At 71.8% G+C, this 56,606-nt stretch carries 54 protein-coding genes (2 of these 54 running past the window's edge); 15 read left to right on the plus strand and 39 right to left on the minus strand.

The annotated features are described in order from the left end of the window. Positions 1 to 541, minus strand: the 5' portion of a protein-coding gene (locus tag ACWV17_RS00835; RefSeq protein ID WP_455358138.1) for a hypothetical protein. It extends 377 nt beyond the left edge of the window; the window shows 541 of its 918 coding nt (coding positions 1–541); the start codon lies at positions 539 to 541; its stop codon lies off the left edge, out of view. 903 nt (positions 542 to 1,444) lie between these two features. On the opposite strand from ACWV17_RS00835, the gene ACWV17_RS00840 reads away from it, so the two are divergent. Next, a complete protein-coding gene (locus ACWV17_RS00840; RefSeq protein WP_455358041.1) occupies positions 1,445 to 2,647 on the plus strand; it encodes an amino acid deaminase/aldolase in 1,203 nt (400 codons plus the stop codon). Between the two features lie 38 nt (positions 2,648 to 2,685). On the opposite strand, the gene ACWV17_RS00845 is transcribed toward ACWV17_RS00840, so the two are convergent. From ACWV17_RS00845 to ACWV17_RS00860, 4 genes are all read right to left on the minus strand, one after another. After that, a complete protein-coding gene (locus tag ACWV17_RS00845; RefSeq protein WP_455358042.1) occupies positions 2,686 to 3,597 on the minus strand; it encodes a DUF2510 domain-containing protein in 912 nt (303 codons plus the stop codon). 127 nt (positions 3,598 to 3,724) lie between these two features. Further along, complete coding sequence (locus ACWV17_RS00850; protein ID WP_455358043.1) at positions 3,725 to 4,510, minus strand: 3-oxoacyl-ACP reductase; 786 nt, start codon at positions 4,508 to 4,510, stop codon at positions 3,725 to 3,727. A 4-nt stretch (positions 4,511 to 4,514) separates the two neighbouring features. Then, on the minus strand, positions 4,515 to 5,900 hold the full coding sequence (locus ACWV17_RS00855; RefSeq protein ID WP_455358044.1) for an aldehyde dehydrogenase family protein: 1,386 nt from the start codon (positions 5,898 to 5,900) through the stop codon (positions 4,515 to 4,517). Positions 5,901 to 5,908: 8 nt separating this feature from the next. Next, positions 5,909 to 7,279 carry a glutamine synthetase family protein gene (locus ACWV17_RS00860; RefSeq protein ID WP_455355098.1) on the minus strand — a complete coding sequence of 457 codons (1,371 nt, stop codon included), beginning with the start codon at positions 7,277 to 7,279 and terminating at the stop codon, positions 5,909 to 5,911. A gap of 78 nt (positions 7,280 to 7,357) precedes the next feature. Between ACWV17_RS00860 and ACWV17_RS00865 the strand changes: the two genes are divergently transcribed. The 3 genes from ACWV17_RS00865 (at position 7,358) to ACWV17_RS00875 (ending at position 10,424) form a co-directional block, all read left to right on the plus strand. Further along, positions 7,358 to 8,095, plus strand: a complete 738-nt coding sequence (locus ACWV17_RS00865) for a FadR/GntR family transcriptional regulator (RefSeq protein WP_455358045.1) — start codon at positions 7,358 to 7,360, stop codon at positions 8,093 to 8,095. A gap of 110 nt (positions 8,096 to 8,205) precedes the next feature. Next, complete coding sequence (gene eat, locus ACWV17_RS00870; RefSeq protein WP_455358046.1) at positions 8,206 to 9,678, plus strand: ethanolamine permease; 1,473 nt, start codon at positions 8,206 to 8,208, stop codon at positions 9,676 to 9,678. Between the two features lie 50 nt (positions 9,679 to 9,728). Further along, positions 9,729 to 10,424, plus strand: a complete 696-nt coding sequence (locus ACWV17_RS00875) for a gamma-glutamyl-gamma-aminobutyrate hydrolase family protein (RefSeq protein WP_455358047.1) — start codon at positions 9,729 to 9,731, stop codon at positions 10,422 to 10,424. Positions 10,425 to 10,451: 27 nt separating this feature from the next. Here ACWV17_RS00875 and ACWV17_RS00880 read toward each other — a convergent pair whose 3' ends face one another. Further along, entirely contained in the window at positions 10,452 to 11,381 is a 930-nt protein-coding gene (locus ACWV17_RS00880; protein ID WP_455358048.1) for a LysR family transcriptional regulator, read from the minus strand. A 71-nt stretch (positions 11,382 to 11,452) separates the two neighbouring features. Between ACWV17_RS00880 and ACWV17_RS00885 the strand changes: the two genes are divergently transcribed. Continuing rightward, positions 11,453 to 12,598, plus strand: coding sequence for a TDT family transporter (locus tag ACWV17_RS00885; protein WP_455358049.1), 1,146 nt, complete (start codon positions 11,453 to 11,455; stop codon positions 12,596 to 12,598). Here the strand turns inward: ACWV17_RS00885 and ACWV17_RS00890 are convergent. From ACWV17_RS00890 to ACWV17_RS00905, 4 genes are all read right to left on the minus strand, one after another. Beyond that, a complete protein-coding gene (locus tag ACWV17_RS00890) occupies positions 12,567 to 13,283 on the minus strand; it encodes a helical backbone metal receptor (RefSeq protein ID WP_455358050.1) in 717 nt (238 codons plus the stop codon). The two genes, ACWV17_RS00885 and ACWV17_RS00890, sit on opposite strands and share 32 nt — an antisense overlap. A gap of 21 nt (positions 13,284 to 13,304) precedes the next feature. Then, positions 13,305 to 13,886 (minus strand): helix-turn-helix domain-containing protein, encoded by a 582-nt coding sequence (locus ACWV17_RS00895; protein ID WP_455358051.1) that lies wholly within the window; start codon positions 13,884 to 13,886, stop codon positions 13,305 to 13,307. A 93-nt stretch (positions 13,887 to 13,979) separates the two neighbouring features. Beyond that, a complete protein-coding gene (locus ACWV17_RS00900) occupies positions 13,980 to 14,630 on the minus strand; it encodes a GNAT family N-acetyltransferase (protein ID WP_455358052.1) in 651 nt (216 codons plus the stop codon). Beyond that, positions 14,620 to 16,680: a penicillin acylase family protein gene (locus ACWV17_RS00905; protein WP_455358139.1), complete on the minus strand. Its 2,061-nt coding sequence runs from the start codon at positions 16,678 to 16,680 to the stop codon at positions 14,620 to 14,622. Before ACWV17_RS00905 ends, ACWV17_RS00900 begins: the two co-directional genes overlap by 11 nt. 111 nt (positions 16,681 to 16,791) lie before the next feature. Here ACWV17_RS00905 and ACWV17_RS00910 point away from each other — a divergent pair, with 111 nt between their 5' ends. After that, a complete protein-coding gene (locus ACWV17_RS00910; protein WP_455358053.1) occupies positions 16,792 to 17,523 on the plus strand; it encodes a siderophore-interacting protein in 732 nt (243 codons plus the stop codon). Positions 17,524 to 17,558: 35 nt separating this feature from the next. Here ACWV17_RS00910 and ACWV17_RS00915 read toward each other — a convergent pair whose 3' ends face one another. The 3 genes from ACWV17_RS00915 to ACWV17_RS00925 all read right to left on the minus strand — a co-directional run bounded on the left by ACWV17_RS00915 (position 17,559) and on the right by ACWV17_RS00925 (position 21,080). Next, positions 17,559 to 17,990 carry a VOC family protein gene (locus ACWV17_RS00915; protein WP_455355088.1) on the minus strand — a complete coding sequence of 144 codons (432 nt, stop codon included), beginning with the start codon at positions 17,988 to 17,990 and terminating at the stop codon, positions 17,559 to 17,561. Positions 17,991 to 18,157: 167 nt separating this feature from the next. Further along, complete coding sequence (locus tag ACWV17_RS00920) at positions 18,158 to 19,960, minus strand: ABC transporter permease/substrate binding protein (RefSeq protein ID WP_455358054.1); 1,803 nt, start codon at positions 19,958 to 19,960, stop codon at positions 18,158 to 18,160. Then, positions 19,953 to 21,080: a quaternary amine ABC transporter ATP-binding protein gene (locus ACWV17_RS00925; protein ID WP_455358055.1), complete on the minus strand. Its 1,128-nt coding sequence runs from the start codon at positions 21,078 to 21,080 to the stop codon at positions 19,953 to 19,955. Before ACWV17_RS00925 ends, ACWV17_RS00920 begins: the two co-directional genes overlap by 8 nt. A 227-nt stretch (positions 21,081 to 21,307) precedes the next feature. On the opposite strand from ACWV17_RS00925, the gene ACWV17_RS00930 reads away from it, so the two are divergent. From ACWV17_RS00930 to ACWV17_RS00945, 4 genes are all read left to right on the plus strand, one after another. Further along, complete coding sequence (locus ACWV17_RS00930; protein ID WP_455358140.1) at positions 21,308 to 22,213, plus strand: 5'-3' exonuclease; 906 nt, start codon at positions 21,308 to 21,310, stop codon at positions 22,211 to 22,213. Between the two features lie 60 nt (positions 22,214 to 22,273). After that, the gene (locus ACWV17_RS00935; protein ID WP_455358056.1) at positions 22,274 to 23,119 is read left to right on the plus strand and encodes a siderophore-interacting protein; all 846 of its coding nucleotides are present in this window, start codon (positions 22,274 to 22,276) and stop codon (positions 23,117 to 23,119) included. A gap of 105 nt (positions 23,120 to 23,224) precedes the next feature. Continuing rightward, entirely contained in the window at positions 23,225 to 23,860 is a 636-nt protein-coding gene (locus ACWV17_RS00940; protein ID WP_455355084.1) for a sigma-70 family RNA polymerase sigma factor, read from the plus strand. After that, a complete protein-coding gene (locus tag ACWV17_RS00945; RefSeq protein ID WP_455355083.1) occupies positions 23,857 to 24,609 on the plus strand; it encodes an anti-sigma factor in 753 nt (250 codons plus the stop codon). The genes ACWV17_RS00940 and ACWV17_RS00945 overlap by 4 nt, the downstream gene beginning before the upstream one ends. 98 nt (positions 24,610 to 24,707) lie before the next feature. On the opposite strand, the gene ACWV17_RS00950 is transcribed toward ACWV17_RS00945, so the two are convergent. From ACWV17_RS00950 to ACWV17_RS00970, 5 genes are read right to left on the minus strand one after another with little or no spacing between them, the layout of a single operon-like run. Continuing rightward, positions 24,708 to 25,511 (minus strand): DUF1295 domain-containing protein, encoded by an 804-nt coding sequence (locus ACWV17_RS00950; protein WP_455358057.1) that lies wholly within the window; start codon positions 25,509 to 25,511, stop codon positions 24,708 to 24,710. Next, positions 25,508 to 26,827: a class I SAM-dependent methyltransferase gene (locus tag ACWV17_RS00955; protein WP_455358058.1), complete on the minus strand. Its 1,320-nt coding sequence runs from the start codon at positions 26,825 to 26,827 to the stop codon at positions 25,508 to 25,510. The genes ACWV17_RS00950 and ACWV17_RS00955 overlap by 4 nt, the downstream gene beginning before the upstream one ends. Beyond that, entirely contained in the window at positions 26,821 to 28,086 is a 1,266-nt protein-coding gene (locus ACWV17_RS00960; protein WP_455355179.1) for a class I SAM-dependent methyltransferase, read from the minus strand. Before ACWV17_RS00960 ends, ACWV17_RS00955 begins: the two co-directional genes overlap by 7 nt. 26 nt (positions 28,087 to 28,112) lie before the next feature. After that, entirely contained in the window at positions 28,113 to 28,853 is a 741-nt protein-coding gene (locus tag ACWV17_RS00965) for a DUF1365 domain-containing protein (protein WP_455358059.1), read from the minus strand. Further along, on the minus strand, positions 28,850 to 30,118 hold the full coding sequence (locus ACWV17_RS00970) for an NAD(P)/FAD-dependent oxidoreductase (protein ID WP_455358060.1): 1,269 nt from the start codon (positions 30,116 to 30,118) through the stop codon (positions 28,850 to 28,852). Before ACWV17_RS00970 ends, ACWV17_RS00965 begins: the two co-directional genes overlap by 4 nt. Positions 30,119 to 30,579: 461 nt before the next feature. On the opposite strand from ACWV17_RS00970, the gene ACWV17_RS00975 reads away from it, so the two are divergent. Continuing rightward, positions 30,580 to 31,521: an RluA family pseudouridine synthase gene (locus ACWV17_RS00975; RefSeq protein WP_455358061.1), complete on the plus strand. Its 942-nt coding sequence runs from the start codon at positions 30,580 to 30,582 to the stop codon at positions 31,519 to 31,521. Positions 31,522 to 31,565: 44 nt separating this feature from the next. On the opposite strand, the gene ACWV17_RS00980 is transcribed toward ACWV17_RS00975, so the two are convergent. The 12 genes from ACWV17_RS00980 to ACWV17_RS01035 all read right to left on the minus strand — a co-directional run bounded on the left by ACWV17_RS00980 (position 31,566) and on the right by ACWV17_RS01035 (position 43,717). Then, complete coding sequence (locus ACWV17_RS00980; protein ID WP_455358141.1) at positions 31,566 to 34,400, minus strand: DEAD/DEAH box helicase; 2,835 nt, start codon at positions 34,398 to 34,400, stop codon at positions 31,566 to 31,568. 93 nt (positions 34,401 to 34,493) lie between these two features. After that, on the minus strand, positions 34,494 to 35,390 hold the full coding sequence (locus tag ACWV17_RS00985) for a diacylglycerol kinase (RefSeq protein WP_455358062.1): 897 nt from the start codon (positions 35,388 to 35,390) through the stop codon (positions 34,494 to 34,496). Positions 35,391 to 35,408: 18 nt separating this feature from the next. Continuing rightward, positions 35,409 to 36,392, minus strand: a complete 984-nt coding sequence (gene tatC / locus ACWV17_RS00990; RefSeq protein WP_455358063.1) for a twin-arginine translocase subunit TatC — start codon at positions 36,390 to 36,392, stop codon at positions 35,409 to 35,411. Positions 36,393 to 36,458: 66 nt separating this feature from the next. Then, positions 36,459 to 36,752 carry a Sec-independent protein translocase subunit TatA gene (gene tatA / locus ACWV17_RS00995; RefSeq protein WP_254370013.1) on the minus strand — a complete coding sequence of 98 codons (294 nt, stop codon included), beginning with the start codon at positions 36,750 to 36,752 and terminating at the stop codon, positions 36,459 to 36,461. Positions 36,753 to 36,957: 205 nt separating this feature from the next. Continuing rightward, complete coding sequence (locus ACWV17_RS01000; RefSeq protein WP_455355075.1) at positions 36,958 to 37,155, minus strand: hypothetical protein; 198 nt, start codon at positions 37,153 to 37,155, stop codon at positions 36,958 to 36,960. A gap of 32 nt (positions 37,156 to 37,187) precedes the next feature. Further along, positions 37,188 to 37,445 (minus strand): hypothetical protein, encoded by a 258-nt coding sequence (locus tag ACWV17_RS01005; protein ID WP_455355074.1) that lies wholly within the window; start codon positions 37,443 to 37,445, stop codon positions 37,188 to 37,190. Between the two features lie 12 nt (positions 37,446 to 37,457). Continuing rightward, positions 37,458 to 38,414: a helix-turn-helix transcriptional regulator gene (locus tag ACWV17_RS01010; protein ID WP_455358064.1), complete on the minus strand. Its 957-nt coding sequence runs from the start codon at positions 38,412 to 38,414 to the stop codon at positions 37,458 to 37,460. Positions 38,415 to 38,430: 16 nt separating this feature from the next. Further along, complete coding sequence (locus ACWV17_RS01015) at positions 38,431 to 39,387, minus strand: helix-turn-helix transcriptional regulator (protein ID WP_455355072.1); 957 nt, start codon at positions 39,385 to 39,387, stop codon at positions 38,431 to 38,433. 181 nt (positions 39,388 to 39,568) lie between these two features. Further along, complete coding sequence (locus ACWV17_RS01020; RefSeq protein ID WP_455355071.1) at positions 39,569 to 39,940, minus strand: FKBP-type peptidyl-prolyl cis-trans isomerase; 372 nt, start codon at positions 39,938 to 39,940, stop codon at positions 39,569 to 39,571. A 45-nt stretch (positions 39,941 to 39,985) separates the two neighbouring features. After that, complete coding sequence (locus ACWV17_RS01025; protein ID WP_455355070.1) at positions 39,986 to 40,966, minus strand: FKBP-type peptidyl-prolyl cis-trans isomerase; 981 nt, start codon at positions 40,964 to 40,966, stop codon at positions 39,986 to 39,988. Positions 40,967 to 41,086: 120 nt separating this feature from the next. After that, entirely contained in the window at positions 41,087 to 42,448 is a 1,362-nt protein-coding gene (pafA, locus tag ACWV17_RS01030) for a Pup--protein ligase (protein ID WP_389193609.1), read from the minus strand. A 9-nt stretch (positions 42,449 to 42,457) separates the two neighbouring features. Continuing rightward, on the minus strand, positions 42,458 to 43,717 hold the full coding sequence (locus ACWV17_RS01035) for an MFS transporter (RefSeq protein ID WP_455358065.1): 1,260 nt from the start codon (positions 43,715 to 43,717) through the stop codon (positions 42,458 to 42,460). Positions 43,718 to 43,819: 102 nt separating this feature from the next. Here ACWV17_RS01035 and ACWV17_RS01040 point away from each other — a divergent pair, with 102 nt between their 5' ends. After that, on the plus strand, positions 43,820 to 44,824 hold the full coding sequence (locus ACWV17_RS01040) for a LacI family DNA-binding transcriptional regulator (protein WP_455358066.1): 1,005 nt from the start codon (positions 43,820 to 43,822) through the stop codon (positions 44,822 to 44,824). A 90-nt stretch (positions 44,825 to 44,914) separates the two neighbouring features. Here ACWV17_RS01040 and prcA read toward each other — a convergent pair whose 3' ends face one another. The 5 genes from prcA to arc all read right to left on the minus strand — a co-directional run bounded on the left by prcA (position 44,915) and on the right by arc (position 50,618). Then, a complete protein-coding gene (gene prcA, locus ACWV17_RS01045) occupies positions 44,915 to 45,661 on the minus strand; it encodes a proteasome subunit alpha (RefSeq protein WP_455355067.1) in 747 nt (248 codons plus the stop codon). A 56-nt stretch (positions 45,662 to 45,717) separates the two neighbouring features. Beyond that, complete coding sequence (gene prcB / locus ACWV17_RS01050) at positions 45,718 to 46,563, minus strand: proteasome subunit beta (protein WP_455355066.1); 846 nt, start codon at positions 46,561 to 46,563, stop codon at positions 45,718 to 45,720. Positions 46,564 to 46,735: 172 nt separating this feature from the next. Then, the gene (locus ACWV17_RS01055) at positions 46,736 to 46,954 is read right to left on the minus strand and encodes a ubiquitin-like protein Pup (protein ID WP_254370025.1); all 219 of its coding nucleotides are present in this window, start codon (positions 46,952 to 46,954) and stop codon (positions 46,736 to 46,738) included. Between the two features lie 150 nt (positions 46,955 to 47,104). Next, positions 47,105 to 48,616, minus strand: a complete 1,512-nt coding sequence (gene dop, locus ACWV17_RS01060; RefSeq protein WP_455355065.1) for a depupylase/deamidase Dop — start codon at positions 48,614 to 48,616, stop codon at positions 47,105 to 47,107. Positions 48,617 to 48,851: 235 nt separating this feature from the next. Further along, complete coding sequence (gene arc, locus ACWV17_RS01065) at positions 48,852 to 50,618, minus strand: proteasome ATPase (protein ID WP_455355064.1); 1,767 nt, start codon at positions 50,616 to 50,618, stop codon at positions 48,852 to 48,854. Positions 50,619 to 50,883: 265 nt separating this feature from the next. Here arc and ACWV17_RS01070 point away from each other — a divergent pair, with 265 nt between their 5' ends. Continuing rightward, positions 50,884 to 51,204, plus strand: coding sequence for a ferredoxin (locus tag ACWV17_RS01070; RefSeq protein WP_455355063.1), 321 nt, complete (start codon positions 50,884 to 50,886; stop codon positions 51,202 to 51,204). Between the two features lie 4 nt (positions 51,205 to 51,208). Here ACWV17_RS01070 and ACWV17_RS01075 read toward each other — a convergent pair whose 3' ends face one another. The 3 genes from ACWV17_RS01075 to ACWV17_RS01085 form a co-directional block, all read right to left on the minus strand. Next, positions 51,209 to 51,796, minus strand: coding sequence for a hypothetical protein (locus ACWV17_RS01075; RefSeq protein ID WP_455358067.1), 588 nt, complete (start codon positions 51,794 to 51,796; stop codon positions 51,209 to 51,211). A gap of 191 nt (positions 51,797 to 51,987) precedes the next feature. Next, on the minus strand, positions 51,988 to 52,896 hold the full coding sequence (locus ACWV17_RS01080) for a tRNA (adenine-N1)-methyltransferase (protein ID WP_455355061.1): 909 nt from the start codon (positions 52,894 to 52,896) through the stop codon (positions 51,988 to 51,990). Positions 52,897 to 52,982: 86 nt separating this feature from the next. After that, positions 52,983 to 54,233 carry a site-2 protease family protein gene (locus tag ACWV17_RS01085; protein ID WP_455355177.1) on the minus strand — a complete coding sequence of 417 codons (1,251 nt, stop codon included), beginning with the start codon at positions 54,231 to 54,233 and terminating at the stop codon, positions 52,983 to 52,985. A gap of 126 nt (positions 54,234 to 54,359) precedes the next feature. Here ACWV17_RS01085 and ACWV17_RS01090 point away from each other — a divergent pair, with 126 nt between their 5' ends. After that, the gene (locus ACWV17_RS01090) at positions 54,360 to 55,214 is read left to right on the plus strand and encodes a RecB family exonuclease (RefSeq protein ID WP_455358068.1); all 855 of its coding nucleotides are present in this window, start codon (positions 54,360 to 54,362) and stop codon (positions 55,212 to 55,214) included. Positions 55,215 to 55,373: 159 nt separating this feature from the next. Further along, complete coding sequence (locus ACWV17_RS01095; RefSeq protein ID WP_455354739.1) at positions 55,374 to 56,045, plus strand: response regulator; 672 nt, start codon at positions 55,374 to 55,376, stop codon at positions 56,043 to 56,045. Between the two features lie 23 nt (positions 56,046 to 56,068). On the opposite strand, the gene ACWV17_RS01100 is transcribed toward ACWV17_RS01095, so the two are convergent. Then, a protein-coding gene (locus ACWV17_RS01100) for an ABC transporter substrate-binding protein (RefSeq protein WP_455358069.1) crosses the window boundary here: on the minus strand, positions 56,069 to 56,606 show its final stretch. It continues 1,055 nt past the right edge of the window; the window shows 538 of its 1,593 coding nt (coding positions 1,056–1,593); the start codon falls outside the window, past its right edge; it ends in the stop codon at positions 56,069 to 56,071.

A 56,606-nucleotide genomic window follows, 5' to 3' on the forward strand; every position in this document is an offset into this window, starting at 1 on the left:
CCATGCCCACGGTGGTGACGCTGCTGCTGGACGCGTCGGTGTACGTGGCGCGCAGCAGGCGGGCGCAGCCGACGGACTCGAGGGCGGTGAGGAGGAGCGGGTCGAGCGCGGCGGCGCAGCCGCTGTCCGGGGCCACGGCCACCCGCGTCCAGGCCCGGTCCGCGCGGCCGGGACCGGCGCCGGCGCCGGCGAGGGTGGGCGGGAACAGGGTGTCGACGGGGGCGCTGTGCCAGAGGGAGGCGGCGCGCTGGTAACCGGCGCCGGCGGCGGGCTCAGCCGCGGAGTCGCCGGTGAGCCAGCTGCCGGTGACGGCACCGCCGATGAGCCCGAGCCCGAGCACGACGCACACGGCGGCGGTAGCGGCCCTGGCGGGATGCCGGGTCCGGACGGGCCGCAGCCGGGTGGTGGTCTCGACGGGTGTCTCGGGGGGTGGCTGCGGGGCGCGGACGTGGGGCGGCCCGCCGCTCCCCGGCCGGGGCGTGAGGTCGACGGCCCCAACGGCCCGCCGCCGAGCGGATGGCACCCCCGCAACGGGCCGCAGCCGGGCGGTGGTCTCGACGGGGCGCTCGTCGTCACCGGGCGGGCCGGTGAAGCGCGGAGCGCGCACCGGCGGCTGCGCGCCGCGAGCCGCCGCGCGCCCGGCCGCGGGGGCCGTCGGAACCGGCGGACTGCCCGCATCCGCGGTGCGGCGGGGAGCCGGCGGCCGGTTGCCGGACGCGCCTGAGTCGCGGGGCGTGCCAGGGTGCGCAACGGCGGGCACGGGTGACCCGCGGCCGGCTGGCGGGGACGCCGGCACCGGCGAAGGGCCCGCAGCCGTGCCGGCGGCGAAGCCGCGGGGGGCCGACGGGCTCTCGGTCACCGCGGGGCCGCGGCGAGCCGACGGTCGGTTGCCGGACGCGGCGGAGTCGGCCAGGGGCCGGAACGCCGGCATCGGCGGACTGCCCGCAGCCGTGCCCGCCGCGGAGCCAACCGGCGCCGCCGGGCGGTTGCCGGACGCGGCCGGGGGCCGGGACGCCGGCAGCGGCGGGCTGTCCGCGACCGCGGGGCCGCGGGGGGCCGGCGGGTGGTTGCCGGACGCGGCGGAGTCGGCCAGGGGCCGGAACGCCGGCATCGGCGGACTGCCCGCGACCGCGGAGTCGGCCGGGGGCCGGGGGTGGTTGGCCGGCGGTGGGGCGGCTTGGGGCGGCTGGGCGGGGACCGAGGGGCGGGCGGCGTGCGTTGTGGTCCATTCCGGGGGGAGTTTGGGGCTTGGGCGTCGCGCTTCGGTGCTCATCCCGCCCCCGTTCCGTTGCTCGCCGTACCGCCCGATCCCCTTGCGGGGCGGGTTCGTTCGCGCGTCACTCTACGGGTTTGGGCAGGCCGGGCGGGAACTCCCCGGCACCGTCGGGGGATCTGCCCGGATCGTCCCCTTACTCTTCGGTAATCGCTCTGGCAGGCTGCGCCCATGACTCCCCGAGCTGCCGACCGTGACCGGTACGACCGCGCCACCGCCCACCTCGACGCACCCCTCGCCGTCGTCGATCTGGAGGCCTTCGACGCCAACGCGGACGACCTCGTGCGGCGGGCGGGCGGGAAGCCGGTCCGGGTGGCGAGCAAGTCCGTACGCTGCCGTGCGCTGCTCGAACGGGTGCTGGCGCGGGACGGGTTCGCCGGGATCATGTCGTTCACGCTGGCCGAGTCGCTGTGGCTGGCCCGGTCCGGCTTCGAGGACGTACTGCTGGCCTATCCGTCCGCCGACCGGGCCGGATTTGCCGAACTGGCCGGCGACCCCAAGCTCGCCGCCGCGGTGACCGTGACCGTCGACGATCAGGCGCAGCTGGACCTGATCGACCGGGCCCGCGACGGCGGCAAGGAGGAGGTGCGGGTCTGTCTGGAGCTGGACACGTCCCTGCGGCTGCTCGGCGGGCGCGTACGAATAGGCGCACGCCGCTCGCCGCTGCGCACCCCCGTCCAGCTCGCGGAGCTGGCCCGCTCGGTCGCGCGGCGTCCCGGCTTCCGGCTGGTCGGGATCATGGCGTACGAGGGGCATGTGGCCGGTGTGGGCGACGCCGTCGCGGGCCGGCCGCTGCGTTCCCGCGCCGTCCGGCTGATGCAGGCCGCCGCCCGCAGGGAGCTGGCGGTGCGCAGGGCGGAGGCCGTGCGGGCGGTCCGGGCGGTCGCGCCGGACCTGGCGTTCGTCAACGGCGGCGGTACCGGCAGCGTTCAGCACACGGCGGCCGAGGACGCGGTGACGGAGATCGCGGCCGGCTCCGGGCTGTACGTGCCACGCCTGTTCGACAACTACACGTCGTTCACCGGCCGTCCGGCGGCCCTGTTCGCCCAGCCCGTCGTACGCCGGCCGGGCGTGGGGACGGTGACGGTGCTCGGCGGCGGCTACCCGGCGTCCGGCGCGGCCGGCTGCGACCGGCTGCCGGTGCCCTGGCTGCCCGAGGGCCTGTGCTACGACCCGCAGGAGGGGGCCGGCGAGGTGCAGACCCCGCTGCTGGGGTCCGCCGCCGACGACCTGCTCATCGGCGACCGGGTCTGGTTCCGGCACGCCAAGGCCGGGGAGCTGTGCGAACGGTTCGAGCAGCTGCACCTGATCGAGGGCGACCGGGTGGCGGCGACCGTACCGACGTACCGCGGCGAGGGGTGCACCTTCCTCTGACCGGGTGACCAGGTGACCGGGCTCGCTCGGAAGACTCCTCAGACCTTGCTGCCGACGCCTCCGCCGCCGCTGTCCCCCGCCTGCCGGATGCCCTGGGTGATCCGGTCCATGAGGGAGAGTTCCGGCCCGTCCGGTCCGGCGTCGAACGCGAAGCGGACGAGGATCATCGCCTCGGTCCCCGCGGCCGACGGGAAGGCCAGGGACTGGACGTAACCGCCCGGTCCCGCCCCGGTGTCGACCCGCCAGCGCACCAGATGGCCGGTGCGCCCGGCGACGACGACCGGCGCCGAGCTGAGCTGCCGGTGGGAGGTGATGCCGCCGTGTACCTGCCGGTCGAGTGCGTCGGGGCCGTACGCCGCGTCCGCGTGGTCGGAGATGTCCTTCTCGGCGATGGCCTTCGCCGTGGTCTCGTCGCCGGTCGGCGCGGTACGGGAGGTCACCCTGCCGTGCCAGCAGAACGCCGAGGAGTGCCCGGGGCATTCGTACTGACCGATCGCCATGGCGGTGGAGTCCTCGCCGATGCCGTCCGGCTTCTCCCAGCCCTCGGGGACGGGCAGGGTGATCTTGTTGAGCTGGTCGACGAGCACGTCGGGGTCTTCGGAGGGGCCGGGGGCCGGTGCGTCCGGGGTGCTCGGACCGGTCGGGTTCTTCCCGTCGGACGGGGTCGCGGAACCGCTCGGCCCGGCCGCCGTCTTCCTGCCGCCGTCACCGTCGTCGCCGCCCTCGCCGAGTATCACCACGCCCAGCACGACCGCGGTGACCAGCACGACGCCCGCCGCGGTGAGCGCCACGAGCTTCCCGCCGCCCCCGCCGCGGCCAGGCGGCGACGGATCCGGCGCCGGCCCGGCCGGTACCCGGCTGTGCGCGGTCCAGGCGGCGCCGTCCCACCAGCGTTCGGTGCCCGGCACGCCGGGGTCGGGGTACCAGCCGGGTGGCGTCGTCATGCTCATCCGGACACCCTAGGGTGTCGGATTCCGCTCAGCACACCGAGTCCTGCTGGTCCGGGACCACTTGCCGTCGGACCTGCGCACCGGACCGGGCGCCGTACGACACGACGCCCGGCTGTGCGTGGGGATGTTAGAGCGGGGTGACGTACGCCCCCGAGATTCCGCCGTCGACCAGGAAGTCGGTGGCGTTGATGAAGGACGAGTCGTCGCTGGCCAGGAAGGCGACGGCGGCCGCGATCTCCTCCGCCTCGGCGAACCGGCCCACCGGGATGTGGACCAGCCGGCGCGCGGCCCGCTCGGGGTCCTTGGCGAACAGTTCCCGCAGGAGCAGGGTGTTGACCGGCCCCGGGCACAGGGCGTTGACCCGGATGCCCTCGCGGGCGAACTGCACGCCCAGTTCACGGGACATCGCGAGGACGCCGCCCTTGGACGCGGTGTACGAGATCTGGCTGGTGGCCGCGCCCATGACGGCCACGAACGAAGCGGTGTTGATGATCGAGCCGCGGCCCTGGCGCTGCATATAGGGGAGGGCGGCCTTGCAGCACAGGTAGACGGAGGTGAGGTTGACGTCCTGGACGCGCTTCCAGGCGTCGAGCCCGGTGGTGAGGATGGAGTCGTCGTCGGGCGGCGAGATGCCGGCGTTGTTGAAGGCGACGTCCACCGAGCCGTAGGTGTCGAACGCGGTCTTGAACAACGCCTCGACCTGCTCGGGGTCGGTGACGTCGACGCGTACGAAGGTGCCGCCGACCTCGTCGGCCGCGGCCTTGCCCGCGACCTCGTCGATGTCGCCGCAGACGACGTTCGCTCCTTCGGAGGCGAGGCGGCGGGCGGTGGCCAGGCCGATGCCGCTGCCCGCTCCGGTGATGACGGCGGTACGGCCGACCAGGCGGCGGCAGAGGGGAGTCTCTACGGTCATGTGTTCAGGCCTCCGTGCTGATGAAGACGTTCTTGGTCTCGGTGAAAGAGGTGAGGGCGTCGGGACCGAGTTCACGGCCGAGTCCGGACTGCTTGTAGCCGCCGAACGGGGTCGAGTACCGGACGCTGCTGTGGGAGTTGACGGACAGGTTCCCGGCGGCGACGGCGCGCGAGACGCGGATGGCCCGCCCCACGTCGCGGGTCCAGATCGAGCCGGACAGGCCGTACTCGGTGGCGTTGGCCAGCCGCACGGCATCGGCCTCGTCGTCGAAGGGCAGGACGACGGCGACCGGGCCGAAGATCTCCTCGGTGGCGGCCGGGGCGGCCGGGCCGATGTCGGTGAGGACGGTCGGCGGGAACCAGAAGCCGGGGCCTTCGGGGGCGCTGCCCCGGATGCCCTTCTCGCCGTCGGGGACGTAGGAGCGTACGCGCTCCAGCTGGGCCGCCGAGATCAGCGGCCCCATCTGGGTCCGCTCGTCGGACGGGTCGCCGACGACGACCGACTCGACCGCGGGCGCCAGGAGTTCCAGGAACCGGTCGTGGACACTGCGCTGGACCAGGATGCGGGTCCGGGCGCAGCAGTCCTGGCCGCTGTTGTCCAGGAAGGACATGGGGGCGGCAGCGGCGGCGGCTTCGAGGTCGGAGTCGGCGAAGACGATGTTGGGGCTCTTGCCGCCGAGTTCGAGGGTCACTCGCTTCACGCGCTCGGCGCACAGCGACATGATCTGTTTGCCGATCCGCGTCGAGCCGGTGAACACGATCTTCGCGACGCCCGGGTGACGTACGAGCGCATCGCCGGCGATGTCGCCCCGGCCCGGCAGGACCTGGAACAGATGCTCCGGAAGCCCCGCCTCCAGGGCGAGTTCGGCCAGCCGCAGGGCCGTCAGCGGAGTGGTCTCGGCGGGCTTGAGGACGACCGCGTTCCCGGCCGCGAGGGCGGGGGCCGTGCCCCAGGCCGCGATGGGCATGGGGAAGTTCCAGGGCGCGATGACGCCGATGACGCCAAGCGGTTCGAGGATCGTGATGTCCAGGCCGCCGGCGACGGGGATCTGGCGGCCGCTGAGCCGCTCCACTCCCCCGGCCGCGAAGTCGAGGAGGTCGCGGACGTTGCCGGCCTCCCAGCGGGCGTTGCCGATGGTGTGACCGGCTTCGCGCACCTCCAGCCGGGCCAGTTCCTCGGTATGCGCGTCGACGACGGCGGCGAAGCGGCGCAGCAGCCGCGCGCGGTCGGCGGGGGCGGCGGCGGCCCATGCCCGCTGGGCCGCGGCGGCCCGTACGACCGCGGCATCGGCCTCGGCGGTGGTCGTGGCCGGGACGGTGGCGATGACCTCCTCGGTCGCCGGGTTCAGGACGTCCAGTGTGTGCTGGTGCGACAGGACCTGGTGTGACAAGGCGTTCCTCACATGCGTTCGAAGGAGCGGCGCAGCTCCCAGTCGGTGACCGCGGCGTCGAACGCGGCCAGCTCGACGCGCGCCATGTTGCGGTAGTGGGCGACGACTTCGTCCCCGAAGGCCGCCTTGGCGATGGGGCTGTTCTCCCAGAGTTCGGCGGCCTCCCGGAGCGTGGTGGGCACGTGCTCGTACTCGCCGGTGTAGGCGTTGCCCGCGCAGGCGTCGGGGAGTTCGAGCTGCTGCTCGATGCCGTACAGGCCGGCCGCGACGAGTCCCGCGACCGCGAGGTGCGGGTTGACGTCACCGCCGGGGAGGCGGTTCTCGAAGCGCATCGAGCGGCCGTGGCCGACCACGCGCAGCGAACAGGTGCGGTTGTCGTAGCCCCAGGCGACGGCGGTCGGGGCGAAGGAGCCGGGCTGGAAGCGCTTGTACGAGTTGATGTTCGGCGCATAGAGGAGGGAGAAGTCGCGCAGCGCGGCGAGCTGTCCGGCGAGGAAGTGGCGCATCACCGGGGACATTCCGCCGGGGCCGTCGCCCGCCATGACGTTGTGTCCCGCGTGGTCGAGGGACTGCAGGGACAGATGGATGTGGCAGGAGTTGCCCTCGCGCTCGTTGTACTTGGCCATGAAGGTGAGCGAGACGCCCTCCTGGGCGGCGATCTCCTTGGCGCCGGTCTTGTAGACCGCGTGCTGGTCGCAGGTGACCAGCGCCTCGTCGTACTTGAAGGCGATCTCGTGCTGGCCGGGGTTGCACTCCCCCTTCGCCGACTCCACGGTCAGGCCGGCCGCCGCCATCTCGTTGCGGATGCGGCGCAGCAGGGGCTCGATACGGCCGGTGCCGAGGACGGAGTAGTCGATGTTGTACTGGTTGGCCGGGGTGAGGCCGCGGTAGTCGCTGTCCCAGGCCTGTTCGTAGGTGTCCTTGAAGACGATGAATTCGAGCTCGGTGCCGACGTGGGCGGTGTATCCGTGCTCGGCCAGCCGTTCGAGCTGGCGGCGCAGGATCTGCCGGGGCGCGGCCACGACGGGCGATCCGTCGTTCCAGGCGAGGTCGGCGATGAGTAGGGCCGTGCCCGCGTTCCACGGAACGCGGCGCAGGGTGGCCAGGTCGGGGTGCATGGCGAAGTCGCCGTAGCCCCGGTCCCAGGAGGACATGTCATAGCCGTCGACGGTGTTCATGTCGGTGTCGACGGCGAGCAGGTAGTTGCAGCCCTCGGTGCCGTGGTCGAGCACGTCGTCGAGGAAGAAGGGTGCGGCGAACCGCTTGCCCTGGAGCCGCCCTTGCATATCGGGGAAGGCCAGGACGACAGTGTCGATCTCACCGCTCGCGACGAGGGCACGGAGCTCCTCGATCCCGAGCGGGGGTGTGCGGTCTGCCACGGGATTTTTCCTCCTTCGGTCAGCCGGGAGCCATAAGGTATTGCCGAAGACCATTGCTTGGGAAGGGGAAAACGCGACGTGGCGAACGAGAGTGACACCGCCGACCGGCTCGCGCCCGTGCTGCGGCCGGTCCGGGCGGGCAACGGCTTCGAGGAAGCGCTGGAGCAGATCCTCCAGGTTCTGCGGCTGGGACTGGTGGCCGGCGGCGAGCGGCTGCCCGCCGAGCGGGAGCTGGCGGACCGGCTGCGGATCAGCCGGGTCACGCTGCGCGAGGTGCTGAAGGTCCTCCAGGACCAGGGGCTGGTGGAGAGCCGCCGCGGCCGGTACGGAGGAACGTTCGTGCGGGCGCGTCCGGACACCCCTGCCGGGGGCGCCGAGGAGGAGCTGCGCCGCCGGGTCGCGGGCGTCGACATCGAGGACATCCTGCGTTTCCGGGAGGTACTGGAGGTCGGTGCGGCCGGTCTGTGCGCGGCGCACGGGCTCTCCGGGGAGCAGGCGGAGCGGCTGCGCGGGGCGCTCGCGGCGACTCATGACGCGCCGCTGGCGGACTACCGCCGGCTCGACACGCTGCTGCATCTGACCCTGGCGGAGCTGTCCGGTTCGGCCACGCTGACCGCGCAGTACGCCGCCGTACGGGCGACGGTGAACGACCTGCTCGACTGCATCCCGCTGCTGGTCCGCAACCTGGAGCACTCCCAGCAGCAGCACACCGCCCTCGTCGAAGCGGTGCTGGAGGGGGACGCGGACGCGGCGCGCGAGGTGATGCGCGAGCACTGCGGCGGCACGGCGGCGCTGCTGCGGGGCTTCCTGACCTGAGATCCGTTACATCCGTTTAACGCACAGGTCTTGCGCAGCGGCCGATGCGGCCGCAAAGGTGTGGCCCCACACCATTACCCCGCAGCACTGACCGAGGGCAGGAGCGGCTCATGGCCGACGGCACCGAAGCGCGCACCGCACCACCATCACCGGCCGGCTCCGTGGCGGCCGACTCCGACAGCACCTACCTCCAGCGGCGCGCGCTGCGCCGGGGCAGCGCGGGCCGGCTGCTGCTCACCGGTCTCGGCGTCGCCTACGTCGTCTCCGGCGACTTCTCGGGCTGGAACATCGGTCTGGCCGAGGGCGGCTTCGGCGGGCTGGCGATCGCCACCCTGCTGATGGGCGTGATGTACGCCTGTCTGGTCTTCGCCCTCGCCGAACTGTCGGCCATCCTCCCCACCGCGGGCGGCGGCTACGGCTTCGCCCGGCGGGCGCTCGGCACCTGGGGCGGCTTCCTGACCGGCACCGCGATCCTCATCGAGTACATCCTGGCACCGGCGGCCATCTCCATCTTCATCGGCGACTACGTCGAATCGCTGGGGCTCTTCGGCCTGACCTCCGGCTGGCCGGTCTATCTCGCCTGCTTCGCGATCTTCATCGGGATCCACCTGTGGGGCGTCGGCGAGGCGCTGCGCTTCAGCCTCGTGGTGACCGCCATCGCGGTGGCGGCGCTGCTGATCTTCGCGGTCGGGGCGTTCACCGAGTTCAGCGCGGCCGGGCTCAACGACATCCCGGTCGACGAGGAGGCGTTCGGCTCGGGCTCCTGGCTGCCCTTCGGTCTGCTGGGCATCTGGGCCGCGTTCCCGTTCGGCATGTGGTTCTTCCTGGGTGTCGAGGGCGTGCCGCTGGCGGCCGAGGAGGCCAAGGACCCGGTCCGCTCGATGCCGCGGGCGCTGGCGATCTCGATGGGCATCCTGGCGCTGCTGGCTCTGATCACCTTCTTCGCCGCGACCGGGGCGCAGGGTTCGGACGCCATCAAGGAGGCGGGCAACCCGCTGGTCGTCGCGCTGGAGGGCGACGGCGAACCGACGGCGCTCAGCCGGTTCGTGAACTACGCGGGTCTGGCCGGTCTCGTCGCCTCGTTCTTCTCCCTCATCTACGCCGGCTCCCGGCAGCTGTTCGCGCTCTCCCGGGCCGGCTACCTGCCCCGTTTCCTCTCCCTGACCAGCCGCCGCAAGGCCCCCTATCTGGGGCTCCTGATCCCGGGCGCCCTCGGCTTCGCCCTCGCCGCCGGCAGCGGCAACGGCGGCCGGATGCTCAACATCGCCGTCTTCGGCGCCACCATCAGTTACGCCCTGATGGCCCTCTCGCACATCGTGCTGCGGCGGCGCGAGCCGGGGCTGGAGCGGCCGTACCGCACGCCGGGCGGCATCCTGACCTCCTCGGTGGCGTTCGTGCTGGCGCTGTCCGCACTGGTGGCCACCTTCCTGGTGGACAAGGACGCGGCGTTCATCGCGCTCGGCGTCTATGCCGTCGCTCTGGCCTACTTCGCCTTCTACAGTCGGCACCGGCTGGTCGCCGCCGCGCCCGAGGAGGAGTTCGCCGCCCTGGCCGAGGCCGAGGCCGAGCTCGAACGCGGCTGACCGTCCGCCGTCCGCACGACCGTATGACCGTATGACCGGAGGAACCACCCGTGACCGAGCCGCTGATCGGTGTCAGCACCTACCTGGAGTCCTCCGCGCGGTGGGGCGTGTGGGACCTGCCCGCCGCCCTGCTGCCCGCGGGTTACCCCCGGCTGGTCCAGGCGGCCGGCGGGCTCGCCGCGATGCTGCCGCCGGACGAACCGGCCGCGGCGGCGCGGGTGGTGGCCCGGCTGGACGGACTGGTCATCGCCGGTGGTCCCGATGTGGATCCGGGCCGGTACGGGGCCGAGCGCGAGCCCCGGACCGGTCCGCCCGCCGAGGAGCGGGACGCGTGGGAACTCGCCCTGATCGCGGCCGCGCTGGAGTCCGGAACACCACTGCTGGGTGTCTGCCGGGGCATGCAGCTGCTGAATGTGGCGCTGGGCGGCACGCTCGTCCAGCACCTGGAGGGGCACACGGAGGCGGTCGGCGCGTTCGGCGCGCACCCGGTGAAGCCCGTCCACGGCACGCGCTACGCGGGGATCGTGACCGAGGAGGCCGACGTACCCACGTACCACCACCAGGCCGTGGACCGGCTCGGCCACGGCCTGGTGGTCTCCGCGCACGCCGCGGACGGGACGGTGGAGGCCGTCGAACTGCCCGGCGACCCCTGGGTGCTGGGCGTCCAGTGGCACCCGGAGATGGGCCAGGACCTCCGGGTGATGAAGGCCCTGGTGACCGCGGCGGCGGCCCGTTCCACGTCCTGAACGGACATGCTCGGGCCCCCGCCGGGCCTACGGTGTGCGGCGGGTCAGGGTGAGGAGGTCCCTGGCCGGGCCGGCCGGGCGGGTGCCCGTGGGCCAGACCGCCCGCAGGTCGCGGCGCAGGGAAACGCCCTCCACCGGGATCTCGGCCAGCCGGTGGGACGAGAGCTCCTCCCCGACCGCGAGTTCGCTCAGGACGCAGGGCCCGTGGCCGCTCACCGCCGCCGCCTTCACCGCCGTCGTGGAGGCGAGTTCGAGGAGGGGCTCGGCGAGGCCGCCGTACGCGGCGAGCGCGGCGTCCAGGACCTGACGGGTGCCGGAGCCCCTCTCGCGCAGGATGAGCGGGGTCGCCGCGAGTTCGGCGGGGTCCAGCGGCTTGCGGCGGCGGCCCCAGGGGTGGGTGGGGGCGGCGACGACGAGCAGCCGGTCGCGGCCGATGACGGCGGAGTCGAGGCCCTCGGGCGTGGCCAGCCCCTCCACGAAGCCGAGGTCCGCCTCATGGGCGAGGAGCCGTTCGGCGACGGCTGCCGAGTTGCCGGCCTGCAGGGACACGGCCGTGCCGGGGCGCTCGCCGCGCAGCGCGATCAGCCAGCCGGGCAGCAGGTACTCGGCGATCGTCATGCTGGCCGCGACGCGCAGCCGCGAGTCGCGGCGGTCGCGCAGCGCCTGCGCCCCGGCGTCGAAGGCTTCCGCCGCCTCGACGACCCGCCCCGCCCAGTCCGTGACGAGCGCCCCGGACTCGGTGAGCCGGGAGCCGCGCGGCGAGCGGTCGACCAGGGCCACGCCGAGCTGCCGTTCCATGGCCCGGATCCGGCTGCTGGCGGCGGGCTGGGTGATGCCGAGTTCGCGGGCCGCCCGGCCGAGGCTGCCGAGCCGGGCGACGGCGAGCAGCAGCTCCAGCGCGCCGAGGTCGGGCACGCGGTGGGAGAGGGGGACGGCCGGTTGTGCAGCGCTGCTCATAAATGCAGATTATGCCCCCATAGAGATGTCGTCCCTGGTGGGAGGGGTCCCTCCACCGCGAGGGTGGACGCATGGCCACCGTCGCTCAGCCCCGCACCAGTCCGCTAACCCTGCCGGAGACCGGCCCGGAGACCGGCCCCGCGCCCGTCCGTCCGCCGGTACTGCGGTACTTCGGCCCGAACTGGTACGCCACCGTCATGGGCACCGCGATCGTGGCGAGCGCCGGCTCGGCCCTGCCGTACGCCATACCGGGGCTGCGCGGGCTCTGCGTCGCCTTCTGGGCGCTGTCCGCCGTGCTGCTGGCCGTCGTCCTGCTCGCCCGCGCCGGGCACTGGTGGCACCACCGCGACCAGGCCATGGCCCATCTGCTCGACCCCTCGATGGCGCCGTTCCACGGGTGCCTGGCGATGGCCCTGCTGGCGGTCGGTGGCGGCACGCTCCTGGTGGGCCGGGACCTGATCGGCACGGGGGCCGCCGTCGCCGTGGACGTGGTGCTGTTCACCGCGGGCACGGCCGTCGGTCTGGCGGCCGCGGTGGCCATCCCGTACCTGATGGTCGTACGGCACCAGGCCGGGCCCGGCAGCGCCTCGCCCGTCTGGCTGCTGCCGGTGGTCGCGCCGATGGTGTCCGCCGCGCTCGGCCCGCTGCTGGTCCCGTACCTGCCGGCGGGCCAGCCGCGGGAGGCCATGCTGCTCGCCTGCTACGCGATGTTCGGGCTGAGCCTGCTGGCCACCCTGCTCATCCTGCCGCTGGTGTTCGCCCGGCTCGTCCACGGCGGGCCGCTGCCGCTCGCGCTGACGCCCGTGCTCTTCCTCGTCCTCGGGCCGCTCGGCCAGTCCACCACCGCGGTCAACCAGCTCGCGGACGTGGCGCCGGGCGCGATCGGCGAGCCGTACGCCGGTGCGCTCGGCGCGTTCGCCGTCGTCTACGGGGTGCCGGTGATGGGCTTCGCGCTGCTGTGGCTGGCGCTCGCCGGGGCGATGGTGGTGCGGGCGGCCCGGAACGGGATGCCGTTCGCGATGACCTGGTGGGCGTTCACCTTCCCGGTCGGTACGTGCGTCACGGGCGCCGCCGGGCTGGCCCGGCACACCGGGCTCGCCGCCCTCGGGTGGCTGGCGGCCGGGCTGTTCGTGTTCCTGCTGGCCGCGTGGTCGGTCGCCGGCTTCCGTACGCTGCGGGGGCTGCTCAGCGGTGCGCTGCTCGCAGCTCCGCGCTGAGCACCTCGGGCGCCGCGCCCAGTGAGGGCCCGTACCAGGTGAGGTGGCGGCCGCTGACCAGCGCGGCGGGCAGCCCGGGGAACGCCTCGGGGCCGTCCTCCGCGGTGAACCGGTAGGGCTCGTCCGGCAGGACCACGAGATCGGCGTCCACCCTGGTCAGCTCGTCCACCGGAATGCGGGGGTAGCGGTCGGCGTGGGCGGCGTACACGTTCTCCACCCCGAGCCTCGCCAGCAGGTCCCCGGCGAAGGTGTCCCGGCCCAGCACCATCCAGGGCCGCCGCCAGACGGGTACGACGGCCCGCCGCTGCGCGGCCGGGACGACGGCCGCCCACGCGGCCTCGGCCTCGTCCAGCCAGCGGGGCCTGCTCAGTCCGCAGCCCGTCACCAGGACGCGTTCCAGCTCGCGGAAGGCGCCGGGGAGGTCGCGGATCTCGGTGACCATGACGTCGAGCCCGGCGGCCCGCAGGTCGGCCAGGTCGGGTGCGCGGTTCTCCTCCTCGTTGGCGATCACCAGGTCCGGGCGGAGCCGGACGACCGCCTCCACATCCGGGTTCTTGGTGCCCCCGACGCGTGCGGCGGCGAGGTCCGCCGGATGGGTGCACCAGTCGGTGACCCCGACCAGCAGGCCCGGGGCGGTGACGGCCACGGCCTCGGTGAGGGAAGGGACCAGCGAGACGACGCGCACGGCAGCGCTCCCTTCGGCGAATCAGCGGCGGGGGTCGCCGGTCCCGTCGACGTGACCGGCGACCGCGACGACCAGGATCCGGGTACCAGGGGCGGTGGCGCGCCAGCGGTGCCGTACCCCGCCGGAGAGGAACAGGGTGTCACCCCGCTCCAGGCGGTACGCCCGGCCTTCGGCCTCCACCTCGGCGGCGCCGTCCGCGACGTACATCAGCTCGTCGTTGCGGTGCTGGAACTCCCGCCCGGTTTCCTGCTCGCCGGTGAACTCCACGGCGCGCAGCTGGTGCCGGCCGCGGACGAGCGAGCGGACCCGGGCCTCGAGCCCGGGGTCGGCACCGGCGCGCACGACATCGACCGTACGGGCGGAGTCGGAGGCGGCGCGCAGCTGCCCGGCCGTGGTCTCCAGGGCGTCCGCGACCCGTTGCAGCGAGCGCATGCTGGGGCGGGCCCGCTCGTTCTCTATCTGGCTGAGGAACGGGATGGACAGACCGCTGCGGGCCGCGACCGTGGCAAGGGTGAGGCCCAGGGCCCGGCGCCGCCTGCGTACGGCGGCACCGACCCGAAGGGGTTCCTTGTCCTTGTCCTTCATGTCGCTCTTCGCGGTCATTCGCCCGGTCTCCCCTCCTCGTCCAGTCGGCGCTGCGGTGTACTGACAGCACCTTACGCAGCTTCGGCCCGCGGCCGTACTGGAGAGAACGGTTCAGCGGCGGGCGGCGAACGACTCCGGGGTGAGGAAGGCCAGCCGGGCCCGCTTCTCGGGCAGGTAGACCTCGGGCAGGTCGATCTCGGGGAGGACGACCTCGGGTCCGAGGGCGAAGCCGGTGCGCTGCAGGCGTGCGATCGCCTTCTCGTTGCGCGCGTCCGGTTCGGCGACGATGCGCCGCCGGCCGGGGCCCGAGAGCACATGGCCGACGAAGACCGAGAGGAGCGCGGCGGTGTAGCCGGGCCGCGGCCCGCCGGTGGCGGGGCCGAGCAGGAGGTGGACGCCGATGTCGCCCGGTTCGACGTCGTAGCACTCGCTGACCCGGTCGGCCTCCGGCTCGTACGTCTGGAACAGCGCGACCGGCTCGTCACCCAGATGGACCAGGTACGCGTGGTGCGTGGTCAGGGAGTCCAGATGGGTGTAGATCTCCTCGACCTGCTCTCGGGTGGTGTCGCCCATGCCCCAGAACCGGGCCCGCTCCTCGGTGACCCAGCGGTGGATCACCGCGGCGTCGGCGGGCGGGTCCACCGGGACGATACGGACCGTTCCCAAGCCGTCGACGAGCTGCTCGTGGACGGCCGCGCGGGGTGCGGGCACGGCAGGGGCGGACACGGCAGGGGCGGACACGGCGGTGGACTCAGACGTCATGGTGCTCCTCGGTGAGGGTCAGGTGGTTCCAGTCGGTGATCACGGGGACGAGTTCGCCCCGTACCCACAGGGGCAGCTGGTCGCGGTGGTGAGCGTCGCCCGGGATCCCGCAGGCACCGAGCGGGACCACCCAGAGGCTGTCCTCGCGCCGGGCGAGGTCCCACACGTAGCGCGCCGCCGAGGCGCGGGCGCTCAGGTCGGTCAGCCCGGGCACGCTGGAGGTGGACAGGACGCAGTCGTGGTCGCCGGAGAGCCCCGGCCACTCCTCGGGGACGGCCGGGGGCACCGCCTGCCAGGGTGCGAGCCGGTGCGTCTGCCCCCACGGCACCGGCGTCCCGCGCCGGGCGGCGACGTCCTCGGCGGCCGCCCTGACGAGCTCGGACCGGTCGATGCCGGGCAGCAGCGCGGTCGTGAGCAGCCCCTCCAAGGCGAAGGCGACCCTGGTGACGAGGGCGAGCCAGGGTTGGAACGTGTCCGGGTACGCCGCTGGCTCGGCCAGCCCCGCCAGCTCGGGACGGGCGGCCAGCCGGCGCACCACCGCCGAGCGCAGCGCGGCGAACGCGCCGGCGGCGGTGCTCGCTGCGTCCATCCGGCGGTCCCAGCCGAGGAGCGCCTCCCGCAGCCTTACGGCGTCCGGGCCGAGTCCGTCGAGGCCGGCCAGCAGGTCCAGCAGGGGCTCGGCGGAGGCGAGGCGGGTGTCGGTGTGGACCGTTGCCATGCGCTTGGCGGACCAGGCCGCCGAGTCGTCCAGCAGCTGCCGGATCCGGTCGGCCCGGTGGGGGGCCGCGAACTCGACGCCGAGCGGGCCGGCCAGGCCCCGCTGGTTGGCCATCACGGCGACGCCGTCGACGTCCTCGCGGGGCAGCGGTTCGTGCCAGCCGCGCCACTCGTGGCCGGCCTCCCAGGCGGGTACGACGCGCAGCTGGTTGTCCCGGTGGCGCAGCGGCACGGCCCCGGCGATCCGGTGCAGCAGGCCGCCCGCGGTGTCGGCCGCCTGTACGACGTTGACGGGCTCGGCCCAGCGGTCGAAGGCGCGGTCCACGTCCGCGACCGTCGTCGCCCTGAGCAGCGCGGGCAGGGCGCCGAAGCCGAGGTCCTCGCGCACCCGCGGGGGGCAGCGCAGGCTGATCGCGTGGGCCTCGTCCGGTCCGCCGATGATGACGGGTCCGCGCGCGGTCTCGATCACCTCCACGTCGACGGCGGGGGCCCCCGCGACCTCGATGGTCTCGGTGTGCACGGCGGCCGGCCGCCAGCCGTCCGGGCCGAGTGCCTCGACCTGCGCCCCGGTGCGCCGCAGTTGTTCGCGGTAGAGGTCCTGGTAGTCGGCCATGGCGTTGGTGATCGCCCAGGCGACCGACCCGGTGTGCCCGAAGTGGCCGATGCCGGGGACGCCCGGTACGGCCAGGCCCACCACGTCGAACTCCGGGCAGGCCAGGTGGATCTGCTGGTACACGCCGGGGTCCTCGATGAACCGGTGCGGGTCGCCCGCGATGAGCGGCGCCCCGGTGACGGTCCGTCCGCCGGTGACGAGCCAGCCGTTGCTGCCCGAGGTGCCCGGTCCGTCGGTGGCGAACAGCTCGATGGACGCGTCACCGAGGACGCGGGCGACCTCCTCGCGCCACAGTTTGGTGGGGAAGCCGGCGAACAGGATGTGCGTGGACAGCCAGATCGCCAGCGGGGTCCACGGCTGCCACTGGCCGGGCATCAACCCCGTGGCCGCGAACTCCGGTGCGCGGGGCCCCGCTTCGCGCAGGCCCGCGTTGACCCCGTCGACGTAACTCCTGACCCATGCGTCGGTGTCCGCGTCGAGCCGGGCGAAGCAGCGCCGGGCGGTGTCCTCCAGCCGGGCCCGGCGGACGAACCGGTCCCAGGAGACGGCCTCGGCGCCGAGGAAGGCGGCCGTGGTGCCCTGCGCGCGGTGCCGTTCGACCTCGATCTGCCAGGCACGGTCGGTGGCGGCGTTGCGGCCCTGCGCGTAGCTGAGTTCGCGCGCACTGCCGGCCCGGAGATGGGGAATCCCCCAGGCGTCCCGGTAGACCTCGATGCTCACACTGATCCCCATCTGCTTTAGGTTAGGCTGACCTAACCTAAGTGACGGTGGCAGGGAAGAACAATCGTGCAGGGGGGCGGCCGGCCCCGTGCCGAGGGGGAGGAGACCGTGGTGGGACATGGCTGGGAGGGCGTGGTCCTCAAGCTCATGCGGGGCAAGGACTTCGTGTTCACTGTGACGGGCTCCGAGCAGGTGACCGAACACTTCCGGCGGGTCCGTCTCACCGACGGCGGCATGCTCGGCGCGACCGGCGTGCATCCGACCATGTGGGTACGGCTGTGGTTCGACAACGGCGGCAAGCCGCACCAGCGCGCCTACACCCTGGTGGACGCCGACCCCGAAGCCGGCACCTTCAGCCTGGAGTTCGCCCTGCACGACGGCTGCGCGAGCGACTGGGCACGCAAGGCGCAGCCGGGCGACACGATCGAGGCGACGCTCCAGGGCACCGGCTTCGCCGCGCCCGACCCGCTGCCGTCGCGGCTGTTCGTGGTCGGCGACCCCGCCTCGCTGCCGGCGATCAACTCGCTGCTGGACGCGATCGGGCAGGTGCCGGCGACGATCTGGTTCGAGACCACGCACGACTCGGACGACGAGCTGCCCGTACGGCTGGACCCGGCGCACCGCGAGCTGCGCCGGGTTCCCCGGCGCGAGGCCGGCGCCCACCTGGTGGACGAGGTACGGGCGGCGCTGCCCGGGCTGCTCGGGGACCCGGCCTCCGCCTATGTGTGGATCGCCTGCGACACGGCCACGACCCGGTCCCTCACCACGTACGCATGTAAGGAACTGGCCGTTCCGAAGCACCGCGTCAACGCGCTGGGGTACTGGCGCCCGGACAGGCCCTAGCTACGCCCGGGCCGCCACTTCGTCTCCTGCGGCTGCTACCGCTCGGACAGCGGGGACGGCGCCTCCTGGAGCAGCCAGCCGTTGCCGTCCGGGTCGTCGAAGAAGGCGAAGGAGTTCCAGGTCTCGCCGGTTCCCTCTTCCCAGCCCGCGGGCCCCACATGCTGTACGGGACTGATGTCGACGCCGCGTCCCGACAGTTCGGCGCGCGCGGCGGCGATGTCGGTCACGCAGATCTGCACGCCGCGCAGGGTGCCGGGCTTCATCTCCGACTGGAACGGGGAGGCCGGCATGCCCTCGGACAGCGCGATCGAACACCGCGAGCCCGGCGGCGTGATCTGCACGATGCGGATGCCCGGCGCCACCTCGGTGTCGAGGTCGACGCGGAAGCCGCACTTGTCCGCGTAGAACTCCTTGGCCCGGTCGATATCGGTCACGGGGATGCTGATGACCTCGATCGTGTAGTCCATGGTGGCGCCCTCTTCTCTTCCTGCACGGTCCTGGTCCGGACTGTTCCGCGGTACCCAGAAGACTCTGCCACTCCCCACTGACAATCGCTCCCGATACGACTCCCGATACGAAAGGGGTGGGGCCGCCGGTGCGGCCCCACCCCTTGTTCCCTTCGCTGGACCGCCGGTCAGCCGCCCACCGGGGCCAGCTTGTCGGCGAGGCCGGGAGTCGCCTCGAGCCAGTCCTCGACGGCCTGCTGCTCGTTGCCCTTGCCGGCCTGCTGGATCTTCGCTTCGAGACCGGTGAGCTGCTTCTCGGTCATCTTGAAGCCCGCCAGCCACTTGCCGACTTCGGGGTGGTCGGCGGCGAAGCCCTTGCGGGCCAGGGTGTGCACGCCGTCGCCCTTGCCCCAGCTGCCCTCGGGGTCCTTGAGCTTCTTCAGGTCGTACGTGCTGTACGCCCAGTGCGGGGACCACAGCGTGGTGACGATCGGCTCCTGCTTCGCGTACGCACGCTTCAGCTCGGCCAGCATGCCGGGCGTGGAGCCGTCGACGACCTTGTACTCGCCGTCCAGGCCGTAATCCTTGAGGACCTTGTCCTTGAGCATGCCCATCATTCCGGCGCTCGGCTCGATACCGATGATCCGGCCCTTGAACGTGCCGCTCTTGCCCTTCAGGTCCGCCAGCGAGTCGACGCCCTTGACGTAGGACGGAACGCTCAGCTCCAGCGAGGTCGGGCCGTACCAGGAGCCCATGTCCTCGAGCTTGTCCTTGTAGTTCGCCCAGTACTTCTCGTGGGTGACGGGCAGCCAGGCGTCGGTCTGGAAGTCGATCTGGCCGTTGGCCATACCGGTGTAGAGCGCGCCCGCCTCGTACTGCTTCGCGGTCACCTCGAAGCCGCGCCGCTCCAGCAGTTCCTTCCAGAGGAAGGTGGACGCGACGCCCTCGTCCCACGGGATGTAGCCGAGCTCGATGTGCTTGCCCTTTCCGACGTTCTGCGCGCCCGACGCGGTCACGGACGTGGCGGGACTGCCGAACATGCTCATGCCGCCCGCGACGAGCGCGAGGACGACCACGCCGGCGAGCGCGACGGCGGGCTGTGGGCGGTGGTTCCAGATCTTCATGCCCTGCAGCGCATTCGCCTTGGCGGCAGCGCGGCGGCCGAGCGGGGAGACCTGGCGGCCGAGTGCGCCGGTGATCCGGTCCAGGTACATGGCGAGGACGACGATGGAGACGCCCGCCTCGAAGCCGAGGCCGATGTCGACATTGCCGATGGCGCGGTAGACCGCGCCGCCGAGGCCGCCGCCGCCGACCATGCCGGCGATGACCACCATGGACAGGCCCAGCATGATCACCTGGTTGACGCCGGCCATGATGGTCGGCAGTGCGAGCGGCAGCTGGACGCGGAGCAGGGTGTTCCGCGGGGTGGTACCGAACGCCTCGGCCGCCTCGACGAGTTCCTTGTCGACCTGGCGGATGCCGAGCTCGGTCATCCGTACGCCCGGAGGCATCGCGAAGATGATCGTCGCGATGATGCCGGGGACGACGCCCACGCCGAAGAAGATGATGCCGGGGATCAGATAGACCATGGCCGGCATGGTCTGCATGAAGTCCAGGACGGGCCGCAGCACGGCGCTGACCGTGCGCGACCGGGCCGCCCAGATGCCGAGCGGCACGGCGAGCGCGAGGGTCACCAGCGTGGCGACGAGGACCAGCGACAGCGTGGCCATCGCGTCGTCCCACAGCTCGATCGAGTCGATCAGCGCGAAGCCCGCGAAGGCGAGTCCGCCGGCCAGCAGACCGCGCAGCCACCAGGCGAGCACGGCGAGGATTCCGGCGAACAGCAGCGGCTCGGGCGCGGACAGCGCGGCGTCGATGCCGTCGTACATGCCGGTGACCAGCGAGCTGATCGCGTCGAACAGCCAGGAGAAGTGGAGCTGGAGGAAGTCGACACCGCTGTCGACCCAGTCGCCCATGGGGAGCCTAGGCACCGGCGGTCACCTCCTGACGGGTCTGGGCCGGGACCCGCGTGGCGGCGTCCTGCGGGGCCGGCTCGCCGAGCACGGCGAGCAACCGGGCGCGCGGCACGACGCCGATGAGCCTGCCCTCGGCGTCGGTCACCGCCACGTCCGCGTCGCTGGTGGAACAAGGCGTGAAGAGCTCGATGACCGGGGTGTCGGCGCCGACGGTGGCGGGCGCGGCGTTGAGGACGTCCTGCGCGGTACGGAGCACCTTGCCGCCGTCGGTCCGGGTGCCCAGGACCGTGTCCGGGCCGGCCATGACGGCGCCCGCGGTGAGCACCCGGGAGCGGTCGACGTCCTGGGTGAAGGAGGCCACGTAGTCGTTGGCCGGGGTGACGAGGATGTCCTCGGCGCTGCCGATCTGGACGATCTTTCCGTCGCGCATGACGGCGATCCGGTCGCCGAGGCGCATGGCCTCGTTGAGGTCGTGGGTGATGAAGACGATCGTCTTCTTCAGCCGGCTCTGCAGCTCCAGCAGCTGATCCTGCATGTCACGGCGGATCAGCGGGTCGAGCGCGCTGAACGACTCGTCCATGAGGAGCAGGTCGGCGTCGGTGGCCAGCGCGCGGGCCAGGCCCACGCGCTGCTGCATCCCGCCGGACAGCTCGTCCGGCCAGGAGTTCTCCCAGCCGGCAAGTCCGGCGAGTTCGAGCGCCTCGGTGGCCCGCTTCTCCCGCTCGGCGCGGGCGACTCCCTGCACCTCGAGTCCGTAGGCCGCGTTCTCCAGAACGCTGCGGTGCGGGAAGAGCGCGAAGTGCTGGAAGACCATGCTGATCTTCTTGGAGCGGACCTCGCGCAGGGCCCGGGGGCTGAGGGCCGTCAGGTCCTCGCCGTCGAAGAGCACGTGCCCCGAGGTGGGCTCCAGCAGTCCGTTCAGCATGCGCAGCAGGGTGGACTTGCCGGATCCGGAGAGACCCATGACGACGAAGATCTGGCCCGGTTCGACGCTGAAGGACGCGTCGATCACCGCGGCTGTCGTTCCTTCGCCGCGCAGCTCGTCGCGGCCGGCGCCGGCTTCGAGCCTGCGCACCGCCTCGTCGGGTCGTCTGCCGAACACCTTGTACAGGTGGTCGGCCTGCAGCCTGGACACATACACCTCACGCGTTGAACGGAAAAACGACCTGCCTCCCCCGTCGGCAGGTCGTGGAGCGGCGCGGATTCGGCCCGCGTGCCGGACAACTGGTTGAATCTGTTACCGGTTCCGCTCCGGGCCCGCGCCTGCCCATGCTTGGCAGGTGCAAACGCATAGGTGATCCACCTCACGCGCGACCGCTGTCAGTGGGGTGCGGCATCATCGGGGATGTGACGCGACGCCTGATGCTCCTCGACACCGCTTCCCTCTACTTCCGGGCCTACTTCGGCGTCCCGGACTCCGTCCGGGCCCCGGACGGCACGCCGGTGAACGCCGTCCGCGGCCTGCTCGACTTCATCGGCCGGCTCGTCCAGGACCACCGCCCGGACGAGCTGGTGGCCTGCATGGACGCCGACTGGCGGCCGCAGTGGCGGGTGGAGCTGATTCCGTCGTACAAGGCGCACCGGGTCGCCGTGGAGGCGGAGGTGGGCCCGGACGAGGAGGAGATCCCCGACACGCTCGCCCCGCAGGTCCCGATCATCGAGGCGGTCCTGGACGCGGTCGGCATCGCCCGGGTCGGCGTCGCGGGGTACGAGGCGGACGACGTGATCGGCACGCTCGCGACCCACGCCAAGGGCCCGGTGGACATCGTCACGGGTGACCGGGACCTGTACCAGCTGGTGAGTGACGCCCGGCAGGCGCGGGTGCTCTACCCGCTGAAGGGCGTCGGCACGCTCGCGGTCACCGACGAGGCGGTACTGCGCGAGAAGTACGGCGTGGACGGACCGGGGTACGTCGATCTGGCGCTGCTGCGCGGCGACCCGAGCGACGGGCTGCCCGGCGTGCCCGGCATCGGCGAGAAGACCGCTGCGAAGCTGATCGACGCGTACGGCGACCTGGCCGGGATCATGGCCGCGGTCGACGACCCCCGGTCGAAGCTGACCCCCTCGCAGCGCAAGCGGCTGGACGAGTCGCGGCCGTATATCGCCGTCGCGCCTAAGGTCGTCCGGGTCGCGACGGACGTACCGCTGCCGGACTTCGACCCGGCGCTTCCCGCCGGGCCACGCGACCCGGCGGCGCTCGACGCGCTCGCGGCGCGGTGGGGGCTCGGTGGAGCGCTGCAGCGGCTGCTCGCCGTCCTGGGCACCTGAGGTGTTAACTTGGGCAGGCCGACTTAGGCAAGCCTAAGAAGACCATCAGGGAGACCCACCGTGGCAGAAGCACCCGCCCGCAAGCAGCCGAAGGTGACCGAGGCGCAGGTGGTGCGCACCGAGCGGCTGACGCCGCACATGGTGCGGGTGGTCCTGGGCGGTGCGGGACTGGCCGGTCTCGGCGCGGACGAGTTCACCGACCACTACGTCAAGCTGCTGTTCCCGGCCGAGGGCGTCAGCTACCCGGAGCCGTTCGACCTTGAGCGCATCCGTGCCGAGTTCCCGCGCGAGCACTGGCCCCGCACCCGCGCGTACACCGTGCGCGCATGGGACCCGGCCCACCTCGAGATGACGGTCGACTTCGTCGTCCACGGCGACGAGGGGGTGGCAGGCCCCTGGGCCGCCCGCGTCCAGCCCGGCGAGCCGGTGCGCTTCCTGGGGCCCGGCGGCGCCTACGCGCCGGACCCGGCCGCCGGCTGGCATCTGCTCGTCGGTGACGAGAGCGCGCTGCCCGCGATCGCCGCGTCGCTGGAGCGGCTGCCGTCCGGTGCCGTGGTGCACGCGCTCGTGGAGGTCGCGGGCGCGGAGGACGAGCAGAAGACCGTCTCGCCGGACGGCGTGGAGGTCACCTGGCTGCACCGCGGGGAGCGGCCGGTGGGCGAGGCCCTGGTGGCCGCGGTGCGTGCGCTCGACTTCCCCTCGGCCGACGTGCACGCCTTCGTCCACGGCGAGGCCGGATTCGTGAAGGAACTCCGCCGCCACCTGCGCCGGGACCGGGCCGTCCCGCGCGAGCGCCTGTCGATCTCCGGCTACTGGCGCCTGGGCCAGACCGACGAGGCCTGGCGGGCCGCCAAGCGCCAGTGGAACGAGCAGGTGGAAGCGGAACAGGAAACGCCGGCGGCGTAGGGCCTGTCCGGCGGATCAGCGCCGTGGCCCCGGCCTCCCTGACGTGATCCGCCCAACAGGGGCCGCGCCGCACCAATCCGCCGGGGCGCCTGCTACGAATGTCGGATGAGGCCCGCTCCTGGCGGCCTGCCTGTCCGCATCGTGGAGGAAAGCCGCGTGAACGAACCCGTGCACCTCGGGAGAACCGCCCCGGCGGGCCCCGATCTGCAGGAACTGCTCGTCCTGGTCGCCCGTGGCGACCAGGACGCCTTTGCCCGGGTCTACGACGCGGTGTGTGGGCCCGTACTGGGCCTGATCCGTTCCGTACTGCGGGACCCGGCCCAGTCGGAGGAAGTGACCCAAGAGGTCCTGATCGAGGTCTGGCGCAGCGCCGCCCGCTACCAGCCGGCCCGCGGCAGCGCCATGACCTGGGTGCTCACCCTCGCCCACCGGCGGGCCGTGGACCGGGTGCGTTCGGCACAGGCGTCGAGCGACCGCGAACACCGGGCCGCCCTGCTGGACCAGACACCCGCGTTCGACCAGGTCACCGAGCAGGTGGAGGCCCGCCTCGAACGCGAGCAGGTGCGCCGCTGTCTGCGGACCCTCACCGAGCTGCAGCGGCAGTCGGTGACGCTCGCGTACTACCGGGGGCTCGCCTACCGGGAAGTGGCCGAGCTGCTCTCCGTGCCCCTGGGCACCGTCAAGACTCGACTGCGCGACGGGCTGATCCGGCTGCGCGACTGCCTGGGGGTCAGCGTATGAACTCCGCCGATCTGCACACCCTGACCGGTGCCTACGCGCTGCACGCGCTGGCACCCGACGAGCGCGCGGAGTTCCAGCGTCACCTCGAGGACTGCCCGCCCTGCACCCAGGAGGTACGGGAGCTGACCGCCACCGCGAGCCGGCTCGGGATGGCCATGACCGTGACCCCGCCGCCCGCGCTCAAGGACCACGTGATGCGGCGGATCTCGGCCGAGCGCCAGGATCCGCCCTGGGTCGCGCAGCATGCCCGCCGGCACGGCGGCGCGCGGCGGGGCCGTAGGGTCTCCCGCTTCGCGCTCGCGGCCTGTGTGGCGGCGGCCGCGGCCTTCGGGGGGATGGCCATATGGCAGTACCAGGAGGCAGAGGAAGCCCGGGACCAGGCACGCCAGTCGCGGCAGCAGGTCTCGGAGCTCGCTTCGGTGCTCGCCGCGCCGGACGCCCGTACGACCGCGGGGAAGCTGGGGGACGGGGCCACCGGCACGGTGGTCGTCTCGCACAGCCGGGACAAGGCCGTCTTCCTGGCGTCCGGGCTGCCGCAGCCGCCCAGCGGCAAGGTGTACCAGCTGTGGTTCGACGACGGTGGCACCATGCGGCCCGCCGGGCTCCTGGAGTCCTCGGCCGACTCCCGCGCGGTGCTCATGGACGGCCCGGTCGGCTCCGCCGGGGGCATGGGCATCACGGTCGAACCGGCCGGCGGTTCCCCGCAGCCGACGTCCACTCCGCTGGGGCTGCTCACCTTCCCGGCCTGACGGACCTCGGACGGACCACTGACGGACCGACAACTGACCCGGCCGTCCGCTTCGGCGGACGGCCGGGTCAGTTGGGTCGGCCTTGTGCGCTCGACCGCTCAGCGCTTCTTCGGCGGCCGGGGAAAGAAACCACTGGTGCGGGCCGCGTACTCGGCGTAGCCGGGGCGCCCGGCCATATGACGTTCCAGCAGGGCCTTGCCACTGCCACGGGTGAGCAGCGCGGTCATCACCAGCGGACCGACGGCGGTCGCCGCGGCCACCGTCCAGTCGTCGCAGGCGATCAGGAACAGGCCCCACCAGACGCAGCAGTCACCGAAGTAGTTGGGGTGCCGGGTCCAGCTCCACAACCCGCGGTCCATCACCCGGCCCTTGTTGGCCGGGTCCGACTTGAAGCGGTGCAGCTGCCGGTCCCCGACGGCCTCGAAGAACATGCCGACGGCCCACAGCGCGGCGCCCGCCCAGCCGATCACGGAGACCGGCCCCGGGATGAACTGAGCGGCCTGGACGGGCAGCGACACCAGCCAGACCAGGGCGCCCTGCAACAGATAGACCATGCGCAGCGCGTACAGCTCGCGGTTTCCGCGAGCCTTGGCGAGCAGTTTCTCGTACCGCGGGTCCTCGCCGTGTCCGCGGCCGCGCGCGGCGATGTGCCCGGCCAGCCGCAGGCCCCAGACGGCGGTGAGCAGCGTGACCAGCAGTCGCCGCCCGTCGTCCCCCTCCCCCGCCGACAGGGCGTACGAGACGACGGCGACGGCGGTGAAGGCGATCCCCCACGCCACGTCCACGATCCGGTGCAGCCGCTTGGCGACGGCGAGCGCGAATGTGACGAGCATGACGGCGAACCCGGCCGCCGCGGTGGCGCCGAGGCTCTGCCCGAACGCCCCCCAGGGGTAGCCGTTCACCGCCTGCCGCCTCCCTCGTACCAGGCCCCCGGGGTGTCGGTCATCCCGCTGTCCCCGTTCGCCGTCGGACGGACGGCGAGAATCTGGTCGACGCCCATCCGCCGCTCCTCGAAGGCCAGCCGGCCGCCCACCAGATACAGCCGCCACACCCGGGCGGTCTCCTCACCGACGAGCGCGGTGAACTCGTCCCAGCGCTTCTCCAGCGTGTCGTGCCATGCGCCGACGGTACGGGCGTAGTGCTCGCGCAGCGACTCGACGGCGCGTACTTCCAGCCCGGCGTCCTCCAGCAGGGAAACGGTCGCGCCGACCGGGCGCATATGCATGTCGGGGGCGATGTACGACTCGATGAACGCGCCGCCGCCGGGTGCGACGGCCCCCCGGGACATCTGCTGCACCAGCAGCCGCCCCTGGGGCCTGAGCATCCGGTGCAGCGTGGCGGCGAAGGCCGGGTACTCGGCGTCCCCGACGTGTTCGCCCATCTCGACGGTCGACACCGCCTCGTACCAGCCGCCTTCGATGTCGCGGTAGTCGCAGTGCTGTACGTCGACGAGGCCCTCCAGGTCGCGCTCGCGCACCTGCGCCCGTACGTACTCGGCCTGTTCGCGGGCCAGCGTGACCGCGGTGACCTGCGTCTTGTACTCCTGCGCCGCGTACAGCGTCAGCGAGCCCCAGCCGCAGCCGACGTCGAGCAGGCGCATGCCGGGCTGGAGCCGCAGCTTGCGGCAGATGAGTTCGAGCTTGTCGCGCTGGGCGTCGGCGGGCCCGTAACCGGGGTCCTCGCTGGTCCAGTACCCGCAGGAGTACGCCATCGTCTCGTCGAGGAGCAGCGCATAGAAGTCGTTGGAGAGGTCGTAGTGATGGCTGATCGCGGCGCGGTCACGGGCCTTGCTGTGCACGGCCCCGTTCAGCCGGGCCTGGGAGGAGGGCGCCGGCGGGCGCGGGCCGGCCACGCCCAGGCGCAGCGCGACGCCGGCCGCCCGGCTCCGGTCGCCGAGGGAGAGGCGGGGCGCCCCGAGGCCGCGCGAGCGCACCGCGCTCCAGATCGTGCGCAGCCCTTCGGCCAGATCGCCCTCGATGTCCAGCTCACCGGTGATGTACGCCTGGGCCAGGCCGAGTTCGTCGGGCTGCCACAGCAGCCTGCGCAGGGCACGGCGCGAGCGCAGTACGACGACGGGGGCGCCGGTGTCCTGGGCGGGACCGGCGGTGCTGCCGTCCCAGGCGCGCAGCCGCAGCGGCAGCCGGCCGCCGAGCAGCTGCTCGATCAGCGGGGCGAGCTGCTGGGCCACACCCTGGTGGCTCGGGGTGGGGCTCAGCACGGGGTGCCCTCCTTCGCCAGCAGCAGCTGCTGGACGTCGAGGTAGCCGGAGCGGAAGCCGGCCTCGGAGTAGGCGAGATAGAAGGTCCACATACGGCGGAAGGTCTCGTCGAAGCCGAGCGCCTCGACCTCGGCGGCCCGTTCGGTGAAGCGTTCACGCCACAGCCGCAGCGTCTCGGCGTAGTGCGCCCCGAAGGCGTCCCGCCGGGCCACCCGCAGCCCGGTGCGGGCGGCGGTGACCTGCTCGATCGCCTCGACGGACGGCAGCATCCCGCCGGGGAAGATGTACTTGTGGATCCAGGTGTACGTGGTGCGGGAGGCGAGCAGCCGGTCGTGCGGCATGGTGATCGCCTGGAGGGCGATCCGGCCGCCGGGGGCGAGCAGCCGGTCCAGGGTGATGAAGTAGTCCGGCCAGAACTCCTCGCCCACGGCTTCGATCATCTCGACGCTGACGATGGCGTCGTACTGGCCGAGCACCCGCCGGTAGTCGCGCAGCAGCACGGTCACCCGGTCCTCGAAGCCCTCGGCGCGGATGCGTTCCTGCGCAAGCGCCTGCTGTTCCCGGGAGAGCGTGACGGTCAGGACGCGGGCCCCGCGCCGGGCCGCGCGGATGGCCAGCTCGCCCCAGCCGGTGCCGATTTCGAGCAGCTGGGTGCCGGGGCCGACCTGCGCGAGGTCGAGCAGACGGTCGATCTTGCGGTGCTGGGCGGCGGCCAGCAGCGACTGGTCGGCGGGAAAGCCGCGGAAGAGGGCCGAGGAGTACGACAGCGTCTCGTCGAGGAAGAGCGAGAAGAGGTCGTTCGAGAGGTCGTAGTGGTGGCTGATGTTGTCCCGCGCACCCTCGGGGGTGTTGCGCTGCGCGGACGGTTTCTTCAGCTCCCACACCGAGCGCAGTCGTTGCAGCGAGGCGGGGACGAGCGTGGCGGCGTTGCCGGCAAGTGCGGTCAGCACACCGACGGGGTCCCGGGTTTCCCATTCACCGGCCATGTAGGACTCGCCGAAGCCGATCAGGCCGCCGGCGCCGATCCGGCGGAAGAACGCGTGCGGGTCGTGCACCTCCATCAGGGGGCCGCCCTGACCCAGCGTCTCGCCGCCCCCGAGGCGGACCCGCAGCGGGAGTCCGCCCAGCGCGCGCCGGACGATCAGCTCGGCGACCGCGGTTCTGGTCCGCGAGCTCCGGGGCAGGGAAGCGACGTCGGGCCAGCGCCCCGGATCGACGGCGGTGGCGGCAGCCCGCGCCGCGGGGCGGCGGCGGGACACACGGGTTTCGGGACTGACAGACACGCTCACTTCATGCCCTCCTGGGGCCGGTGACGGGGACGGGGTTGTACGGGCAGCCTGCGCAGGTAGAGCCGGATGCCGTGGAGGCGGATGCCCGCGGAGACGGCCGCGGTGGACAGCGGATGGCGTACGGCGGCGCGCAGCAGGGCGAGGGGGCCCGCCGGGCGCCGTTCGCCGCGTACGGTCGCGGTGAAGGGGCGGGCACCGGCCCGTTCCAGCTGGACGGTCAGGTCCAGGCGCTCGTCCGGTTCGGGCAGCCGCATCCGGTAGCCGCCGTCGACCGGGAAGAACGGCGAGACGTAGAACTCCTTGTCCACCGAGGCCCGGTGGTTCTCGTCGGGCCGCAGCAGATAGCAGTGCCGCTCGCCGTAGGTGTTGTGCACCTCGGCGACGACGCACAGCGGCGACCCGTCGCGGCCGTGGCACCAGAACAGGCTGAGCGGGTTGAAGACATGGCCGAGTACCCGGGCGTGGGCCAGCATCCGTACCGAACCACCGGTCAGGTCCAGGCCGTGGCCCGCGAGGAACTTCTCCAGCCCGGCCCGGATGGTCGGTTCCGTTCCGCCGAAGTGGTCGCGGGCATCGAAGCGGGCCAACAGCCGCAGCGGGCGGGGCAGTTGCGGCGGCCGGTCGGGGTCGATCAGCCACAGGTACGTACGGTGCCGGAAGGCGTGCCGCACCGGGGCGGTCCGGGTGTGGCCCACCGTGCACGTGTAGAGCGCCGGTGCCGCCGGTGTCCCGGTCACCACGCCACCCCCAGGGCAGCGGCAGCCTCGACCCCCGAACGGCAGCCGTCCTCGTGGAAACCCCAGCCGTGATAGGCCCCGGCGAACGCCGTGACCGGGCCGCTCAGGGCTGGCAGGTCACGCTGCGCGGCCACGGACTCCGGGGTGAAGACGGGGTGTTCGTACACCATGCGGGCAATCACCCGGTCCGGGTCGACCAGGTCGGCGCCGTTCAGCGTCACGACGTACGCCTCCGGGGCGTCGAGCCGCTGCAGCCGGTTCATGTCGTAGCTGACCCGCACCCCGTCCGCCGTGGCCCGGCAGGTCGGCATCAGGTAGTTCCAGGAGGCGCGGGCGCCCGGGCTGCGCGGCAGCACGCGCGTGTCCGTGTGCAGCAGCGTGGGGTTGCGGGAGTACGTGAACGCGCCGAGCGCCCGGCGCTCCGCCTCCGTCGGGTCGGCCAGCAGCCGCAGTGCCTGGTCCGGGTGGACGGCGAGGACCACCGAGTCGTACTGCCTGCTGGTGCCGTCCTCGGCGGTGATCTCGGCACCGTCGGCGAGGCGGCGGACGGACCGCACGGGGGTGGCAGTGTGCACGGCGGTGAGCTGCTTGCCGATCCGCTCGACGTACGAGCGGGAGCCGCCGGTGACCGTGCGCCAGACCGGTGAGCCGCCGATGGAGAGCATCCCGTGGTGCTCCAGGAACCGGAACAGGTGCTGGGCGGGATAGCGCATCGCGGTCGCCCCGTCGCACGACCAGACGGCGGAGACGACCGGGGTCATGAAGTGCGCGACGAAGTACCGGGAGTAGCGCCCCCGGACCAGGAACTCGCCCAGCGTGAGCGTCTCGTCGCCGTCGCGGGCCAGCAGCCGGCGGGCCGCCCGGTGGAAGGCCGGGACCTCGGTCAGCATCCGCAGATAGCCGGCACGGAAGGCGTAGCGGGGCCGGGCCAGCAGACCGGCCGGCCCGCGGGCGCCCGCGTACTCGAGTCCGCAGCCCTCGCAGCGCACGGACATGCTCATCTCCGACTCCTGGGTGGCCACGCCGAGTTCGTCGAAGAGGCGGAGCAGGTTCGGGTAGGTGCGCGCGTTGTGGACGATGAACCCGGAGTCGACGCGGTGCACGCGTCCGTCCGAGGAGGGCACGTCGTGCGTGTGCGCGTGGCCGCCGAGGCGGTCGTCCGCCTCGTAGAGCGACACGTCGTGCGCGCGCTGCAGTACGTAGGCGGCCGTCAGTCCGGCGACTCCGCCGCCCACCACCGCTGTCCGCCGGCGTTCCCCACTCATACCGCTCCCTCCGGTCCGCTCCGGGCTCAGCCCCTCGCTGGACTATTCGGGGCCGGGCCGGGCGTGGATTGGTCGGCGGGACGATCATTCTTCAGCCGGTACGACTTCTCATTCCTGCGGGTGAACGACCAATCCGCCGGCCTCCGGGCGCCGAATGGCAGACGTGACCGAGGACCGGGCGGTACCAGGACGGGTCCTCGTCACCGGCCGGGGCGACAGCCGCCACGAATGAGCCGGTTCCGCCTCCCGCGGCTGGGCAGACGGACGGCTTCTTCGGGCGCTGCGACGTGCTGATCGCGGTCCCCCGGCCGCCGGGGCGGCCCCCGCCTGCCCGGGTGCTCTCGGGGACCGGTGCCTCGCCGCCCCGGCCTATAGCCCGGGGCAGCCGGGGCCGCCCTCTCACGGCCGCCTGCCCGCCGCGCGATCCAGGCGCCGCCGTTGACCTCTTAGGCTGGGCGGTGATGAGACGCAGACCGCAGGTGCCCCCGCCGCCCCTTCCCCAGCGGGACGGAATCGATCCGGTCCGGTTGAGGCTTCCGCCCGCCGGGCCGTGGGCGACCGTGCGCGACCATCTGGTCGAGCGGCTTCCGAAGGGGGCCGCGGTGATCGACGCCATGCTGCGCGAGGGCGCCGTCCTCGGGGTCGACGGGCCCCTCTCGCCCGGGGCCCCCTACGCACCCGGGACCTATGTGTGGTTCCACCGCGACCTCCCCGACGAGGTCCCGGTGCCGTTCGGCATCGACGTCGTGTACCGCGACGAGCACCTGGTCGTCGCCGACAAGCCGCACTTCCTGGCCACCACCCCGCGGGGCAGTCACGTGGCCGAGACCGCCCTGGTGCGGCTGCGCCGCGATCTGGCGCTGCCCGCGCTCAGCCCCGCGCACCGGCTGGACCGGCTCACCGCCGGGCTGGTGATGTTCACCGTGCGGCCGCAGGACCGTGGCGCGTACCAGAATCTCTTCCAGCACCGGCGGGTGCGCAAGGAGTACGAGGCGGTCGCGCCCTGCGATCCGCGGCTCTCCCTCCCCCGGACGGTGCGCAGCCGGATCGAGAAGGTGCGCGGGGTCATCGCCGCACGCGAGATCCCCGGCGAGCCGAACAGCGAGAGCCGGATCGAGCAGGTCGAGCAGCGCGGCGGCCTGGCCCGGTACCGGCTCACGCCCGCCACCGGCCGTACGCACCAGCTGCGGGTGCACATGAACGCGCTCGGCATTCCGCTCCTCGGCGACCCGGTCTACCCGGTGGTCACCGACCCCGCCCCGGACGACTTCCGCCGTCCGCTGCAACTGCTCTCCCGCGTGCTGGAGTTCACCGACCCGGTCACCGGCCGCGCGCACCGCTTCGAGAGCGGCCGGACCCTGCGGGCATGGACCGCGTACAAGGAATGGTCAGCCGGCCACTGACCGTCCCCCCGCCGCGGCCCGCCGTCCCCCGCCGCGGCCCGCGGTCAGCCGACCGAGCTGTACGCCACCACGCCGCGCAGCAGCGCGTCCACCGCCCGGCGGGCGTTCCTCGCGACCGTGCTGCCGTCGCCGGAGCCGGGAGCCGCCGCCGCGATCTGGCCCAGTACGTCGATGACCTGCTTGCACCAGCGCACGAAGTCGCCGGCCGGCATCTCCGCCTCGCGCAGCACCTCGTCGAGGCCCTTGTCGGAGGCCCACTGGTACGCCGCCCACGCGAAGCCGAGGTCCGGCTCGCGCTGGCCGACGCCCTCCGCCTGGTTGATCCGGTGGTCCTCCTCCAGCGCGTCGAGACGGCCCCAGATGCGGACCATCTCGCCGAGTGCCACCTGCGCCTTCCCGGCCGGCGTCTTGGGCACGACCGCGTCGTCGGACTGCCGCGCCTCGTAGACCAACGCCGAGACGCAGGCGGCCAGTTCGGCCGGGTTCAGGCCCTCCCAGACCCCCGCCCGCAGGCATTCACTGGCCAGCAGGTCCAGTTCGCCGTACAGCCGGGCCAGCCGCTTGCCGTGCTCGGTGACCTCGTCGCCCCGGAGGTAGTCCAGTTCGGTCAGCAGCGCGTGGATCCGGTCGAAGGTCCGGGCGATGGTGTTGGTCCGGCCCTCGATCCGGCGCTCCAGCTGCTTGGTGTCGCGCTCCAGCCGGTGGTACCGCTCGGCCCAGCGGGCGTGGTCCTCGCGCTCGTCGCACCCGTGGCACGGGTGCGCGCGGATCTCCGTACGCAGCCGGGCGATCTGACGGTCGTCCGCGGCGGCCGCGCGCTGCTTGCGGTGCCGCTCCGGCTCGATGTGGCCGGCCTTGCTCCGCAGCGCCGAGGCCAGGTCACGGCGGGACTGCGGGCTGCGCGCGTTGAAGGACTTGGGAATCCGCATCCGCTCCAGCGGCTCCACGGGCACCGGGAAGTCCATCGACGCGAGCCGCTTGACCTGCCGCTCGGCGGTGAGCACCAACGGGCGTGGCCCGTCGTAGTGTTCGAAGCCACGGTGGCCGTCCGTGCGCCCGGCAGCCAGCCCCGGATCCAGCACCAGCGCCAGCCCGGCGAACTTGCCGGCCGGCACATGGATCACGTCACCGGGCTTGAGCCTCTCCAGGGACGTGGCGGCGGCGGCCCGCCGCTGCGCCACGCCCTGCTTGGCCAGTTCGGTCTCGCGGTCCTTCAGCTCGCGGCGCAGCCGCGCGTACTCCTCGAAGTTCCCCAAGTGGCAGGTCATGCCCTCGCGGTAGCCCTCGAGGCCCTCTTCGTTCCGCTGGACCTGGCGGGAGATCCCGACGACCGACTTGTCGGCCTGGAACTGCGCGAACGACGTCTCCAGCAGCTCGCGCGAGCGGTGCCGGCCGAACTGCTGCACCAGGTTCACGGCCATGTTGTACGACGGCTTGAAGCTGGACCGCAGCGGATACGTACGCGTGCCGGCGAGGCCGGCGAGCGCGCCCGGGTCCATGCCGCGCTGCCAGAGCACCACCGCGTGGCCCTCGATGTCGATGCCGCGCCGGCCGGCCCGTCCGGTGAGCTGGGTGTACTCGCCGGGGGTGATGTCGGCGTGCTGCTCGCCGTTCCACTTGACCAGCTTCTCCAGCACCACGGACCGCGCGGGCATGTTGATGCCGAGGGCGAGGGTCTCGGTCGCGAAGACGGCCTTGACCAGGCCGCGGACGAACAGCTCCTCGACGACCTCCTTGAACGTCGGCAGCATGCCGGCGTGGTGCGCGGCGATGCCCCGCTCCAGCCCTTCCAGCCACTCGTAGTACCCCAGGACGTTCAGGTCCTCACCGGGGATGGAGGCCGTCCGCTCCTCGACGATCTCGCGCACCCGCCGGCGCCGCTCGTCGTCGTTGAGCCGGAGTCCGGCGTACAGGCACTGCTGTACCGCGGCCTCGCAGCCGGCCCGGCTGAAGATGAAGGTGATCGCGGGCAGCAGGTCCGCCGCGTCCAGCCGCTCGATGACCTCGGGCCGGCCCGGGGTCCAGATGCGGCCGCGCTGTCTGCGCTCGCGCTCCCGGTCCGCCTCGCGCACCATCTTGCCGCGGCGCCGGTCGCGCGGGTTGTACGTCCGCTGGTTCTCCATCCGGGCCATGCGGACGAGGTCGGGGTTGACCTCGCGGCGCGCGACACCGCGGCCGCCGTGGTCGGTCTCCTCCTCGAAGAGGTCGTACATCCGGCGGCCCGCCAGCACGTGCTGCCAGAGCGGAACGGGCCGGTCCTCGGAGACGATCACCTCGGTGTCGCCCCGCACGGTGTCGAGCCAGTCACCGAACTCCTCGGCGTTGGACACGGTCGCGGACAGCGACACCAGCGTCACCGATTCGGGAAGGTGGATGATCACCTCTTCCCACACCGCCCCGCGGAAGCGGTCGGACAGGTAATGGACCTCGTCCATCACGACGTATCCGAGGCCGAGCAGCGACTGGGAGCCCGCGTACAGCATGTTGCGGAGCACCTCGGTGGTCATCACGACCACCGGCGCCTCGGAGTTGACGCTGTTGTCGCCGGTGAGCAGGCCGACCTTCTCCGCGCCGTAGCGCCTGACGAGATCGGTGTACTTCTGGTTGGACAGGGCCTTGATGGGCGTGGTGTAGAAGCACTTGCGGCCCTGGGCCAGGGCGAGGTGGACGGCGAACTCGCCGACGATGGTCTTGCCCGAGCCGGTCGGGGCGGCGACGAGCACGCCCTTGCCCGCCTCCAGCGCCCGGCAGGCCTCGATCTGGAACGGGTCGAGATCGAATGCGTACAGCTCGCGGAAGGGGGCCAGGGCAGTGGCCTCCTCGGCGGCGCGGATCCGGGCGGCGGCGTAGCGCTCGGCAGGTGAGAGGTCCTCGGTCATCTTGTTCATGAGCCTACCCGCCCCCTCTGACAGCAGGCGCGATCTTTATATGACCGGGGAGCGGACCTGTGATCCGGTCGCGGATCCGGCCGGTTACCCGGCCGGGGCGAGGACCCGGACCGCGCCCGGCACGCACACGGCCGTGAGCGGAAGCGGCCCGAGCGGTTCGCCGTCCGCGTAGCCGGTGACCCCGGCGGCCTCCAGCGTGATCCGCGAGACCCGGTGGACGGTGACCTTCGGGTGGCTGAGGTGGGTGCCCCGGTAGACCTGCGGGAAGACCCTGAGCAGTGTCCTGCGGGTGCAGTCTCCGACCACGGTGACGTCGAAGAGGCCGTCGTCGGTCCGGGCATCGGCGCAGATCCGCATTCCGCCGCCGTACGACGGTCCGTTGCCCACCGCGATCAGGGTCGCCTCGACCTCCCGGGCGGGCCCGTCGTCCAGCCTGATCCGGTAGGGAACCGGCCGGAACGCGGCCAGTTCGGCGAGCATCGCCAGGTCGTACTTGAACCTTCCGGCCGGCCACCGCATCCGGTTTCCCCGGTCGTTGACCCGCGAGTCGAATCCGGAGGCCAGTACGGTGCCGAACCAGCGCTCCGCGATACGCCCCAGGTCCATGTCCCGGATGGCATCGCCCTTGAGGGCCTCGGCGGCCGCCCGCCCGGCGGCGGCGGGATCCCGTACGGGCAGGCCGAGCGCCCGCGCGAAGTCGTTCCCGGTGCCGACGGCGATCACGCCGAGCGGGGTCCGGGTGCCGGCGACGGCCTGCAGGGCGAGGGAGACCATCCCGTCGCCGCCGACGGCTATCAGGGCCCCGGTTCCGCCGTCGACCGCGCCGCGCGCCCGGTCCAGGGCGTCGGCGGCGTCGGTGCCGACGAGGGTACGTACGGAGAATCCGGCGTCCCGCAGCGCACGAGCGGCCGGCTGCGCGGCGTGCGCGCCCCGGCCGCGTCCCGCGGTGGGATTGACGAACAGGGTGATCTCGCTGGTCACCCGGCGGACCCTACAAGGTCAGGTGACGTCGTCGTAACCGTTCAGCCGCTGCGCGCGGGCGACGTCGGCCTGCTCCGGCAGAGCCGGGGTGGCGGCGACCGGCTCGATCGCTCCGGTGGCGGCCACGGGCTCGATCGCGCCGATCGCCTCGGGCGTGAGGTCGATCGCGGAGGCCTCGTCGTCGGCGGGGCCGGCGGCCTCGCGGCGGGCCCGGCGCCGGTCGTTGATCAGCGAGATGCCCGTGGCGGCGAAGTAGAGCACCCAGATCGGCACGGCCAGGGCGAGCATGGTCAGCGGGTCGGTGCTGGGCGTGGCGAGCGCCGCGAAGAGGGTGATGCCCATGATCATGGCGCGCCACCAGCCGAGCATCCGCTTGCCGGTGATCACGCCGCCGAAGTTGAGCAGCACCAGGAGCAGGGGCATCTCGAAGGAGAGACCGAAGACGACGACCATGCGCGTGACGAGGTCGAGCAGGTCGTCGAGCGGCAGGAGGTTGTCGACGCCGAAGGGCGTGAACTCGATCAGGACCTTCGCGGTGGTCGGAAGCACCGCGTACGCGAAGTAACCGCCGAGGAGGAAGAGGGGGAAACCCGCGGCCACGAAGGCCAGCGCGTACTTCTTCTCGCTGCTGTGCAGGCCGGGGGCGAGGAAGGCCCACAGCTGGTAGAGCCAGATCGGCGAGGCGAGGACGACACCCGCCATGAGTGAGACCTTCAGCGCCAGGGTGAAGGGGGTGAGCAGACCGTTGATGGTGATCTGCGCGCAGCTGGTGCCCTCCGGCTGCTTGGCGAGCTCCGCGAACGAGGAGGGACAGCCCACCGAGTCCAGGACCGGCTTGGTGAAGACGTTGATGATGTCGTTGTAGAAGAAGGCGGCCACGACCGTGACGACGACAATGGCCAGCAGACCCTTGCTGAGCCGGTTGCGCAGCTCACGCAGATGCTCCGCGAGCGGCATCCGCCCCTCGGGATCCTTCTCCTGCTTGCGGGCAGACTTCAGCAACCCACGTCCTCATCTCGTGCGGCAGGCAGGCCGTCACCGGTCTCGGCGCCTGCGTCGGCCCAGGTGTCAGCGCTTGGTCGAGTCGGTCGGCTCGGTGACCGGACGCGAGCTGGTCACATCGCCGGGAGCGGCCTGGATCGTGCGCGGCACTGCCTGGTCCTGGGAGGCGCCGGGGGCAGGCGGGTCGGCGGGAGCCGGCTGCTGGCCGCCCTCGGACTTCATCGCCTTGGCCTCGCTCTTGAGGATGCGCGCGGACTTGCCCAGCGAACGAGCCATGTCCGGAAGCTTCTTCGCGCCGAACAGCAGGATGATGACGACCAGGATAAGAATGATCTCGGGAGCGCCGAGCCTTCCGAACATAAGCTGTACCTTCTCACCGAGGGCGGCTGGTGGGCTGTCGTGTCGGTGGACAGGTGTCCTACCGTCGCGCTGGCAGCGATCGTAACCCGCGGGCACAAACAGGGGGCAACCCCCGCGTGTATTCCCGTTTACGGCCTGCGCCTCGCTTGCAGGGCCGCGATCTTCAGCCTACCGCCCGGCGCCCCGACACAGGAGACCCCGTCGGCTACCGCAATGCTTCGCCGGTGCGCGCCATGTCGTGTGCCGCCCGTTCCAGGTCCTCCGCCGCGCGGTTGATCTTCCCCGCCGTCTCGGAGACCTGCCGGCCGAGCCGCCGCACCTCGATGAAGACCCTGACGGCCAGGGTGCCGAGGACGGCGATTCCGAGGAATCCGAGAGCGATTGCGAGCATCGGCCAGAGCATGCGCAGAGCCTAGACGGTCGTCCGGTGCGGTGTCAGACGGTGGAGTGGAGGCGCAGCGTCCGCACGCCGCCACCCGTCAGCAGCTCGATGATCCGCTCGCCGGCCGGCTTGCGCACCGCCGATCCGCACTCGGGGCAGGTGAAGGAGTAGAACGTGGTACGGCGGCTGGCGCCGATGGCCAGCCTGATCGCCCCCGCGGAGAGTTCGAAGCGCGCGCGGCAGTCCGGGCAGGCGGCCTTGAAGAGAACCGGACCCACCTGGGCGGACAATCCCGGGATTCCAGACATCATGCGCGCATCCCTTCACTCCTGACCGTCGTACGCCGCGAGCGCCTCGCGCGCCGCCTGCTGTGCGCTGGCCGCCAGATCCGGCGGGGACACGATCCGGCCGTCCCGGCCGAGCCGCAGCGCCAGCCGCCGCAGCGACGCCGGATCGGGGGTGCGCAGCGCGATCCGCAGGCCCCCGTCAGGCAGTTCCCCGGCACTGTCGTGCGGGTAGTACTCGGCGACCCAGCGGCCCCCCGGCCCCACCTCGACGACGACCTCGGGATCCTCCGCCGCGGGCTGCACCAGGCCTTCCGAGAGGTCGCGCGGCTCGATGGCCGGCGGCTCGGAGCGCTCGTCCAGCAGCCGGATCTCCGCCACCCGGTCCAGCCGGAAGGTGCGCCGCGCCTCGGAGAGCCGGCACCAGGCCTCCATGTACGTGTGGCCGACCGCGAACAGCCGGATGGGGTCGACCTCGCGCTCGGTCAGCTCGTCCCGGGCGGGCGAGTAGTAGCGCAGCCACAGCCGGCGCCGCTCGGAGATCGCCCGGTCCACCTCGGCGAAGACCCCGCCCTCGGACTCGAAGGTCACCGAGAGCCGGGAGCTGGCACCCGCCACCTCGCCCGCCGCGGCCTCCAGCTTTGCGGTGGCGCGCAGCAGCGCGTCGCGGTCGCTCGCCCGCAGCCCGGGGAGGGTGGCCACCGCGCGGGCGGCCACCAGCAGAGCCGTGGCCTCGTCGGCGGCGAGGCGCAGCGGCTCGGCGACATCGTCGGGGTTGTGCCACCAGATGCGCTCGCCGTCGGTGTCGATGTCGAGGAGGTCGCCGCCGCGGAAGCTCGTCCCGCACATCGGCAGCACATCGAGGTCGGAGATCAGCTCGTCCTCGGTGATACCGAAGGCGCGGGCGACGTCGCCGACGCGCGCGCCGGGGCGCTCGCGCAGGTACGTCACCAGGGAGAGCATCCGGCGGGTCTGGTCGATCGCGTTCGCAGCCATGTCTGTCCCGCTCCCCTCAGCCCTTGGCCACGGCGCGCAGCCGGTCCACGACATCGGCCCGCAGATCCGCGGGCTCCAGTACGACCACGTCCGGCCCGAACTCCACGAGCCAGGCGTCCAGCCCGTGGCCGTACGGAATCTCCAACTCGTCCCACCCGTCGCCGAGTTCCCGGGTGCCGGTGGCCCGCGCGCGCAGCGGGTAGCCGGCGCCCGAGCGCAGCCGGATGACGGCGGTGCGGGTGGCGGTCTCGCCCGCCCAGCTCTCGACGGTCTCGCGTACGGTCGACACGTCCGGCACCGGCGCGGTGAACGCCCCGGCCCGGGAGCGGACCCGGCCGCTGATCCGGGAGAGCCGGAACACCCGCTCGGCACCCCGGTCCCGGTCCCAGCCGGCCAGGTACCAGTGCCCGCGCCAGCACTCCAGTGTCCACGGCTCGACGTGCCGTGACTCCGGGCGAACGGCGTTGGCCTTGCGGTAGTCGAAGACCACCGGCCGGCGGTCGCGGCAGGCCAGCATCAGCGGCTCGAAGGCGGACTCGTGGACGGGAATCCGCGGCTCGATGGCGCTGTGCTGCCCTTCGTAGGGGTCTGCGGCCTCCGGCATCCCGGCCGCGCGCAGCTTCTGCAGCGCGCCACTGGCCGCGCCGGCCAGCCTGGCCTGCTGCCACACCTTGGCGGCGAGGCCGAGGGCCGCGGCCTCCTCGGCGTCCAGGGCAACCGGCGGCAGCCGGTTGCTGTCACGGCGCGCCAGGTACCCGATCTCGCCGTCGAGGTTCTCCACCGTCTCGATGATCAGGCCGAGTTCGCGGAGATCGTCCTTGTCCCGCTCGAACATCCGGTTGAACGAGTCGTCGGAACCGGCCTCCAGGTAGGCCTCGATGGACCCCCGCAACTCGCGCTTGCTGAGCGGGCGCCGGGTCCCGAGCAGGCACAGCGCCAGGTTCATCAGCCGCTCGGCCTTGGCAATGGCCATCGACGCCCTACACCTCTTCTGTTCGTACCTCGTCCGCCTGTTGACCGTACCGCTCCGGGGTGTCGCGGCAAAAGCCGAGGCCCGTGCCCGGGGGCTTCCCCGGGCACGGGCCTCGCCGTACCACGGCACGGCTGCTGCTCGGCTACCGCACAGCTACTGCGCGACAGCTACTGCACGCGGATCAGACGCCGACCAGGTCGCAGACGAAGATCAGGGTCTCGCCCGGCGCGATCTTGCCGCCCGCGCCACGGTCTCCGTACGCGAGGTGGGCGGGGATGATCAGCTGGCGGCGGCCGCCGACCTTCATGCCCTGGACGCCCTGGTCCCAGCCCGGGATGACCTGGCCGACACCGAGCTGGAACTTCAGCGGGGTGCCGCGGTTCCAGCTGGCGTCGAACTCCTCGCCGGTGGAGAAGGCCACACCCACGTAGTGGACGGAGACGGTGTCGCCGGCCTTGGCCTCCGGACCGTCACCCTCCCAGATGTCCTTGATCTCCAGGTCGGCCGGCGGCTCTCCGCCCGGGAAGTCGATCTCGGGCTTGTCGATGCTCACGGAAATTGCTCCTTGTTCACTTACGTACGGGCAACCCGGACAGTCTTACAGAACAGCCAGGATGTCGAGCGAGAAGACCAGCGTGGAGTTGGCCGGAATACCCTGCGACTCCTTGTCGCCGTAACCCAGCTCCGGCGGCACCACGAGCATCACGCGGCTGCCGACCTTCTTGCCCGCCAGGCCCTGCTGCCAGCCCTTGATCAGCTGCTGGAGCGGGAACTCGGCGAGCTCACCGCGCTTGTACGTCGAGTCGAACTCCTTGCCGCCGTCCCACAGGACGCCCTTGTACTGCAGCAGCAGCGTGTCGGTGGGCTTGACCACGGCGCCGTCGCCCTCCAGGACATAGCTGGAGACGAGCTTCTTGGGCGCGGCCTTCTTCGGGACCTCGATCGAGGGGGCCAGGCCGTCCTTGTTGGTGCCGACCTTGGGCAGGTCGATGTTGTCCTGCGCGACCTCCTTGCCGTCGGCCGAGCTCTTGCCGTTGAAGGTGCCCACGACGTCGACCACGAAGACGAGCGTGTCGGTGCCCTTGATCCCGCCCTGCGGGTTGCCCTGGCTGCCGTACCCGAGCGCCGGCGGAACGGCGAGCTCCACCCGGCTGCCGACCTTCTTGCCCACCAGCGCCTGGTCCCAGCCGGGGATGAGCTGGCCGACACCGATGGGGTACAGGGCCACCTTCCCGCGGTCGTAGGAGTTGTCGAAGACCTTCGCGGTGTCCCAGATCTGACCGAGATAGTTGAACTGCAGCTTGTCGCCCTTGGCGACCGTGGCGCCGCTGCCCTCGATCAGCGTCTTGACCGCGAGGTCCGTGGACGGCTTTCCGGGCCCCTTCGCGATGGTCGGCTTCTCACCGAACTTCGTACCGGCCGTGACGGCGGGCAGCGGACCGTCGACGATCTTCCCCGTGGGAGGCGCCGAGGGCGAGGGGCTGGATTCGGTCTTGGCCTTGTCGGACTTGTCGTCGCCGCAGCCCGCGAGCGTGAGCAGCCCGGCGGGCAGGGCGAGGAGGAGGGAGCGACGGCGCACGGAAAGCCTCTATCTGGTTGGGGGGTAGATCTTGCGTGTGGCGTGCGCGCCACTCTACGACGTGCGCGAGGCGCCGTACGTGAAACGTACGGCGCCTCGCGCCCCCTGGTGCCGCCGCCGTCACATGCCGGCGATGAGCTTCTCCACCCGGTCGTCGACCGACCGGAAGGGGTCCTTGCACAGCACGGTGCGCTGCGCCTGGTCGTTGAGCTTGAGGTGCACCCAGTCGACGGTGAAGTCCCGGCGCTGCTCCTGGGCCCGCCGGATGAAGTCACCGCGCAGCCGCGCCCGAGTGGTCTGCGGTGGTACCGACTTGCCCTCGAAGATCTTCAAGTCGTTGCAGATCCGGGCGGCTTGGCCCTTTCGCTCCAACAGGTAGTAGAGCCCGCGACGGCGGTGGATGTCGTGGTACGCGAGGTCTATCTGGGCGACCCGCGGATGCGACATGGTCATGTTGTGCTTGGCCCGGTACCGCTCGATGAGCTTGTACTTCATCACCCAGTCGATCTCGGTGCCGATCCGGTCCAGATCCTCCGCCTCGATGGCGTCGAGCGTGCGGCCCCACAGTTCGAGGACCTGCTCGACCGTCCCCGTACGGATGCCCCGGCGGTCGACGAAGTCGACGGCCTTCTCGTAGTACTCCCGCTGGACCTCGAGCGCGGACGCCTCACGGCCGCTGGCCAGGCGCACCTTGCGCTGCCCGGTGATGTCGTGGCTGACCTCGCGGATCGCCCGGATCGGGTTCTCCAGGGTCAGGTCGCGCATCACCGTGCCCGCCTCGATCATGCGCAGCACCAGGTCGGTGGCGCCGACCTTGAGCAGCATGGTGGTCTCGGACATGTTGGAGTCGCCGACGATCACGTGCAGCCGGCGGTAGCGCTCGGCGTCCGCGTGCGGCTCGTCCCTGGTGTTGATGATCGGCCGGGAGCGGGTGGTGGCCGAGCTGACCCCTTCCCAGATGTGCTCGGCGCGCTGGCTGACGCAGTAGACCGCGCCCCGGGGGGTCTGCAGTACCTTGCCCGCGCCGCACAGCAGCTGCCGGGTGACCAGGAAGGGGATGAGGATGTCCGCGAGCCGGGAGAACTCTCCGTGCCGGGCGACCAGGTAGTTCTCGTGGCAGCCGTAGGAGTTTCCCGCCGAGTCGGTGTTGTTCTTGAAGAGATAGACGTCGCCCGCGATTCCCTCCTCGTGCAGGCGGCGTTCGGCGTCGACGAGCAGGCCTTCGAGGATGCGCTCGCCGGCCTTGTCGTGGGTGACCAGTTCGGTCACGTTGTCGCATTCGGGAGTTGCGTATTCCGGATGCGATCCCACGTCGAGGTACAGGCGGGCGCCGTTCCGCAGGAAGACGTTGCTGCTGCGGCCCCATGACACAACACGGCGGAAGAGGTAGCGCGCCACTTCGTCAGGAGACAGTCGGCGCTGTCCCCTGAACGTGCACGTGACGCCGTACTCGTTCTCCAGCCCGAAAATGCGGCGGTCCATGACTGAACATTACGCCTGATGCCCTGCTCTGAAACCGGGTTCGACGGCACCGTTTCGATCATTTTCCGATGCGTTCTTTTCACCAGCGGGATGCCCGGGAGCTGCGAGGACCTGCTGAGTGGCCATCAGAACCAGCAGGGCGGCCACTCCCCCGGCGCCAGCCACGGCGAAGCCCGCGACGGTCCCGCCGAGTTCCACGGCCGGGCCCGCGGCAGCCGTACCGAGCGCCGCGCCCACACCGAACGTGGTCACCAGCCAGGAGAACGCCTCGGTCACCGTGCCCCTCGGGGCGTGCCGGTCGACCACGATGAAGGCGCACGCGATGGCCGGCGCGAGGAACACACCGGCGACGGCCGCGAGCACGGTCATCACGGCCACACCGGGGGTCAGCATCAGCGGCAGATAGCCCAGCGCGAGCAGCGCGACGATCGCCGTGAGCCGCCGCTCGGGGGCGCCTGCCCACTGCCGGGCCCCGTACACGACGCCGCCGATCAGCGCGCCGAGGCCGAGAGCCGCCATCAGCCAGCCGTAGACCGACTCGCTGCCGTGGTCGTCGGCGTACGCGACGCCGGCGACGGTGATCGAGCCCAGGGCCACCCCCACGAAGAAGAACGCACCCAGCAGGACGAGCAGCCCCGGCGAGCGCAGGGCCCCCAGCCAGTGGGCCTCACGGGGCGCGGAACGCCAGGTGCGGGAGGGTTCCGAGACGACCACGGAAAGTGCGCCGAGTACGCCGATGGCGTTGATGACCAGCAGTGCGGCGCCCGGCGACCAGAGCGAGACGAGCAGCGTGACCAGCAGGGGGCCGACGGTGAACATGATCTCCTGGGCGACCGCGTCCATGGCGTACGCGGCGTGCACCCGGTCCTCGCGCCCCAGGACCCCGGGCCACAGGGCCCGCAGGCCGCCCTCCAGGGGCGGTGTGAAGAGCCCGGCGACGGCGACGGCCCCGTAGGCCGCCGGGAGCGGATCGGTGCCCGCGAGCGCCAGCACCGCCATTCCCAGCCCCGAGACGATCGCCGCGGGCAGCTGGACACGGGGCTGGCCGTAGAGGTCCACGGCCCGGCCGAGCAGCGGCTGGCCGACGGCCGTCGCCAGGCCGTACACCGCGGCCAGCGCCCCGGCGAGGGTGTAGCTGCCGCCCTCGGCCCGGGTGAAGAGCACGATCGCGACATGGGCCGTGGCGCTCGGCAGCCGGCCCACGAGGGTGCCGACGAGCAGCCGCGCCGCGTGCCGGGTCCTGAGGAGTTCCGCGTATCCCGCGGCCATGTACGGTCCCTTCCGCCCCGGCGAGCCGGAGGTTTTACGTATAACGTCGTGGTGCATACGTACCATGTGCCGAGTCCGCAGGTCTACTCGGAAGCAGGCACCGTGACCAGGCCCACCAGCCGTGATGTGGCACAGGCCGCCGGGGTGTCCCAGGCGACCGTCTCGCTGGTTCTCGGCGACAAGTGGCGGGGGCGGGTCTCGGAGCGTACGGCCGGTCTGGTGCGGGACGCTGCACAGGAGCTCGGCTACCGGCCCAATCTCGCCGCCCGCAACCTCCGGCTCGGGCGGACGAGGACCGCGCTGCTGGTCGTGCCGGCGCTCACCAACGAGTTCTTCGCCCGCGTCTACACAGGCGCGGCCCGGGTCGCCGCCGCACACGACTTCGGGGTGGTGCTCTACCCCTCGCCCGAGGGCATCGGCCCGGCCCGCGACCCGTTCGCCTCCGCGCGGGCCGCCCTGGACGGTGTCATCGCCTCCTCGATGGCGGCCGGCGCGCTCGGCGCGATCCGGGGCGCCGATCTGCCGCTCGTGATGCTCGACAGCGATCCGGCGGGCACCGAGGCCGCCGCGCTGGTCAACCTCGACATGGCCGACGGCATGCGGCAGGTGACGGACCATCTGCTGGGCCTCGGCCACCGGCGCTTCCTCCACCTCGCCTCGGCCGTGGACTCCTGGACCTTCGAAGTACGGGCCCGGGCCCTGGCCGGGGCGCTGGGCGGGGTACCCGGCACGGTCGTACGCACCGCCCCCGCGCCGCTCACCGTGGACGGCGGCCGGACGGCGGCCGAGGCGGCCCTGTCCGCACCGGGCACCCGGCCCACGGCGATCATCTGCGACGACGACATCCTGGCCGCGGGCGCGTGCAAAGCGGCCCGGCGGCTCGGCCTGCGGATCCCGGACGACCTCTCGGTGACCGGCTTCGATGACCTGGCCCTCGCCACGGCAGTGGAGCCGGAGCTGACCACGGTCCGGCTGCCCGCGGAACAGGTCGGCGAGCGCGGCATGAACGCGCTGCTCGCGGTCCTCGACGGCCGCCCCCCGCAGACGGGCGACCTGCCGGTCACCCTGATCCCCCGGGCCTCCACGGCACCCCCACGGGCCCGCTGAGCGGCAACGAGCCGGGACCAGGCCGCCCCGGACAGGGCCGTGCCCCGGCTCGCACGGGGCGGGCCGGGGCACGGCAGGGGTGCTGCGGGGCTACTCCTCGGTGTCCGAGGGGAGCTCGGTCGGTTCGGTCGTCGCGCCTTCCGTCTCCAGCAGGCGGGTCAGCTGACGCCCGACGATGCGCTTGAACTTCCGCTGCTGCGGACGAGTCCGGTCCAGGACCGCGACCTCCAGCCGCTCCGCGGGGATCTCCCGCTCACTGCCGTTGGTCTGGTTGGACAGGGCCTGGACGGCCAGCCTGAGCGCCTCGGCCAGCGTCATCCCGTCGCGGTGCCGCTGGTCGAGGAAGGTGCTGATCTGTTCTGCGTTGCCGCCGACCGCGACCGAGCCGTGCTCGTCGACGATCGATCCGTCGTGCGGCAGCCGGTAGATCTGGTCGCCCTCGGGCTCGCTGCCCACCTCGGCGACGACCAGCTCCACCTCGTACGGCTTCTCCGCGGCGCTGGAGAAGATGGTGCCCAGCGTCTGCGCGTAGACGTTGGCCAGCCCACGGGCCGTCACATCGTCACGGTCGTAGGTGTACCCCCGCAGGTCCGCGTAACGGACGCCGCCGATACGGAGGTTCTCGTACTCGTTGTACTTGCCGGCGGCCGCGAAGCCGATGCGGTCATAGATCTCGCTGAACTTGTGCAGCGCACGGGACGGGTTCTCGCCGACGAACACAATGCCGTCGGCGTACTGCATCACAACAAGGCTCCGCCCGCGGGCGATGCCCTTGCGGGCGTACTCCGCCCGGTCGGCCATGGCCTGCTGGGGTGAGACATAGAACGGCGTCGACACCGGCTATCCGTCCCTTTCTGTCAATGGCGAGTGCATCTGGCGGATCCGGGGCCGCGTCAGAGCAACGCGGCGCGCGGACCGTCGGGCTGTTCGAGGCGCCGCTCGGTGATCGCGCGGGCGAGTTCGGAGGATTCCGCCTCGGTCAGCTTCCGGAAGCCCTCGTCGGTGATGACGGTGACGATCGGGTAGATACGGCGGGCCAGGTCCGGACCGCCGGTCGCCGAGTCGTCGTCGGCGGCGTCGTACAGCGCCTGTACGACCAGAGTGGTGGCCTGCTGCTCCGTCAGGTCCTCGCGGTAGAGCTTCTTCATCGAGCCGCGCGCGAAGATCGAGCCGGAACCGGTGGCCGCGAAACCGTGCTCCTCCGACCGGCCGCCCGTGACGTCGTAGGAGAAGATCCGCCCCTTCTCCCGGTCCACGTCCCAGCCCGCGAAGAGCGGGACGACGGCCAGGCCCTGCATCGCCATGCCGAGATTGCTGCGGATCATCGTGGAGAGCCGGTTGGCCTTGCCCTCCAGGGAGAGCGTGGCGCCCTCCACCTTCTCGAAGTGCTCCAGCTCCAGCTGGAAGAGCTTGACCATCTCGACGGCGAGACCGGCCGTACCCGCGATGCCCACCGCGGAGTACTCGTCGGCCGGGAACACCTTCTCGATGTCGCGCTGCGCGATCATGTTGCCCATGGTGGCCCGGCGGTCACCGGCCAGCACGACCCCTCCGGGGAACGTCGCCGCGACGATGGTGGTGCCGTGCGGCGCCTCGATCACGCCCTTGGTGGGCGGCAGCACCCGCTTGCCCGGAAGCATCTCGGGCGACTGGTCGGACAGGAAGTCCATGAACGAGGACGAGCCGGGCGTCAGGAAGGCTGCCGGCAGACGCCCGGTGCTACGAGGGTTGGCTTCCACGCGTTTCCTTCCGGATAGGCGGCGGCCCGCCCCCTCGGGGCCGAGCCGATCGATCTTTCGAACTGTGCACGGACCTTACCCGTGTCCGTGCCGGTCATCCGCCCCGGTGCGACCGGCTTTCACCGGCGGCCGGGACGGACAACCGGAGGTCCCCTCAACAGGGTCGGGGGAGTTACTGGCCGCCCTTTTGCACGAAGGAGCGCACGAAGTCCTCTGCGTTCTCCTCGAGGACGTCGTCGATCTCGTCCAGTACCGAGTCGACGTCGTCCGACAGCTTCTCCTGGCGCTCCTTGAGGTCTTCCGCGGCCTGTGCCTCTGCCGCCTGCTCCTCGACCTCCTCGGTGGAGCGCTGTGCCTTCTGCTGTCCGCCGCCGGTGTCCTTGGTCGCCATCTCTACCTCACCCCGCTCGGGTCGCCCGCTCGATTCGAGATCGATCTCCAAGATCAGACCCTACCCACAGGGTCTGACATCGGTCCCGAAATTCGTACAGTCCGTACAACGTCCGGGAGCCATCTCCATGATTCCCTTCCGCGCCTCGTTTCAGCCCCCGGACAGCACCCGGACCAGGTCCTCCGCCGTGCGGCACCGGTCCAGCAGCTCCTTCACGTGGTTACGCGTTCCGCGAAGCGGTTCCAGCGTGGGTACCCGCTGGAGCGAGTCCCGGCCCGGCAGGTCGAAGATGACCGAGTCCCACGAGGCCGCCGCGACGTCGTCCGCGTACTGCTCGAGGCAGCGGCCGCGGAAGTACGCCCGGGTGTCCTCCGGAGGCTTCGTCTCGGCGCTCTCCACCGCCGGCTCGTCCAGCAGCCGCTTCATCTTGCCGCGGGCCGCCAGCCGGTTGTACAGGCCCTTGTCGGGCCGTACGTCGGCGTACTGGAGGTCGACCAGGTGCAGGCGGGCCGCGTCCCAGTCCAGGCCGTCACGCCGCCGGTAGCCCTCCAGGAGCTCCCGCTTGGCGACCCAGTCCAGCTCGCCCGACAGGCTCATCGGGTCGCTCTCCAGGCGTCCCAGCACGTCCTCCCAGCGGGTCAGGACGTCCTTGGTCTGCTCGTCCGCGTCCACGCCGAACCGCTCTTCGACGTACTTGCGGGCCAGCTCGAAGTACTCCATCTGCAGTTGTACTGCGGTGAGTGTCCGGCCGCTGCGCAGCGTGATCAGGTGCGCCAGCGTCGGGTCGTGCGAAACCTGGTGCAGGGTGCGCACCGGCTGGTCGACGGCGAGGTCGACGGCGATGAAGCCGTCCTCGATCATGGACAGGACCAGGGCGGTGGTGCCCAGCTTCAGGTACGTCGAGATCTCGGAGAGGTTCGCGTCCCCGATGATCACGTGCAGCCTGCGGTACTTCTCGGCGTCCGAGTGCGGCTCGTCCCGCGTGTTGATGATGGGCCGCTTCAGGGTGGTCTCCAGGCCCACCTCGACCTCGAAGTAGTCGGCCCGCTGGCTGATCTGAAAGCCGTGCTCGTGGCCGTCCTGGCCGATGCCGACCCGGCCCGCACCGGTGACGACCTGCCGGGACACGAAGAACGGCGTCAGGTGCCGCACGATGTCCGAGAAGGGGGTCTCCCGCTTCATCAGGTAGTTCTCGTGCGTGCCGTACGAGGCGCCCTTGTTGTCCGTGTTGTTCTTGTACAGGTGGATCGGCTGGGCGCCCGGCAGCTGCGCGGCCCGCTCGGCGGCCTCGGCCATGATCCGTTCGCCGGCCTTGTCCCACAGGACGGCGTCACGCGGATTGGTCACCTCCGGCGAGCTGTATTCGGGGTGCGCGTGGTCCACGTAGAGCCGCGCACCGTTGGTGAGGATGACATTGGCCAGGCCGATGTCCTCGTCGGTGAGCTGGCTGGAGTCGGCGGCCTCGCGGGCGAGGTCGAAGCCGCGGGCGTCCCGCAGCGGGTTCTCCTCCTCGAAGTCCCAGCGGGCGCGGCGCGCCCGGTGCATCGCCGCCGCGTAGGCGTTGACGATCTGGGACGAGGTGAGCATGGCATTGGCGTTCGGGTGGCCGGGGACGGAGATCCCGTACTCCGTCTCGATTCCCATTACTCGCCGTACGGTCATGCGGCCCTCCTTGCCCGGCGGCGCTCCCACCCGGGAGCGGCGCTCAAGTACCGCTGGTGCTCCGGTGCGCGTGCGGTGCCCGTCCCCGCACTGCGCGACTCGGCGGTACCGACGAGCCTAGAACGCCTTTGCGCTGGTGGGGAGATCATTTCAGTCATTGCCCTAGCTCCTGCGGCCTCCTGAAAAGCAGTTGGCTGCGGATGCCCGGGGAGGGCACCCGCAGCCGCCCTGACCTTTACAGGTACTGACCGGTGTTTGCCACCGTGTCGATGGAGCGTCCGGTGTCCGCGCCCTGCTTTCCGGTGACGAGCGTGCGGATGAACACGATCCGCTCGCCCTTCTTTCCGGAGATCCTGGCCCAGTCGTCCGGGTTTGTCGTGTTGGGCAGGTCCTCGTTCTCCTTGAACTCGTCCACGCAAGCCTGGAGGAGATGGGAGACCCGCAGACCCTTCTGGTTGTGGTCGAGGAAGGCCTTGATGGCCATCTTCTTGGCCCGGTCCACGATGTTCTGGATCATCGCGCCGGAGTTGAAGTCCTTGAAGTACAGGACTTCCTTGTCGCCGTTGGCGTACGTGACCTCGAGGAAGCGGTTCTCCTCGGTCTCGGCGTACATCTGCTCCACGACGGACTGGATCATGCCGTGCACCGTGGCGGAGGAGTCCCCGCTGTGCTCGGACAGGTCGTCGCCGTGCAGGGGCAGCGAGGCCTTGAGGTACTTGGCGAAGATGTCCCTCGCCGCCTCGGCGTCCGGACGCTCGATCTTGATCTTCACGTCGAGCCGGCCGGGCCGCAGGATCGCCGGGTCGATCATGTCCTCGCGGTTCGAGGCGCCGATGACGATGACGTTCTCAAGGCCCTCCACTCCGTCGATCTCGGCGAGCAGCTGCGGGACGATGGTGTTCTCCACGTCCGAGCTGACACCGGATCCGCGGGTGCGGAAGAGCGACTCCATCTCGTCGAAGAAGACGATGACGGGGGTGCCCTCGCTCGCCTTCTCCCGGGCACGCTGGAAGACGAGGCGGATGTGCCGCTCGGTCTCACCGACGTACTTGTTGAGGAGCTCGGGGCCCTTGATGTTGAGGAAGTAGCTCTTCCCCGCGGGCTGCCCGGTCACCTCGGCGACCTTCTTGGCAAGGGAGTTGGCCACGGCCTTGGCGATCAGCGTCTTGCCGCAGCCGGGCGGCCCGTACAGCAGCACGCCCTTGGGCGGCCGCAGTTCGTGCTCCTTGAAGAGGTCCGGGTAGAGGTACGGGAGCTCGACCGCGTCGCGGATCATCTCGATCTGGTTGCCCAGACCGCCGATCTTGTCGTAGTCGATGTCCGGGACCTCTTCGAGGACGAGTTCCTCGACCTCGCTCTTCGGTACGACCTCGTAGACGTACCCGGAGCGGGGCTCGAGCAGCAGGGCGTCGCCGGCGCGGATGGTGACGTCCAGCAGGGGCTCGGCGAGCCGCACCACCCTTTCCTCGTCGGTGTGCCCGACCACCAGGGCGCGCTCGCCGTCCTCGAGGATCTCCTTGAGGGTGACGATGTCCCCGGCGCGCTCGAACTCCATGGCCTCGACCACATTGAGCGCTTCGTTGAGCATGACCTCCTGGCCGCGCCTGAGCTCGTCGGGCTCGACGCTGGGGCTGACATTCACCCGGAGCTTGCGGCCCCCGGTGAAGATGTCGACGGTGCCGTCCTCGTTCGACTGCAGGAAGACACCGAAGCCGGCCGGCGGCTGCGCGAGCCGGTCGACCTCTTCCTTGAGGGCCACGATCTGGTCCCGGGCCTCACGGAGCGTATTGGCGAGTCGCTCGTTCTGTGCGGACACGCCGGCCAGGTTCGTCTGCAACTCGACGATCCGCTCTTCGAGAATCCTCGTGTGACGCGGAGAGTCGGCGAGCTTACGTCGCAGGACGGCGATTTCCTGCTCGAGATAGGCAACCTGGCCGGCAGGGTCTTCAGACCCCCGCCCCGGCCGGATGCCGCGGTTGATGTCGTCGTCGTGGGCTGCCACGGTCCTCACCTCCTCCAAGGGGAGCTGGACGCTTCCTGACCCTACCTGGGCAGGTGGCGATTGAAACCCCTAGATCACAAAGACGGTAGGGGTGTGTCCGATCTCGTGTCCGATCTTCACCCTTGCGTACTCCCTCACGCCAGGGGAATACCCACCGTTCAACATCGGAAAGCGGCCGGTTGTATCGTCGAAGCGTTCAACACCCGTCAGGGCTGGCGCGACTTGCGTCAGGTTGGGTCACGCAGCGCAGGGAACGGCAGGAGATATGACCGTGCAGCACGAGGCGCCCAGTGGCAGCGTCGGCGAGGGCCGGGAGCTGCTCGAGGTCTGGATCGACCAGGATCTGTGCACCGGGGACGGCATCTGCGCCCAGTACGCCCCCGAGGTCTTCGAGCTCGACATCGACGGCCTGGCGTACGTGAAAAGCACCGGGGACGAGCTGCTCCAGGACCCGGGCGCCACAACACCCGTGCCGCTGCCGCTTCTCCAGGACGTCGTGGACTCCGCCAAGGAGTGCCCGGGCGACTGCATCCATGTACGGCGGGTCTCGGACCGGGTCGAGGTCTACGGACCTGACGCCGAGTGACGGATCACACACGCGCCGCTTCGGACAGGGCCTCGTCGGCCCGCAGGAACTTGCCGTCCGTCCACTGCCACTTGGCCTGGCGCCGCTCGTCCGGGCAGCAACGCGGCACTGCGTCGGAGGAATAGCCGAGCAGCGTCGCGGTGACCGTTCCGTCACGGACCGCGAGAGCGTCGACGCTCAGCTTCTCAGCCGGATCGACCAGGGTGGCCACGACCCTGGGGGCGGATCCCTGCGCGGCCTGCCGCGCCAGTACGTACAGCCCGCTCGGCGGGGTGCCCGAGCCCGACTCGCAGCGGACCGCGACAACGTTCTCCTGCCGTCCGTCGCCGTCGAGGTCGCCCGCCGCCTGCTGGGTCACCAGCTCCTTCGCGCCCCCGCAGTCCAGCGGGAAGTCAACGCCGGCAGGACCGGGCGCGGGCAGGGCCGGTCCGGGTGCGGTCACCGTTTGCGCGGCGGCCTGGGACGCGGTGGCATCGTCGGGTTGGAGCAGGCCGGCGGCCGCGACGACCGCCGCCATCGCCGTGGCGGTGGCGAGCCAGTGCGCCGGGCGGGTGCGGGTGTGCGCCAGGTCCGGGACGTCCGAGGTCTGCACGCGGAGTGTCTCCTGTGGGGCGGTGGTGCCGGGGGTGGCCAGCATCGTGCCACACGTCACACCGGGGTGGAACGACCGGGTCCGTACTTCCTTCGGACTCGCCCCTTCAACGAAAAGGCGCCGCCGCACAGTTCCCGTCCTGAGCGGGGGAACTGTGCGGCGGCGCTTGTACGTTGGAAGCCTCTGCGGGGTCAGCCGCGGGAGGCGGACCCGCTCTCGCTGCCGGGACCGGTGTAGTCCTCGCCGTACGCGCCCTTGGCGGGCCGGCGGCGGCGCAGCGGGGGCTCCACGCCGTCCGCGAGGCGCCGTGCGGTGACCAGGAAGCCGGTGTGGCCGATCATCCGGTGGTCCGGCCGGACGGCCAGGCCCTCGACGTGCCAGTTGCGGATCATCGACTCCCACGGCTGAGGCTCGGCGAAGCAGCCGATCTCGCGGATCGCCTCGACGGTGCGGGCGAGCTGCGTGGTGGTCGCGACGTACGCGCAGAGGATGCCGCCGGGCACGAGCGCCTTGGAGACGGCCTCCAGGCACTCCCAGGGGGCGAGCATGTCCAGGATCACGCGGTCGACGTCGGTGTCGGACAGGTTGTCCTGGAGGTCACCGACCGTGAGCTGCCACGCGGGGTGGGGGCCGCCGAAGTAACGCTCCACGTTCTGGGTGGCGATCTCGGCGAAGTCCGCCCGGCGCTCGTAGCTGTGCAGCATGCCCTGGTCGCCGATGGCGCGCAGCAGGAAGCTGCTGAGCGATCCGGAGCCCACTCCCGCCTCCACGACGCGGGCGCCGGGGAAGATGTCGGCGAAGGCCAGGATCTGGCCCGCGTCCTTGGGGTAGACCACGGCGGCGCCGCGGGGCATGGACAGGACATAGTCGGGGAGCAGGGGGCGCAGCGCGAGGTAGGCGACGTTTCCCGTGGTACGGACAACACTGCCCTCGGGAGCACCGATCAGCTCGTCGTGCGGGAAGGAACCCTTGTGGGTGTGGAAGTTCTTCCCGGCTTCGAGCGTGAACGTGTAGTGGCGTCCCTTGGGGTCGGTGAGCTGGACCTGGTCCCCGACCTTGAAGGGCCCGCGACGGCGGGCGGCACCGGTCGGTTCGGACATGTGAACAGCCTACCGGCCACCACAGGGTGCTGATTGCCGCGAGTCTCCGGAGGCGAACCCAGCGCCCGGCCGGCCCCGGACAGGGTCTAGGACGCGGGCCGCGCCATGGCCTGGACGAAGGCCTTCTCCACGTCGGCCGTGGACAGTACACCGTAGATCTCGCCCGTCTCCTCGACCACCAGGTACTCGGTGGCCGGGGTGGCGCGCAGGGTGTCGAGGAGTTCCTCGCCGGCCAGTTCGGCCGAGACCCTCATGCCTGCCTTGATGTCCTGGGCGAGGCCGCTCACCGCGACCCAGGGGCGGCGGTGCTGGGGGACGCCCGCGATGGCCGCCTCGCGCACCAGGCCGGTGGGGTCGCCCTGCCCGTCGACGACGACCAGCGCGCGTGCGCCGGCCTCGTTGGCGCGGCGCAGGGCCTCGGAGAGGGGGGTGTGGGACTCGACCGGGACGGCACGCCGGGTGAGAGTGCGGGCACGGAGCCCGGGGAGGTGTTCACGCAGCCGGGCCATGCGCAGGCTGTTGCCCGCCCCGGTCCAGATGATCGCGGCGAGGATGGCGGCGAGGAGCGCGTCGGTGACGGTGTCCATGCCGCCGATCTCCTCGGTGGGGTTACCGAGGAGGCCGGTGTGGGTGAGCAGCGGCAGGCCGAGGAGTACGGCGACGGCGAGGGCCCGTCCCACCCAGGCGGCGGCGACGGTGCCGGCCATCGGCTTGCCGGTGATCTTCCACACGACGGCCCGCAGCATCCGGCCGCCGTCGAGCGGCAGCCCGGGCAGCAGGTTGAACGCGGCCACGATGAGGTTGGAGATCATCAGGCCGGCGAGCAGCACGCCCGGTACGGTGCCGGGCTCGACGGTCTGCATGGCGGCGTAGAACGCGCCGGCCAGGACCAGCGAGAGCAGCGGGCCGACGAAGGCGAGGACGAATTCGCGGCCGGGGGTCTCCGACTCCTTCTCGATCTCGGAGACGCCGCCGAAGAACTGGAGCTGGATCCGGCGCACCGGCAGCTTGAAGCGCAGGGCGGCGACGGTGTGGGCCAGTTCGTGGACGAGTACGGACGCGTAGAAGGCGACGGCGAAGAAGAGGGAGACCAGATAACGGGCGCTGCCGAGTTCGGGCAGGATGCGGTCGAGCTGGCCGCCGAAGACCCAGGTGATGAGCGCGGCCACGAGGAACCAGCTGGGGGCGACGTACACGGGCACGCCGAAGGGGCGGCCCATCAGGAGGCCGCCACCGGGTTCGCGCGTGCGCTGCGGCTTGCCGTCCCCGGGTGAGGAGCCGGGATCCGCTCCCCCGCCGCCGGACCGCGGCCGCCCGCTGTCGCCGCTCTCGTCCACGGTGTCCCCTCTGTCGGAAGCGTCCCTCACTGTTGCATGCTGTGATCCCACGATCATGCAGTGCGAGGGGGTCTGTCGTCGATGGTATGCGGAGCACTGTCAGTGGCGGGCCGTAGGGTCTGAGCCATGAGTACGACCACCGGCACCGAACCGGCCGACGCCGTGCGGCCCTCGTCGTTGTCTCCTTCCCGGGCGAGCGATTTCATGCAGTGCCCGCTGCTCTACCGGTTCCGGGTGATCGACAAGCTGCCGGAGAAGCCGAGTGAGGCGGCGACGCGCGGCACGCTGGTGCACGCGGTGCTGGAGCGGCTCTTCGACGACCCGGCGGGCGAGCGCACGGCGCCGCGGGCGCGGGCGATGGTGCCGGGGCAGTGGGACCGGCTGCTGGAGTCGAGGCCGGAGCTGACGGAGCTGTTCGCCGAGGACACCGGCGGTGAGCGGCTGGGCCGGTGGCTCGGGGAGGCGGAGGAACTCGTCGAGCGGTGGTTCTCGCTGGAGGATCCGACGAGGCTGGAGCCCGCGGAGCGGGAGCTGTTCGTCGAGACGGAGCTGGAGTCGGGGCTGCGGCTGCGCGGGATCATCGACCGGGTGGATGTGGCGCCCACCGGTGAGGTGCGGATCGTCGACTACAAGACGGGCAAGGCCCCGCGTCCGGAGTACGCGGAGGGCGCGCTGTTCCAGATGAAGTTCTACGCCCTGGTGGTGTGGCGGCTGAAGGCGGTGGTCCCGCGCCGGCTGCAGCTGGTCTATCTCGGCAGCGGTGATGTGCTGACGTACGACCCGGTGGTGGCGGATCTGGAGCGGGTGGAGCGCAAGCTGCTCGCGCTGTGGGACGCGATCAGGGAGGCGACGGAGACGGGTGAGTGGCGGCCGCGGCCGACGAAGCTCTGCGGATGGTGCGACCACCGGGCGCTGTGCCCGGAGTTCGGCGGCACACCACCGGTGTACCCCCTGACGATCAGGCCCCGGGACCCGTCGTAGCGGGGGGCGGCTCGCGGGCCCCCGGCCGGGGGTCGGGGGGTTGCCCCCCGGAAGACACAGGCCCCTGACGATCAGGCCCCGGGACCCGTCGTAGCCGGGGTCCGGCGGGGGCGGGGGCGGCGTCAGGGCAGAATGGGCCTGTCTAGCTAAGGAGTTCCCGTGGCCATCCGCGTCCTACTGGTCGACGACCAGCCCCTCCTGCGTACCGGTTTCCGGATGATCCTGGAGGCGGAGCAGGACCTCGCGGTCGTCGGCGAGGCCGGGGACGGACTGCAGGCTCTCGACCAGGTGCGCGCCCTGCAGCCGGATGTGGTGCTGATGGACATCCGGATGCCGCGCATGGACGGGGTGGAGGCGACGCGCCAGATCACCGGTCCCGGCCGGGACGGCCCGGCCAAGGTGCTGGTGCTGACCACGTTCGACCTCGACGAGTACGTCGTGGAGGCGCTGCGCGCCGGGGCCAGCGGGTTCCTGCTGAAGGACGCTCCCGCCAATGAACTGGTGCAGGCGATCCGGGTGGTCGCCTCCGGCGAGGCGATGCTCGCGCCGAGCATCACCCGCCGGCTGCTCGACAAGTACGCGAGTCATCTGCCGTCCGGCGAGGATCCGGTACCGGACACGCTGCACACGCTGACCGAGCGCGAGGTCGAGGTGCTCAAGCTGGTCGCGCGAGGCCTGTCGAACGCCGAGATCGCCGCCGACCTGTTCGTCAGCGAGACGACGGTCAAGACCCATGTCGGGCACGTGCTGACCAAGCTCGGGCTGCGCGACCGGGTGCAGGCCGCGGTGTACGCGTACGAGAGCGGACTGGTGCGCCCCGGCGCGCAGTGACGCCGGGGCGCGGCCATGGCCGGTCAGCCCTCGCTGATCCCCTTGCTGATCTCCCAGAACCGGAAGACGGTCGAGGCGTCCAGCGACCACTGCAGGCCCGTGACGTTCTCGCGGGCCACCGCGTACTGCTTGCCCTGCCACAGGGGGAGGATCGGCAGTTCCTCGGCGACCAGGTCCTGAAGCCTGCCGAAGGCCTGCTCGGTGGCGGCGCGGTCGGACATCGCCGAGGTGGCCGGGATGATCTCCTCGGTGATGGTGTCGTTCTCGTAGTTGTTGGACAGCACGTTCCCCTCGCCGAAGAACGGCTGGGTGAAGTTGTCCGGGTCCGGGTAGTCCGGGATCCAGCCCTTGAGGTACACGCCGTACTTGCCGGCGGCGATGTCCTTCTCGTACTGCTCGAACTCGACGGACTTGACGTCGGCCTCGAAGAGTCCGCTGTCGTTCAGCTGCTTCGCGAGGGCCGTGAACTCCTGGCCCGCGGCCGGCCCGTAACGGGACGGAGTGACCCACAGCGTGAGCTTCACCTTGTCCGTGATGCCCGCCTTGCGCAGGGCCTGCCGG

The organism is Streptomyces mabaensis (assembly GCF_053763515.1).

What these genes read in the sequence shown, in the direction of transcription:
- ACWV17_RS00840 (WP_455358041.1), top strand. Translation starts at nt 1,445, where the DNA reads ATGACTCCCCGAGCTGCCGACCGTGACCGGTACGACCGCGCCACCGCC.
- ACWV17_RS00845 (WP_455358042.1), bottom strand. Translation starts at nt 3,597, where the DNA reads ATGAGCATGACGACGCCACCCGGCTGGTACCCCGACCCCGGCGTGCCG.
- ACWV17_RS00850 (WP_455358043.1), bottom strand. Translation starts at nt 4,510, where the DNA reads ATGACCGTAGAGACTCCCCTCTGCCGCCGCCTGGTCGGCCGTACCGCC.
- eat (WP_455358046.1), top strand. Translation starts at nt 8,206, where the DNA reads ATGGCCGACGGCACCGAAGCGCGCACCGCACCACCATCACCGGCCGGC.
- ACWV17_RS00880 (WP_455358048.1), bottom strand. Translation starts at nt 11,381, where the DNA reads ATGAGCAGCGCTGCACAACCGGCCGTCCCCCTCTCCCACCGCGTGCCC.
- ACWV17_RS00885 (WP_455358049.1), top strand. Translation starts at nt 11,453, where the DNA reads ATGGCCACCGTCGCTCAGCCCCGCACCAGTCCGCTAACCCTGCCGGAG.
- ACWV17_RS00895 (WP_455358051.1), bottom strand. Translation starts at nt 13,886, where the DNA reads ATGACCGCGAAGAGCGACATGAAGGACAAGGACAAGGAACCCCTTCGG.
- ACWV17_RS00900 (WP_455358052.1), bottom strand. Translation starts at nt 14,630, where the DNA reads ATGACGTCTGAGTCCACCGCCGTGTCCGCCCCTGCCGTGTCCGCCCCT.
- ACWV17_RS00915 (WP_455355088.1), bottom strand. Translation starts at nt 17,990, where the DNA reads ATGGACTACACGATCGAGGTCATCAGCATCCCCGTGACCGATATCGAC.
- ACWV17_RS00930 (WP_455358140.1), top strand. Translation starts at nt 21,308, where the DNA reads ATGCTCCTCGACACCGCTTCCCTCTACTTCCGGGCCTACTTCGGCGTC.
- ACWV17_RS00940 (WP_455355084.1), top strand. Translation starts at nt 23,225, where the DNA reads ATGAGGCCCGCTCCTGGCGGCCTGCCTGTCCGCATCGTGGAGGAAAGC.
- ACWV17_RS00945 (WP_455355083.1), top strand. Translation starts at nt 23,857, where the DNA reads ATGAACTCCGCCGATCTGCACACCCTGACCGGTGCCTACGCGCTGCAC.
- ACWV17_RS00970 (WP_455358060.1), bottom strand. Translation starts at nt 30,118, where the DNA reads ATGAGTGGGGAACGCCGGCGGACAGCGGTGGTGGGCGGCGGAGTCGCC.
- ACWV17_RS00975 (WP_455358061.1), top strand. Translation starts at nt 30,580, where the DNA reads ATGAGACGCAGACCGCAGGTGCCCCCGCCGCCCCTTCCCCAGCGGGAC.
- ACWV17_RS00980 (WP_455358141.1), bottom strand. Translation starts at nt 34,400, where the DNA reads ATGACCGAGGACCTCTCACCTGCCGAGCGCTACGCCGCCGCCCGGATC.
- tatA (WP_254370013.1), bottom strand. Translation starts at nt 36,752, where the DNA reads ATGTTCGGAAGGCTCGGCGCTCCCGAGATCATTCTTATCCTGGTCGTC.
- ACWV17_RS01000 (WP_455355075.1), bottom strand. Translation starts at nt 37,155, where the DNA reads ATGCTCTGGCCGATGCTCGCAATCGCTCTCGGATTCCTCGGAATCGCC.
- ACWV17_RS01005 (WP_455355074.1), bottom strand. Translation starts at nt 37,445, where the DNA reads ATGATGTCTGGAATCCCGGGATTGTCCGCCCAGGTGGGTCCGGTTCTC.
- ACWV17_RS01010 (WP_455358064.1), bottom strand. Translation starts at nt 38,414, where the DNA reads ATGGCTGCGAACGCGATCGACCAGACCCGCCGGATGCTCTCCCTGGTG.
- ACWV17_RS01015 (WP_455355072.1), bottom strand. Translation starts at nt 39,387, where the DNA reads ATGGCCATTGCCAAGGCCGAGCGGCTGATGAACCTGGCGCTGTGCCTG.
- pafA (WP_389193609.1), bottom strand. Translation starts at nt 42,448, where the DNA reads ATGGACCGCCGCATTTTCGGGCTGGAGAACGAGTACGGCGTCACGTGC.
- ACWV17_RS01035 (WP_455358065.1), bottom strand. Translation starts at nt 43,717, where the DNA reads ATGGCCGCGGGATACGCGGAACTCCTCAGGACCCGGCACGCGGCGCGG.
- ACWV17_RS01055 (WP_254370025.1), bottom strand. Translation starts at nt 46,954, where the DNA reads ATGGCGACCAAGGACACCGGCGGCGGACAGCAGAAGGCACAGCGCTCC.
- dop (WP_455355065.1), bottom strand. Translation starts at nt 48,616, where the DNA reads ATGACCGTACGGCGAGTAATGGGAATCGAGACGGAGTACGGGATCTCC.
- ACWV17_RS01070 (WP_455355063.1), top strand. Translation starts at nt 50,884, where the DNA reads ATGACCGTGCAGCACGAGGCGCCCAGTGGCAGCGTCGGCGAGGGCCGG.
- ACWV17_RS01080 (WP_455355061.1), bottom strand. Translation starts at nt 52,896, where the DNA reads ATGTCCGAACCGACCGGTGCCGCCCGCCGTCGCGGGCCCTTCAAGGTC.
- ACWV17_RS01090 (WP_455358068.1), top strand. Translation starts at nt 54,360, where the DNA reads ATGAGTACGACCACCGGCACCGAACCGGCCGACGCCGTGCGGCCCTCG.